Below are 57,671 nucleotides of genomic sequence, written 5' to 3' on the forward strand. Positions count from 1 at the left end.
GCATTGCGGCATTGCGACCGTTATCCAGACAATATTTATCTTTTAATTCTTCAATTATGAATGAAAAGTCGACTAGTTCTTTAATTTGGCGAAGCATATTATCTTTTGGAACAATGAGATCATAAATTCCTATATATGGGCTAAGATTGAATGAATCTTGAAAGGAAATCATTTCGGTACCACCTTTAAAGTCTTGTTACCTTAATTATAAAATAAAAAGCAGTTGAAGGGTTGATAAAATCAACCTTCAACTGCCTCAAAACAAAGGACTTTTTCAGTGCCCTCTCGGAACGACCGAGGAGGCTCACGGGCGAGCCCGCGGAAAGCATAGCGCCTGTAGCGTAAATCAACAGCCTAGTTTAACACAGCCAAAAGTTTAATAAACACACATTAATCAAAAGCATTCACTGCCAGTAAAGTGAGTGCTTTTTTTATGGACTCTTTGAATGTTATAGTTGTTATATTAGAAAACGGTCTGCTTAAAACCTTATGGAATAAAAGGAAGAAAATGATGACGACTACAATAGAATATATTAAAGAGTGGCAGCAAGCGTTGCAAAATGAAATCATGCATTTAAAAAAATACGGCAGTAATAAATTTTTTGTGAAAAATGGAAGACTTTTATCTAATGATGGCAGTTTCAACTACTATTTTGATACACCGGTTCCTCTTAAGATTCCTGTTGGTTCTTCGATCAGAATTGAATGGGGAGCTATGAAACAAGCTGGGCGTGTGTTATCGGCTGAAGGAAAAGGGGCAATCTTACAATTAGAGAAATCTTTTGGAGATCTAATCGAGAGTGCATATTTATATCATGACCCTTGGGAATTGCTCGAACAGTTGATTGAACGCTTGGATGAAATTAAAAAGAGCAAACAAAAACGCATCAGAGTTAAGCGGTTAATGGAGCCTTCAATGGTCCCAAAGCACCCCGAAGAAAAAGCCAAAAGTTCCGTCCATGAATTAGTCTTACGCTCAAAGTACAATCCAGTTACATTTGTTTGGGGACCACCTGGTACAGGTAAAACCTATACATTAGCTCGAGTGGCAGCAAATAAGTATTTTCAGAAGAAAAGAGTGTTAATTTTATCTCATAGTAACCAGGCCGTGGACGTATTAATAGCTGAAATTTCTTCTTTTATAAAGAAAAAGGGACGTTTCCGTGAAGGTGAGATTCTTCGTTATGGCACCCAAATTAGTGAGCAGTTAGCAAGTCATGAAACACTCACAACTAGTCAGCTTCTAGAAAAATGGGAGCCACAATTGGCATCTGATAAAGAAACTCTTTTTGACGAAAGGCAAAAGCTAAAGCAGGACTTGGCAAACTCTTTTAGCAAAAGAGATTCTCAGCAATTACTGGAACTTGAAATGAAAATTGCAAGAGTGCTTGAAAAAATCCGCCATAAGGAAGTTCAATTTGTTAAGGATGCATTGATTGTAGGCAGTACGCTAGCAAAAGCAGCAAGCGACACAGCCATTTATGATACAGAGTTTGATATTGTCATATTGGATGAGGCGAGTATGGCCTATGTTCCGCAGGCGGCGTATGCTGCAACATTAGGAAAAAGAGTGGTCATATGCGGTGACTTTAAACAATTACCGCCCATTGCCTCCTCTAGAGATTCTCTCGTAACGAAATGGCTGAAGGAGGATATCTTTCACCGTTCAGGAATTGTTGAATGGGTTGAAAAAGGGCGTATTCATCCACATTTATTCTTACTAAAGGAACAACGCAGGATGCATCCAGAAATTTCAGCTTTCACAAACCGATATATTTATCAATCATTAGTTGGCGATCATGAAAGCGTGCTGAACAGTAGAAATCAAATTGTTGAACAAGCTCCCTTTCCAGGGAGAGCTTCGATGCTTATTGATACTAGTTATATGGGAGCAATTTGCAGCCGTGAAAGAACGACCAATTCCCGTTTTAATCTATTGCAGGTGTTAATCTCTTTTCAAAGTATTCATGAAGCCTATCTGAGTGGTGCTCGTTCAATTGGATATGTTACCCCTTACCGGGCGCAAGCAAGTCTAATGGAGCTATTGCTCGAGGACCTTTATCACGAAGAACGTTTAAGTTCAGATATTGTTTCTGCTACTGTTCACCGATTTCAAGGGAGTGAACGGGATGTAATGATATTTGATACTGTTGATGGCTCCCCGCTGGAACGAGCCGGAATGCTTTTGATTGGCAAGGAAAGTGAACGGTTACTAAATGTTGCGATTACTAGGACAAAGGGTAAATTCATACATGTTAGCAATCAAAAGTTTATCCGGGAACACGTCTATCGTGGGAAAACCTTGCGACAGCTCGTCGACCATCAAGAAAGCCACCAACAATCGGTAAAAGTAAAGGAAATAGGAAAGTGGATAAAACATCAACATGCTCGATTAAGGTGGATTCACGCACGAAAACTAGAGCAAGTTTTTCAGGATCTTCAGACTGCCCAATTTTCAATTGTTCTATCTGTTCCAGTTGGGGCGAACATGTCAGAAGAATGGCAGAATCGATTAATAAATCGTCAGTCTAAAGTGAAATTAACAGTTATTTCGGCTGACACCTGGGATGAATTAAAGGCAGATGAATGGCGGGAAGAGGATGTTTATTCCCCATCTATTATCATTGATAAAAAGATCATTTGGCATGGATTACCAGTAGAGGCAACGAGGGGAACACTGCCACCGTATATATCTGTAAGGCTGGAATCAAAAAGAGCAGCTGAGTTTATACTTGAACAATTTCTAGAGGATTCGAATAATTAAGCACTTAGTCTGGTCACTAACCAAGGCTAGAAGTGACCAGACCAACCAAGCTTATGATTGAGTTAAGCTCTTATTCATTTCTGTTTGAAGTGGTTGGGCCTGCTGCGAAGGGTTTTTAACTTTTACAGCTAAGAATAAGCCAATCGCTAAAATGATGGAGGAGAATAAAAAGGCGCTTTTAAAGCCGCCTAAATCTTCAATCAACCAACCTGCTAAGGCAGGTCCGATCAATTGCCCGACCGCAAAATAAAAAGTGACATAACTAAAGGCTAATGGCATATCAGCAGGCTTCACATGGTCCATACTTGAGGCTTGAATTAGGGTGAAAAGACCAGTAAATGTACTGCTAAGTAAAATAATATGCAGGCTAAATCCTAAAGCGGTTGGATTTAAGACAGGAATAAACATTGAAATCACTGTCAGACTTAGGGTAATGATCAAAGAAGTGCGTCTGCCGACTCGGTCAGAGATAGTCCCCCATATAGGACCACTAAAAATGGAGAGGATTCCATTTATAGCGATTAATTGACCGGCTAACTTTGTAGAAATTCCAGAATCCAACATAAAACTCATAATAAAGATCATTTGAACTAAATAGGTAACACCAATGATTCCATAGATGAAACCAGCAATTACAACGTTCCTGTTTTTATAAATCTCAACCGGTGAAGTTGACTTTGCTGTTTGTTTAGAGGAAAGATCTAGAGGTGGATTTTTAATAATTAAGAAGGTTAGAATGAGCACAAAGATACCAGATGCAGCAAAGATTCCCCAGGATAACCTCCAGCCAATTACTTCGTAGACCGTTCCTAGGTAGGGTACTACCATTCCTGAAATTAATATCCCAATTCCAGCTCCGCTTGTGGCAAGACCTATAACTAATCCTTTCTTGGCCGGAAACCACGAGACAAGTAATGAAATTAATGGGGTAAACGTAAAGGAAGTTCCAACGCCTAGAATAAACATAAAGAGAATGGTAAACCAGTAGGAGGGAGTAAAAGTTAATCCGGTTAATCCTGCTGTGACAATGGTTATCCCCAGTAAGATCGTTCTTCTTCCGCCCCATTTAGATGCTAATATACCTGCAAAGATAAGGGTTCCTAAGTATCCAAGTGAGGTGGTAGTTCCAAGGAATCCTGCTTGCTTGTATGTAATCTGCAGACCTTCTTTCATAAACGGAAGAATTACCCCATAAGAAAGTCTGGCAAAAGCTAAGATTACAATAGTTGTTAACATACCGGTCAGGGCATAAGTCCATAATCTTTTTTGCTCACTGATCTCCATACAAGACGCTCCTCTATATCCCAAATTTGTTATTCCATATCATATATTAGATTGCAAATAGCGGTAAAAACCAGTTTTTAACAGATTTGAGAAGCCATTTAATCTATATGTTAATTAAGTTATAATAAGTTAATCAATAAAATGGATTTGGCCATAAAACTTTCTTACTAGGGGTTAAAAATGGAAAACTATTTTCAAGATAGACAACAGGGTACGAAAGACTCCTTTCAGGAATTTGTTTCAAAATTAATCATAAATGAAAACTCTAAAGAGTTTGCTTTTTACAGAACTACATTAGAAAAGTTAGTTGAAAACGCACCTGTAGGGTTCTATGTTTTAGAGGACGGGAACTACCTATATGTAAATGCTTACTATGCAGACTTAGTGGGGTATAGTAAGGACGATTTAATTAATAAGCATGTTACTATACATCAAATTATTCATCCGGAAGACTGTTCCTTTATCGAGCACGATTTAGATAAATTAAATATAAACGAACAAATTGAGACTAATTATAATATACGAAAAATTCACAATAAAGGTCAAATTATATACACTCAAACTCATGTTATTATTGCTAACCATAATGGAAAAATAACTTCATTTGGTACAGTGATGGATATTACGAAGCAAAAACTAGTAAAGCAGCAGTTAGAAGATGGAAGTGAACGATACAAATCACTTTTTCTTTATAGCCCTGATGCCATTTTTACTTTTAACCGGGAAGGAAAATTTGTCAGTGCTAACCCCGCCAGTGAAGAGATTATCGGGTACACAACCTCTGAGCTGCTGGAAATGTCCTTTATCCCGCTGATCCACCCAGAACATGTAGAGAACGCTCTTAAACATTTTGAAATGGCACTAAATGGGCAGACATCGAGTTATCACTTAATTGTAACCAGAAAAGACGGGGTGCTGATTCACCTGAGAATCACTGCTTTTCCAATGAGAGAAAATGGTGAAATTGTTGGATGCTATGGTACGGCGAGAGATATAACTCAAAAAATACTATATGACCAGCAAATGGAGCAGTTGGCTTTCTATGACCCGCTTACACAATTGCCAAATCGAAAACTATTTGAAGATAACGTTGATCAATTAATCCACACCAGGTCTTCTAATACACAGCCGTTTGCTGTACTTTTCCTTGATTTGGACCGCTTTAAAGCGATTAATGATTCATTGGGACACCATATTGGTGATGTTTTTTTAAAACTAGTATCTGAGCGCCTCAAAAACAATTTGCGAAAAAAAGACATCATCAGCAGGCTCGCTGGTGACGAGTTTACCATTTTACTCCCTAAAACGGATCAAGAAAAGGTCATTCAAATTGCGAAAAGAATTAACAAAATAATGATGGACCCTTTTAATGTGTCAGGACACTCGGTAACAGTATCAGTTAGTATTGGAATCGCTTTCGGAGGAAATAAAGAAGAAACTGTTCATCAGTTAATTCAACAAGCCGACACAGCGATGTACTATACTAAGAAATACAAAAAGAATAGCTATACCATCTATTCAAAAGAGTTAGATATTAAATCTGCATACAAATTAAAAATCGAACGAGACTTAAAGCAAGCTTTAGAGAAAAAAGAATTCTCTTTGGAATACCAGCCGATTTTCGATATGCAAACGGGAGAGGTAAGTGTTTTTGAAACCTTAATCCGTTGGAACCATAAAGAGCTTGGTTTAATACCGCCAAGTGATTTCATACCAATTGCAGAAGAGAGTGGTCAAATTATCCAAATAGGTGCATGGGTTTTGGAATCGGCCTGTAAACAATTGAAGACTTGGCAAAATGCAGGCTTACCACCTTTTAAGGTTGCAGTAAATATTTCTACTAAGCAACTTTTGCATTATGACTTTGTAGAATCAGTGAGACAAATATTAAAAAGAACCAATCTGGATCCTAATTGGCTGGAGCTCGAAATTACTGAAAGTTTTTTAGTTGATGATGTAGAGTTAGTTAAGGAAAGTCTGTTAAACTTAAAGCAAGCGGAGCTTTCGATTTCAATTGACGATTTTGGCACAGGTTATACTTCCTTAACTTATCTTCGTCAATTTCCATTAGATAAGGTGAAAATTGACCGCAGCTTTATTAAAGATATTAATCGAGATTATAACGGAGAACGGATCACTGCAGCGATTATATCCTTAGCGCATAGTCTTAATATGACCGTGGTAGCCGAAGGGATTGAAGAGGAAGACCAATTACAATTCCTTAAGTGTGAGGGCTGTGATGAGGGACAAGGTTACTATCTCAGTCATCCGTTACCGGTAAACTTGGTTAAGGAAATTTTTCTTAATCAATCTAACTTGAAATAAAAACATTAACTTCTACTTGACATTAAAGCCAATTCTATGGATAATCAAATAAAATTATATGAGAAAATAGTATGGGATTAGTAAACTTAGGGAACGTGCAAGAGAGTGGAACCCACGGCTGGAAGGTTTCTCACGGAAACAAATTGAACCTGCCCAATTGAGCTGCTTATGCAAACATAAGCCGTATTTCCTCGTTACGGAATCAAGTGAATGCAGGCACTTTGCCGCATTAATAAAGGTGGTACCGCGGAAACGACTTTTCCGTCCTTTTTTTAAGGACAGAGGAGTCGTTTTTTATTATATAAAAGGAAGGTCGAACGGTATGAAAAAACAACTTGTCGTTGTGAAAATAGGCAGCAGCTCGCTAACCTCGATAAATGGAACGATTTCAGAAGAAAAGATTCGCGATCATATCGAGGCACTCTCCTATTTAAAGCAACAAGGTCATGATGTAATCCTAATTTCGTCAGGAGCTGTAGCAGCCGGGTTCAGTGCGCTCGGGTATCCGTCTCGACCTAAAACACTTGCCGGTAAGCAGGCAGCAGCCGCGGTTGGACAGGGCTTGTTGATGCAGCATTATCATCAGCAATTTAATGATTATCAGATTGTACCCGCTCAAATCTTATTAACAAGGCAGGATTTTTACAGTCTCGAAAGATTTCATAATTTATTCAACACTATTAGTGAACTGCTTCAACGTGGTGTTCTACCAATCATTAATGAAAATGATTCAGTTTCAGTTGAAGAGTTAACCTTTGGTGATAATGATATGCTTTCTGCGCTTGTTAGTGGTTTTTTACATGCCAATGCGTTATTGATCTTAACTGATGTAAATGGAATCTATGATGGAAATCCAAATCATTCAAAAACGGCGAAAAAATATCATTTCATTCCCAATGTATCTGATGACCTTCTTGGGGTTGCAGGGGACAGTAGTTCTAATGTTGGAACTGGCGGTATGAAATCAAAGCTGCTGGCTGCAAAGAAAGCACTATCACTCGGAGTAAGCATTTTCGTTGGAACAGGAAACGGCAAGGAGAAACTAGTAGATATTCTGGAGGGAAAGGGCGACGGTACATATATTGGAGGTCCTTTCCAAACACAAATGCAAATGAAAAAGCAGTGGATTGCCTTTCACTCCCAGGTTGGAGGGGTTGTGGAGATAGATGAAGGTGCAGAAAAAGCTATAGTTCTAAACGGAAAAAGCTTGCTGCCAGTTGGGGTTACAAAAGTTACAGGCGAATTTAATGCAATGGATGTAGTCGAAGTTCATAACCAAAAGGGGCAGTTAATAGGGAAAGGCCAAATCTACTATTCTTCAAAGAACTTAGAAAAAGTGAAAGGGTTACCGAGTGAACGCTCCAAAGCTCTTTCTATAAATCAACGTGGAGAAGTGATTCATCGAGATAATTGGGTAATGATACCAAAGGGGGAATAATGACAATGAGTGAGTTATTAGATAAAGCGAAAAAACTGCGTACTGCTACAAAATCCTTAGCCATGTTATCAACTAATGAAAAAAACCAAGCACTATCTCTAATCGCAGACAACTTGATGAAAGAGAAAGATTTAATTATAAGCGAAAATGAAAAGGATCTGCAAGTGGGAAAGAAAAATGGATTATCTGCTTCCCTGCTGGACCGATTACTTCTTAATGAAGAACGAATCGCAGCTATTGTAGATGCTATCAAACAGCTAATTTTGCTCGAAGATCCAATCGGAGAAACGATAGAAGCATGGGAAAGACCGAATGGGTTAAAGATTCAAAATGTTCGGGTTCCTCTTGGTGTAATTGGAATGGTATATGAAGCTCGTCCGAATGTCACGGTCGATGCAGGAAGTCTTTGTTTAAAAGCAGGGAATGCCGTTTTATTACGAGGCAGTACTTCTGCTCTCCACTCTAATAAGGCGTTAGTGAAAGTGATGCGTCAAGCCCTGGCTGAGAGTAAAATACCTGTAGATGCTGTTCAATTGCTTGAGGACACGAGCCGAGAGACGGCTTCGCAAATGTTCAAATTGAATCAGTACCTTGATGTTCTTATTCCTCGAGGCGGTGCTGGTTTGATACAAACTGTTATCCAAAATGCAACCGTCCCTGTACTTGAGACAGGTGTAGGCAATTGTCATGTTTTTATAGATGAATCGGCCAAAGCGCAAATGGCTATTGACATCGTTTTTAATGCGAAAATGCACCGTCCGTCTGTTTGTAATTCCGCAGAGAGCTTGCTCATTCATAAAGATTGGTCATATCAATCAGATTTGTTGAATTTCCTCCACGATCAAGGAGTGGAGCTCCGTGGGGATGAGGCGCTGGCGTCTGACTATTCATTCATAAACAGGGCTACAGAAGATGACTGGCATGCAGAATTTTTGGGGCCGGTATTAGCGGTAAAATTGGTGGAGGGTGTAAAAGAAGCAATTGATCATATTGATTGTTACGGCACGAAACACTCTGAGGCTATTATTAGTGAGAATGAAGAAAGCATTGAATTATTCTTCAAGTCGGTTGATGCAGCTGCCTTATACCATAATGCTTCTACTCGATTCACGGATGGAGAGCAATTTGGCTACGGTGCAGAAATTGGTATTAGTACCCAAAAGCTTCATGCTAGGGGACCAATGGGTCTTAAAGCGTTAACAACAACAAAAGCAATTATCCGTGGTACTGGACAAATACGGAAATAATCATAATAGAGGACATGATAGAAGAAACTATCTTGTTCTCTTTTTTATGAATTGGCTTTTTCTGTTATAATAAAAGGCAAACATACATTCTTTTAAAGGGGGGGGTGAAATGGTGGCGGATGCTGTACATATATCGGTAAGAAGACTCGTTGAATATGTGTTTAGTAGTGGAAGTATTGACTCGAGATTCCGCTCACAAACCACTCTTTTAGATGGTACGAGAGTTCATCAAAGAATCCAAAAAACGTATGAAGAGTGTGATCAGAAAGAGGTCTATTTAAGTATAGATATACCTTACGATAACCTGGTCTATAGGATTGATGGAAGATGTGATGGTCTACTCTTCCGAAATGGGGAGGTGACGATTGATGAAATCAAATCAACACCGAAGGCTCTAGATCAGCTAGATTCTGGAGGAAAACCTGTTCATTGGGCACAAGCAAAAATGTATGCTTATATTTATGCTAGTGAAAACAATCTTATTGAAATCTCTGTTCAGCTAACATATGTTCATGTGGAGACAGAAGAAAGAAGAGTGTTTAATGAGAAGTTTACGAAAGAAGAATTAGAAGCTTTTGTTTTTGAAATGATAAAAAATTATGCTCCATATGCAAATTTACTGCATCATCACATTAGAGATCGTGACGATAGTAGTCTTGCTCTTTCATTCCCTTTTGGTACATATCGAAAGGGGCAGCGGAAACTAGCCGGTGCGGTATATAAAACCGTTTCAGATAAAAAAAGTTTATTTGTTAAAGCACCAACGGGGATCGGTAAAACAATGAGCACATTATTCCCAGCAGTAAAGGCGATAGGGGAAGGAAAAATTGCGAAAATCTTTTATCTGACTGCTAAAACGATTACCCGTACCACAGCAGAAGAAGCATTCGAGAAACTACGATCCTCGGGAATTCAGATGAAAAGCATTACGATTACTGCAAAGGACAAAGTATGCTTTAAGGATGAAACAAAGTGTCAAAAGGAATATTGTGAGTTTGCCGATGGATATTATGACCGAATTAATGGAGCGATTTTAGATATTATTGCTAATGAGACAGCTATGAACCGTGAAATAATTGAAAAATATGCCCAAAAACATCGTGTATGCCCCTTTGAGTTTTCTATTGATCTGGCTTATGTAGCAGATGCCGTTATTTGTGATTACAATTATATTTTTGACCCTAGAGTTTCATTAAAAAGATTGTTTGAAGAACAAAAGAAAAGGACTGTTTTACTCGTAGATGAGGCACATAACTTAGTTGACCGCGGTAGAGAGATGTTCTCTGCACAACTAACTAAAGAAACCTTTTTAGACTTAAAAAGAGAGTATAAAGGTAAAAATAAGGATATCTATGAATATGCGACAAAGGTAAATGCATGGTTTATTCATTTAAAAAAAGTTCAGCAAGGCAATGAATTTACCTTACCCGAGCTTGATGGTGAATTGCTTGAGCTGTTGCATCAGTTTAGTAAGGCCGCTGAGCAAATCCTCGTGTCGGAAACTTCGCCCCATTTGTTAGAAGCTTACTTTACTGTACAAAACTTCTTAAAGATAGCAGACTTTGTTAATGAACAGTTTATTATTTACGGAGAGAAGAATCGGAATGATATATTTCTAAAGCTATTTTGTATTGATCCGTCTCAATTGTTAAAGCAAATGAGCAAGGGGTATCGTTCGAAAATATACTTTTCTGCCACACTTTCGCCGATGTCATATTATCAGGATCTACTCGGGGGAGGTGAGGAGGACTACAGTCTGTTAATTGATTCACCCTTTTCTGCCGAGCAAGTTGACGTATATATAAAACCATTATCTACCAGATATCGAGATCGGGAAGAGTCATATGATAAGATTACAGCGACGCTTCAAGCTTTAATTAGTAACAGACCTGGCAGTTATCTCGTTTTCTTTCCTTCCTACCAATATCTGCTTGCTGTTTATGAGCAATTTAAACTGGCGGATTCATCCACAGAGACCCTAGTGCAAGAGGCGAGGATGTCGGAAGTTGAGCGTGAAGCCTTTTTAGAGAGCTTTCGGCCGGATTTGAAAGAGAATTTACTCGGCTTTGCTGTCTTAGGGGGAATTTTTTCAGAAGGGATTGATTTGGTTGGGGAGCGGCTGAATGGTGTTATAGTAGTAGGTGTTGGACTTCCTCAGCTTTGTTTTGAACGCAATTTAATTAAGGACCATTTTCACGAAAAGGGGAAGAATGGCTACGATTATGCCTATGTATACCCAGGGATGAATAAGGTGCTCCAGGCAGGGGGCAGGCTGATTCGCTCAGAAGAAGACCGCGGAACGATTGTTCTTATAGATGATCGCTTTTTGACCAGACAATATCAAACACTCCTTCCCAAGGAGTGGAGAGAATATAAAGTGCTATAAAAATTACCTAGTTTGTTACATGTTTTGGTTCTTTTTTAGAAATACTGTTTTGAGGAAGGTAAAATTGATCAAAAGTGAGGAGAATAGATTATGGCAAAAATTGAAGTAGGCGAAGTTTTCACCATTAGTGATGAAAATGATCAGGAGCAAGAGGTAGAAGTGCTAGCAACGTTAACGCTTGAAGGAACGGATTATGCAGCGGTGGGCTTTGCAGATGACATCCATTCAGAAACCGAGGACGACATCGATATCTTCTTTTTAAAAGTAGACGAAGAAGGCGACCTAGCAGCAATCGAAAGCGACGAAGAATTTGACAAAGTCTCAACTGCGTTTGATGAGTTGATGGATGAGGAAGAGGTAGAATAGTAAAAAGCTGGCCATTGCCAGCTTTTTTTGGAATTTTATCGTGGACCTACACCCATGAATTCACCATTAATAAATGTAGCCATCAAAGCCGTGCCATCCTCGAATGTTACAGGAATCCCAACAATAGTAACTGGATAAACATTATGTTTCAAAACTTGAACGTCATTTACTCCGTTCCACTTAATTCCTTCAGCTTTCTGTTCTTTTCGAACATCCTTCAATGCGTCGGTTTTTAGAAGGTTGGCAACAATCTTGTTTTTTTCTGCACCTGTAATAAAAGTTACATCATGACAAATGCAATTTTCCTCTCCTTCTGGAATTTCAGAAGCTTTTACCGGATTACCAACTGAACCAAATATCAATAATACAACCAAACTGCTAAATAAAAGTGTAAAAATTTTCTTCATGTCTTTCCTCCTAGTGTAAGTCTACTTACCTATTCACTATTATATCGACATTTTCCTGCAGGATTTTTGTCGATTTATCGACAAAAAGCATGACTTTTCCAAATTTGTTGTGATTTATACCACTAACTGTTTTTTAGGTTTAATTTTTTCATTCGGTATTGTAAGCTTTGCCTGCTTAATCCTAGGATTTCGGCAGTTTTGGTTATGTTGTAATCGGTAGTTTTCCATACCTGTTCGATATAGGTTCTTTCAAATAGTTCTAGCTGCGTTTTCAATGGAGCAGAAAGATCCGAATGCTCCTTTATAAATGTAGAAGCAGGGGGAGGCATTAGCCGTTCCTTTAACTGCATTTTGCTTCGATATTGATAGGGTAAGTGAGGATAAACGATTACAATTTCTTCCTCAGGCATAATGTTCATCGCTGCCTCAATAATATGCTCAAGCTCCCGAACATTACCATGCCAGTCATATTCCATAAAGGAGTGGATCACTTCCTCCGATAAGCGGTTTACATTCATTCGAAAACGGTCATTATATTTTTCGATAAAATGCTGTACAAGCAGAATGATATCTTCTTTACGCTCCCTTAAAGGGGGGATAAAAAGGGTTACCACGCCAAGACGATAATATAAATCTTTTCGCAAACGATTGTTGGTAATGGCATCAATTGGATCTTCGTTAATATTCGCGATGACTCGGACATCCACAGGTGTGTCCTTCGTATCACCTATTCGGCGAATCGTTTTTTCCTGAAGAACACGTAAAAGCTTTGCCTGGAGATTGTGATTTAGTGAATTCACTTCGTCCAATAATAAAGTCCCGCCATTCGCTTGTTCAAATAACCCAGGATGATCAATCGCACCTGTAAAAGCACCTTTTTTAGTTCCAAAAAGAAGACTTTCTATTAAACTATCAGGTAGTGCTGCGCAATTCTGTGAGATAAATGGGGCGGAGAACCGGTCGCTCGCATTATGGATACTTTGGGCAAAAAGTTCTTTTCCTGTGCCTGTTTCACCGACAACTAAAACATAAGAAGAAGTACGCGTAGCCCTTTTAGCACTCTCAATCACATCTCTGAAAACGGGACTATTCCCAATAATGCTATCGAATGTATATCTCGTTGCACCGTTCCGATTCATATTTCCTTTCATCAAACGTTCTAGTTTTGTCACATCATGCGCAATTTCTACGGCCCCAATGATATCTTCTTGTTCAATAATCGGCATCGTATTATTGATTGTGGTAATTTCTCTGCCTTTATTATTAAAATAGGTTTGTTTTACGTTTATTGTCTCTAACCCTTCTTGAAATGCCTTTACTAGAGTACTAGCTTGGTCCTCTTTAAACATAAAAACATCAAGAAGGTTTTTATTCATCACATCTTGAATTTCCATCGATTCCATTTGCATCATTTTTTTATTGTAAATTATCGTTTTTCCTGTTTCATCTACAGCGTGAACTCCTACATCCACTTCATCTAAAATCTTACGGTACATTCGATTAAGATATTGCAAATAATCAACATTCATATTTTTCATTTGATTCATTCCTTATTATTAGCGTATACAACTATTAAAACAAAACATCTCTGTAGACGCAAAAAAAATTTGCATATTAATGGAATTAAAAATATTTTGCGCCAAAATATTTTGCGTTTAACCACATAAATCCTATATTAATAAAGAATATGAAACTGGCACGAAACTTGCATAGTATTAATGGTAAAGCAAACAACGAGGGGGAAATAAGATGAAAACATATGTACATGAACCTTTTACTGATTTTACAAATGAAAAAAAACAAAAAGCTTTCGAAGACGCTCTGTCATACGTTCAAACTCAATTAAACAATGAATATCCAGTAGTGATTGGTGGAGAGGCTATACATACAGAACAAAAAATAGTTTCGATCAATCCAGCAAATAAACAAGAAATCATTGGCCAAGTTTCTATGGCAGATCAAGATTTGGCAGAGAAGGCTATGGCCGCCGCATTAACAGCATTCGAAACTTGGAAAAGGTGGAGACCAGAGCATCGTGCCAATATTCTTTTTCGTGCAGCTGCCATTATGCGCCGCCGTAAACATGAATTTTCTGCCTTCCTTGTGAAAGAAGCGGGAAAGCCGTGGAAGGAAGCGGATGCAGATACAGCAGAAGCTATTGATTTCTTAGAATATTATGGGCGACAAATGCTGAGAGTAAAAGAAGGATTCCCTGTAAATAGCCGTGATGGTGAGTATAATCAGTATCACTATATTCCATTAGGAGTAGGGATCATTATTTCACCTTTTAACTTCCCATTAGCGATTATGGCAGGTACAACTGTTGCTGCGATTGTTACTGGTAATACGGTTCTACTAAAACCAGCCAACTCCACACCAGTAGTTGCTGCGAAATTTGTTGAATTGATGCAAGAGGCTGGACTGCCGGAGGGCGTGCTAAACTTTGTTCCAGGCAGCGGTGCCCAAATTGGTGATTACCTTGTTGATCATCCTAAAACACGGTTTGTTTCCTTTACTGGATCACGTGAAGTTGGCTGCCGAATTAATGAACGTGCAGCAAAGGTTCATCCTGGTCAAATCTGGATTAAACGGGTCATTGCTGAAATGGGCGGGAAGGACACTGTCGTTGTTGACAACGATGCGGACTTAAATTTGGCAGCCGCAAGTATCGTTTACTCTGCATTTGGCTTCTCTGGCCAGAAATGTTCCGCAGGCTCGCGCGCGGTAGTTCATCAAGACGTGTATGACGATGTACTTGAAAAAGCAGTAGCTCTTACAAAATCACTCTCACTAGGTAATCCAGAATTGGCAGAAACTTATATGGGGCCAGTAATTGATGAAAAATCCTTTAAAAAAATCATGAACTATATTGAAATTGGCAAGCAGGAAGGAAAGCTCATGACTGGTGGAGAAGGTGAAGATTCAAAAGGATACTTTATTCAGCCTACCATTTTTGCCGATTTAGACCAAAATGCCCGCCTTATGCAGGAAGAGATTTTTGGACCAGTACTTGCTTTCTCCAAAGCACGTGATTTTGACCATATGATGGAAATAGCCAATAATACGGACTATGGTTTAACGGGTGCGCTTATTTCTAATAATCGTGAACACATTGAACGGGCTCGCGAGGAATTCCACGTTGGAAATCTTTATTTTAACCGAACTTGTACGGGAGCCATCGTAGGCTACCAGCCATTTGGCGGATTTAATATGTCAGGAACAGACTCTAAAGCTGGCGGCCCAGATTACATCCTGCTTCATATGCAAGCAAAAACTACTTCGGAAACTCTATAGGGGAGGCAATATTATGTCGGTAGCAACGAAAACAAATGAAATCATTGAACAAACACAAAAATTTGGTGCGAATAATTATCATCCGCTGCCAATCGTAGTATCAAAGGCAGAGGGAGTTTGGGTCGAAAGTCCAGAAGGTAATCGTTACATGGATATGCTTAGTGCCTATTCAGCAGTTAACCAAGGACATCGTCATCCAAAAATCATTCAAGCTTTGAAGGACCAGGCAGATAAGGTTACCTTAACTTCGCGTGCCTTTCATAATGACCAGCTTGGTCCTTGGTATGAAAAAATCTGTAAATTGACAAATAAGAATATGGCCCTTCCAATGAATACGGGAGCAGAGGCTGTTGAAACTGCTATTAAAGCAGCACGCCGCTGGGGTTATGATGTGAAAGGGATTGCTGAAAATCAAGCCGAAATCATCGCCTGTACAGGGAATTTTCATGGACGGACAATGGGCGCTGTTTCCCTATCTTCTGATCCTGAATATAAGCGCGGATTCGGTCCAATGCTTCCAGGAATCAACTTAATCCCTTACGGTGACCTAGATGCGTTAAAAGCGGCGATTACACCGAATACAGCTGCCTTTTTAATCGAGCCTATACAGGGAGAAGCAGGTATCATTTTACCGCCTAAAGGATTTTTAAAGGCAGCAGCAGACCTTTGTAAAGAGAACAATGTTTTGTTCATTGCTGATGAAATTCAAGTTGGATTAGCCAGGACTGGAAAAATGTTTGCGTGTGAATGGGAAAATGTAAATCCAGATATGCTGATTTTAGGTAAAGCACTTGGTGGTGGGGTATTCCCAATTTCGTGTGTGGTGGCTAATGCTGATGTTTTAGGAGTTTTTAATCCTGGTTCGCACGGTTCTACTTTCGGTGGAAATCCTCTAGCTTGTGCGGTTTCAATTGCCGCTTTAGAAGTGATTGAGGAAGAGAAATTAGTAGAACGTTCTCTTGAATTAGGCAGGTACTTCCTTGAACAGTTAAAAACGATAGAAAACCCTGTCATTAAAGAAATCAGAGGCAGAGGATTATTTATCGGCGTTGAACTAAATGAGGCAGCTAGACCATATTGTGAGCAGTTAAAAGAAGAAGGTCTATTATGTAAAGAGACGCATGATACAGTCATCCGCTTTGCTCCGCCGCTGATCATTAGTAAGGAAGATATTGATTGGGCAATGGAAAAAATCGGAAAAGTTTTAGCTTAATTAATAAAAATAAATGCCTTGCAGAAAAATGGTCTGCAAGGCTTTTTGTATCTGAAATCACTTAATAAACATTTTAATTTGTTTCAAAGCATTTTTTCGATTGGGATACCTAAATGGAAGGTCAAAACGAGTTGTTTGCTTTAAGATGCTTTTTTCGTGTGTGAAGACATCAAAGCTGCCTTTTCCATGATATGCGCCTATTCCACTTTCGCCAACGCCTCCAAATGGGAGATAAGGAGAGCTCAAGTGATATACGGTATCATTGATACAGCCGCCGCCGAAAGAAATGTTACTTAGGATTTTATCTTGGAAGTCTTTACTTTCGGAAAAAATATACAGTGCTAAGGGTTTTGGGCGTTCGTTGATTTTTGTCATCATAAAGTTGTCGTTCTCATATTCCAGTATGGGGAGGATTGGACCGAAAATTTCATCCTGCATTACAGAATCTTCCCAAGAAATATCCACAAGTACGGTTGGTTCAATGGTTAATAAATCAATAGCATATTTGCCGCCATAAACAGGTTTCCCATCTATCAAGAAGGTTTTAAGACGATTAAAATGTCTTTCACTAACAATCCGAGTAAACTCCCCGGTCTTAAATACATCCTCGCTATACAGTTCTTTAATCGCTTCAATTAAAAGTTGAGTAAACTGCTTTTTTATTTCGCGGTGAACATATAAATAATCAGGTGCTACACAAGTTTGCCCAGCGTTTATGAACTTACCCCAAGCAATCCGTTTTGCTGCTAATTTTAAATTTGCATCTTTATGGACGATGCAAGGACTTTTTCCACCAAGCTCAAGCGTAACGGGAGTCAAGTTTTTTGCCGCTGCTTCCATGATTACTTTTCCGACCGGAACACTTCCGGTAAAAAAGATATAATCAAGCTTTTCTTTTAAGAGAAATTGGGATGTTTGGGCATCACCTTGGACGACCGTTATATACTCTTCTGGAAAATTCTCGTGTAGTAATTTAGCAAGTAATTTAGATGTTTCGGGTGTTAATTCTGATGGTTTTAATAACGTACAATTACCAGCAGCTATCGCTCCGATTAAAGGGGCGATTGCTAGCTGAAAAGGGTAATTCCAAGGTGAAATGATTAGTGTAACTCCATAAGGTTCAGGGTAAATATAGCTTTTCGATCCAGCTTGTGCAAGTGCTGATTTAACCCTTCGCGGCTGAGACCAATCTTTTACATGCTTTAGTGTAAAGCGGATTTCCTCTAGCACAATTCCAATCTCCGTTATATAAGAATCAAAGCGGCTTTTATTCAAATCTTTTTTCAGGGCATCCATAAGTTCTGTCTCATGAGACCTTATTACTTGGGCTAATAACTTCAGTGCTTCAATACGATAAGAAACATCCTTTGTCTTTCCTGATAGAAAGAAGTTACGTTGTTTAGAAACTAATTCATAATAGGTTTCCATAGTTCCCCTCCATACAGTACGGTTAATGTTATTTTATCTTAAGGTAAATCAGATATAAGCATCTATGGTATTCTCCAATGACTAACAGATTCAAAAAGATGTATGTATAGTAAATTTTAGTAAATAATAATAAAAAACATATAAAAGGAGCCTGAAAATGTCTATTGAGGCTGGTACTAAATTTCAAATTTCACAGACCATTAAAAGTAACTTTAATTCTTCAGAAGCCTTAACTGTTGTAAATAATAATGGTATTACCGTACAATTCATACTTGATGACGGAAAAGGAAGGGGTTCGATGCCTCTCGATCACTTAAAGTATCTCCTTAAACGAGCAAATCTGACTCAAGTGAAAAATAATAAAAGAATATTAATTAATGATGAAAATAATGAAGAGAAAATTGGATGAGAAACCATTAGAAAGAAGTCTCAAACAGCGAGTCAACAAATTCTCTTAAAAGAACAAACCCTCCTAGTCATAGGAGGGCTTGAGGTATTTAATGCTCTTTCACAACCATTTTTAACAAATAATCTGCAAATGCATCAGAAATTTCTTCTGCCGATTGCGGACCCTCTTGATTGTACCATTGTTGAATCCAGTTTAGGGCACCTAAAATAATCATGCGTACCATTCTTACATCCACTGGATTAAATACCTTATTATCTATTCCCTCATTTATTATTTTATCAAAGTAATGAGAATAGTTCTTTCTTACCTCCAGGACTTCCTTTAACTGTTCATCCGTAAAGTTTTGATTTGGCTTATCCATTACCATGAACATCGATTTCTCGCTTGTGGCAAGTAAAATATGTCCTTTAATTGCATTCCTAAGCTTATCGACGGGACTTAAATGACTATTGAGTACTTCTTCCATTCGCTCAAGGCTGATTTCCATAATCATTTGATGACATTGATAAAGAAGATCGTCCTTATTTTTAAAATAGTAATACATAGATCCCTTCGTCATTAAAAGCTTAGCAGCGATTTCCTCCATTGTTGTACCTTGATATCCTTTTTCAGCAAGTACAGCCGCTGCAGAACGTAATATTTCTTGTTTCTTTTTAGCGATTTTCTGTGCTCTAAAAGACGCCATTTAACTCCCTCCTGAAAATAACCTGTCTCTATATCATCATTTACAAAAGTTTTGAATCCATAGTTATTTTTTTACCTATGGGTTAAATATATGTTAATTATTCTGAAAAATCAAGAAACATTTAATGAAATGATGAAATTGAACAAGTCGTTAACCAGGAAGAGCAATACTAATAGCTTWACATCAATAAACAACATGGTGTTATTATTGTGCAATTATATTATCTTTTTTCATCCATTTATAGATTATTTCTTTTTTAAAAAATATTATCTTAATCATTGATTTTTCTAAATATTTAAAATAAAATAAAAAAATAAACAGTGAGTCAAAAAATAACTAACCATTCAGTGCAAGTTAATTAGGAGTGAGAGCGGAATGCTAGATTACTTAAGAGCGAAGGAATTACTTGTAGATGAGATGCTTAATCGTTCAGCACGAAGATTTCCTAACAAAATTGCCATTATCGATCATGAAAACCGTATGAGCTACAGCTTACTCCAAGATAGAGTGAAGACTTTAGCCGGCTGGTTTCAATCCAAAGGAATTAAAAAGGGTGAGAAAGTAGCCCTACTACTATATAATTCTGTCGAGTTTACTGAATGTTTCTTTGCTTTAGCGAAAATTGGTGCTGTATGTGTTCCAGTAAATTTTCGCTTACAAAAATTAGAATTTGAATATATTCTTAATAATTCAGATGCAAAAATGTTAGTGGCACATCATGATTTTGTTCATGTTATTGATCAAATGATGGAACATTTGCCGTTAATTGAAGATGTAATTATTACTGATCAACCCGCTGATTCAAATAGCTCTTATTACTTTTATCAAAGTATATTTGAGAACGCTTACAATGTGTGTTTGGAAGAATTAAAGGATAGTGATGATTTTATCATTGTTTACACATCTGGAACGACAGGGAAGCCAAAAGGTGCAGTACTGACACATAAAAATGTTTTTATGAACGCCGTTAACATGGACCTGGAGTGTGGACTGACGAAAGATGAGGTACAAATTATAACGACACCACTATTCCATATTGGAGGAATATCCGCTTTGACCATGATTATGGTGGTAGGAGGCACATCCATTCTTCATAGGAAATTTGACCCAATTCATATTTTAGAGACATTTGAAAAGGAGGAAGTTACGTATTCCTTTATGGTCCCTTCCATGTGGAATATCTTACTTGAAGTTCCTAATTTCAAGGACTTTAACGTGGATAGTATTCGAATTATTTGTACAGCAGCAGCATCCACCCCGTTGGAATTAAAGAAAAAGCTAATGCGAAATTTTCCAAACGCTGGTGTTTATGATACCTTTGGCCACACCGAAACCTCAGCTAGTACCGCTACATTGAAGGCAGGTGATTCTTTGTTGAAGACCGGCTCTGTTGGCCTGCCTTATTCCAATGTAGAGGTAAGGGTAGTAGATGAGAATATGCAGGATGTTATGCCGGGAGAAGTTGGAGAAATCATTTACCGCGGTCCAACAACAATGAAAGAGTATTATAAGAACCCTGAAGGAACGAAAGAAGCGTTAAGAGGCGGCTGGCTCCATAGCGGTGACTTGGTCAAGTTTGACGAAGACGGATATATCACGGTTGTCGACCGTAAGAAAGATATGATTATTAGCGGCGGGGAGAATATTTATCCTAAAGAAATTGAAGAGGTGTTATATACCCATCCAGATATCCTAGAAGCAGCTGTTGTTGGTGTCCCGGATGAAAAATGGGGGGAAACGGTTAAAGCATATGTTGTACCTAGGAAAGGAAAGACCTTAACAGAGAAGGAAGTTGTGGAGTATTGTACGGAACGGATTGCGCGTTATAAAAAACCACAATATATAGAATTTATTGATGAACTACCGAAAAATGCTTCAGGCAAAATCCTCAAAACTTCACTTAGAGATCATAACCTAAAGGTTTAAGGAAGGGAGGACATTCCTTGTCCCAGTCTCTAGAATCTATTAAAAAGTCTCTACAGCACTATCTACAAGAGCAAATGTTCAACGGGAATAACTTAGAAATAGAAGATTTCGAGCAAGCCTCTGGAGGATGGACAGACGAAACTTACGTTTTTACAGTCAGAACGGAACAAACGTCAGAAGGGCTTGTCATACGAAAGTTAAAAAAAAGCAGTTTGCTTTCTGAGGAACGTAATTTGACTCAGCAGTTTAAACTGCTTCAGATTTTAAGTAATTCAACACCACTGCCAGTTCCAAAGGTGTTTCGGCTCGAATTAGATGAAACGATTATTGGTGAAGAATTCATGATTATGGAACGGCTTGAAGGAAAGAGTTATGTACCATGGTCAAAAGAGGGAAGTGCCTTTCTTTCAAAAGCATCTAGTCATACCCACATCCCAAAACAATTTGCTGACTATTTAATCACTTTACATATGCTAGATTACAAAAAGGTCGGAATACACGAAGTTTTTGCAGACCCTGGTGAAGGGATGGGTTTTATTGATAAGAAATTAATAGAACTTGAGAATTTATATCTAAAATACAAAAATATTTATGACCCTATCATGACGGATGCGCTTCAGTGGCTGAGGCACCATCGCCCAGAGGCACAGCGTCTTTCCATTCTTCATGGAGACTACAGGACGGGGAATATGCTGTATGGTGTAAAAGCTATCAGCGGCATACTTGATTGGGAAGCAGCTGAAATTGGAGATCCCTTGATGGATGTCGCCTATATATGTGCGAAAGCAAATCGAATGGACTCACCACTCCAATGCTATCTTTTAGACAGGAAGTGGTTCCTAGATTACTATGCCAGTCAAACTGGATTAAGAATTAATGAACAAGACTTGCATTATTACGAGGTCTTGCACCAAGTCAGGTTTCTACTATTATCATTATCTGCAGCACATGCCTTTGAAAAAGAAAACGCGACTGATTTAAGAATGGCAAGACAAGGGTATAGGTGGACTTTAATGCGTAATCTGCTAGCTGAAACTCTAGGATATTGAGGTGAAGAAATGCTTGATAAGTCAATCGCTTTTCAAACGATTAGTCTTGTTCTAAAGCAGGATATCCTGCCGAATCTTTCGAGTGAAATGGCAAGAGAACAAGTCATTGCCATGCTGTCGTTATTGAAAAATTTAGATGCCAATACAGTTCCAAATGATGAAGTATATAGAAGGGTAAACTTACTGCTTTTTGAGGAACTAGAAGTGATCCTTGGAAAAGTCAATAATAGAACAGTAACCGACATCCGAAGTCCATTTGATACCTTGCTAGAAAAGCTAATCAGTTTGGCTCGTAAAAGTAAAAATGAAAGTGAAAGAATGACTTGGGAATCACTAAATGAATTATTTAGTGAAGTAATCCAGATTGTCTACCAAAATGATTCACTGCAACCTTTTATTCCTGACATTAGAAAGACGATGCGGAAACAGCTCAATATCGAAATAAAATTAGTCTATTAGACTTTATTATTTTTTGTTTATTACTGAACGTTAAGAATATTTTTAAACAATGGGTTAGTGAGTGAAATCTGATTAAACGATTTTATTTCCGGGAGGTACAGAATGAAAGCGATTGTAGTAAGTGAAATCGGCGGACCCGAACAATTTAAGTTTAAAGAGATAGAAACACCAATACCAGGGAGTGATGAGATTCTCATTCGTCTTCGGGCAGCTGCCTTTAATCGAAGGGATATTTTTGCACGCAGAGGGGAGTATCCGGGAATTCGCTTTCCTGCTATCCCTGGAGCGGATGGAGCGGGTGAAGTGGTTGCTGCTGGTGAACATGCCAATCTATATCCAATTGGCAGCAAGGTCATCATCAATCCAGCCCTTAACTGGGGTGAGGAGGAAAGAATTTATTCTAAGGATTTTTCGATTGTTGGTAATCCTACTGATGGAACCTTTGCAGAATACATTAAGGTCCCAAAAGACAATGTGTTTCTGAAACCAGACTACCTAACATGGGAAGAAGCAGCAGCATTACCATTGGCCGGATTGACAGCTTATCGTGCATTAGTCACTAGAGGTAAGGTGAATAAGGGAGAAAATGTACTTATACCTGGCATTGGAGGTGGTGTTGCAACGTTCCTGCTGCAAATTGCTACAGCACATGGAGCAAACGTCTATGTAACTTCAAGCAGTGAGGAAAAAATAAAGAAAGCTATATCACTTGGAGCAGCTGGGGGGGTCAATTACCGAGAGGAAAGTTGGGATAAGAAGTTGAGAAAAATGATGCAGGATGGCGCAGATATAAGTGTTGACAGCATCGGGGGAAAATCCTTTCAACAGCTTGTGAATATCGCCAAGCATGGAAGTAGAATTGTCACCTTTGGGGCTACCGCTGGTCCTGTTCCCCAACTTTTAATGCCAAAGATATTCCTAAAGCAATTGGATGTATTGGGGACAACAATGGGCTCACCAAGAGAGTTCAAAGAAATGCTATCATTTTTTTCTGAAAATGAAATCCACCCAGTGATTGATTCAAGCTACAATTTTGATGACATTATGGATGCTCAAATTAGGATGGAGGAAGGCGATCTCTTTGGAAAAATAGTCGTGAAGATTCAATAAGTCTACAAAAGGGAGGGATAACAATTGAGCAGACGTTTCCTAAAGGAAGAACATGAAATTTTCAGACGTTCACTTCGGAAATTTTTGGAGAAAAACGCTTCTCCAAATTATGAAAAATGGGAGCAAGATAAGTTAGTTTCTCGAGATTTCTGGGAGAAAATGGGAGATAATGGTTTTCTATGCCCTTGGGTAGATGAAAAGTATGGAGGAGTAAATGCAGATTTCGGCTATTCGGTTGTGATCAATGAAGAGTTGGAAAGAATCGGAAGCGGATTAGTCGGAATTAATAATCACAATGATATCGTTGTCCCCTATCTTAATAGCTTTGGCAGTGAGGAACAAAAGGAGCGCTGGTTGCCAAGGTGCTTGAATGGGGACGCAATTACAGCGATTGCCATGACCGAACCAGGGTCTGGCTCGGATTTAGCTGGTATTAGAACTACAGCAAAAAGAGACGGTGACTACTATATTGTAAACGGTGCCAAAACGTTTATTACAAGTGGTGTTCATGCCGACCTTGTTGTACTCGTATGTAGGACTGACCCGGCGGCACAGCCTGCACACAAAGGAATCAGCCTGCTGGTAGTGGAAGATGGGACAGCTGGATTTACTAAATCTAAGCAACTAAGTAAGTTAGGTCAGCATTGTTCGGACACGGCAGAGCTAGTGTTTGAGGATGCAATAGTTCCTGTTTCTAATTTACTAGGTGAAGAAGGCAAGGGTTTCTATTACTTAATGGAAAAGTTACAGCAAGAGCGATTACTAGTTGCTGTTGGCGCGGTTGCGGTATCTGAGAGAATGTTTGAGATTACCAAGGATTATGTGAAGCAAAGAACAGCATTCGGAAAGTCAATCAGCCAATTTCAAAACACGCAGTTTAAATTAGCTGAAATGGCAACTGAACTTCAAATTGCACGAGTATTTGTGGATGACTTAATAGAAAACCACATGCAAAAAAAGGATGTTGTTACTCAAGTTTCAATGGCTAAATGGTGGGTGACAGATCTCACTAAGAAAATAGCTTCGCAATGTTTGCAGCTTCATGGCGGCTATGGATATATGGAAGAATATGAGATTGCTAGGAGGTTTAGAGATGTTCAAGCAACTTCTATCTATGCCGGGACCAACGAAATCATGAAGTCTATTATTGCAAAGAAGCTAGAGTTATAACTATTTGTTGGAATGTTGCTACTAGACGTACTCACAAAGAATTTTCTATCTACACAAATGAAACCCTTAAGGAGGGCATGGAGAATGAAAAAAGTGAAATTTGGGATAGTCGTTCTAGTGTTATTCATGTTTGCTGCGCTTGTTGGTTGTAGTTCAGGGTCTAATAAAACATCAGGAGATTCGATGGAAACTGTAGAAATCGGTGTGGTATTAGCCACTTCTGGTCCCATCGCACAAACTGGAACTTGGGTGTTAGAAGGACATAAAACAGCTGAAAAGGAAATCAACGAAAAAGGCGGTTTTAAGGTTGGCGACAAAACCTATAAAGTCAAAATTGTTCACTATGATTCTGAAGGAAGAGCAGAGTCTGCAACAGCTGCAACAGAGAAGTTAATTAACCAGGATAAAGTATCAACGATTCTTGGAACTTCTATTAGTTCTGAAACGGCAGCAATGATCCCCATTGCAGAACGTTCAAAAACTCCATTAGTCACTTTTGTTGCAGCTAGTGACATCTTAACTAGTCAAGGGGCAAACTTCTTTTCTCAGGCAGCTCCAGCAAATAAGAATTATGTAAATGCCGGAACAAAAACGATGAAAGATATGGGCATGAAAAATGTAGCGATGATTTATGTAGATGATGCTTGGGGTCAGTCTTATGCAAAACTTTATCCACCTGTGATGGAAAAAGAAGGATTTAACATTGTCACCACTGAAAAATTTGCTGCAGAACAAAATGAATTTATGACCATGCTCAACAAAGTTAAAGCAAAAAATCCTGATGGAATCTTACTTGCAGCTGAGACTGAATTAGCCATTCCTTTATTAAAGCAGATTGAGGAAGTTATGCCAGATGTAAAGATTATGGAGACAGGCGGAACAATTCCTGAAGAATTAATTAAATTGGCGCCTGATGCCGCAGAAGGAATTGTAACTTTGAGCCGTGCTGGAGAAGAATCTACTGAAATCAAAGCGTTTAAGGAACTGTTCTCACAATCTTATGATTACGAAGCAAATTCATTCGTTTTCTCTGGATATGACGGCATAAACTTTATTGTAGATGCCATGCAAAAAGCAGGTACAGTTTCTGATAAGGAAAAAATCAACCAAGCCATTCGCGGCGCCCAATATAAAGGCTTAATTGGAACCTACAGCTTTAATGAAAAAGGGGAAAATAGTCTGGTAGGTAACCGTGCAGTCATTAAGGGTGGGAAGGCGATTTACCAAAAGGTTGACCAGCCTTTACCATAGGTTCTAATAGGGGCAGAGATATTTATTTCTCTGCCTTCTTTACTACAATTATTGTTTACAAAGAGGAGGTTCGAACATGGGAGATCAAATTATGCAATCCATTGTTAATGGATGGGTAAGCGGCAGTATTTACGGATTAATGGCAATAGGATTCACTCTTGTTTTTGGAATCATGCACGTCATTAATCTCGCTCATGGTGAGCTTTATATGCTTGGGGCATTCTCTACCTTTATAATGGTTGGGATCTATCAAGTTAATTTTTTTGTTGCTATACTTGCTGCGATGTTGATCGTAGGTTGCTTAGGTTTTTTAATCGAAAGATATATATTTCGACCACTTAGAAATACAGCTATGTTAAATACGTTATTGGCCTCAATTGGGTTGTCAATCTTTATCAGTAATTTGGTATTGAAAATTGCTGGAACTGGTATGAGAAGTATCCCTGTACCTTTTGCAAAGGGAAATTTAGAATTCTTTGGTGCGGTTATATCAGTACACCGGTTAATGGTGTTATTACTTACTGCACTATTAGTAGCAGGACTCTTTTGGGTGATTAAATATACTAAATTCGGAAGATCACTAAGAGCCACTTCTCAAGACACAGATGCGGCTGCTCTTATGGGAGTAAATATTAACCTTACATACGGGATCGTATTTGCCATCAGTGCAGGTATGGCCGCGATGGCAGGGGGGTTAATTGGATCACTATACGTGGTTGATGCCACAATGGGACTTGGACCTGGCTTAAAGGCATTTATTATTGTCATCCTTGGCGGAATGGGAAGCGTAGTTGGAGCGATTGCCGGCGCGTTTATTATGGGATATGCTGAAACGTTTACTTCCCTTTTCTGGGCAGCTTCCTATCAAGATTTAGTCGGTTATATCCTATTAATTTTGGTTTTATTATTAAAACCTAATGGGTTATTTGGAGGGGTGAAGCGATGAGTACCAAACATATTAAAATAGGCTCGATCATTCTTGCGCTTGTTATTCTCTCGATTTTACCTTTTCTATTAGATTCCTATTTAATTCACATCCTTAGCCAAATTGGGATTTGGGTGATTTTAACTGCCAGTTTGAATTTAATGGTCGGATACACAGGTCAGCTCTCTTTTGCACATATTGGGTTATTTGCAGTAGGTGCATATACAAGTGCGATTTTAACCACTACAGCTGGGCTATCATTTTGGATTGCTTTTCCAATCGCAGCGATTGTAGCAGGAATCTTTGGGTTTCTAATTGGGCTGCCGGTATTGCGGTTTAAGACACATTTCTTTGCCATTGTTACCTTGGGTTTTGGTGAAATTATCCGGTTAACCATATACAACCTGCGTGATTTAACAGGGGGACCAAATGGAATTTATAATATTCCCTTTCCGTCCAGTATATTTGGACTTGATTTTTCATTGAGAGAGCATTTTTACTACCTAATTCTAGTTAGTGCCATTGCAGTAGTATTATTTGTTCGATTCTTGATTAATACAAGAACAGGAAAAGCAATGATTGCCATTCGTGAGAACGAAAACTTCGCTTTATTTGTAGGAATCAATACGTGGAAGGTTAAGATTTTCGCCTTTACCATCAGCGCATGTATTGCTGGTTTTGCTGGGAGTCTGTTCGCTCATTACAACTCTTATATATCTCCATATTCTTTTACCGTCGCTGAATCAGTTAGTATTTTATTAATGGTCATTATTGGTGGCATGGGAACCATTATGGGACCAATTCTTGGTACAACCTTTCTAATCTTCTTACCTGAATTATTAAGAGGTGTTTCGGAATGGAGAATGGTCATATATGGTGGATTACTCGTATTAACGATTATGTTTATGCGTGATGGAATCCTTGGGTTAATTAAGAAGATTAGCTTCAAAAAGAAAGTCAAGGAAGGTGCTAGGGAACATTTGCTTACAAACGGAAGGGAGGAGACGAACATTGCTGGAAGTGAAAGGAATTAGCCGTTTTTTTAAAGGATTAGTGGCATTGGACAATGTATCATTTACAGTAGAAAAAGGTGATATCCTTGGTATTATCGGTCCGAACGGTGCTGGGAAAAGTACGCTTTTTAATTGTATTACCAGCTTCTTCCCGCCCTCAGAAGGATCTGTTTATTTTGAAGGGAAGAAAATTACAGGGCTAAGTCCCCATCAAGTTACTGAACTTGGTTTGACAAGAACCTTTCAACATACACAAGTGTTTCCAAAACTATCTGTTTATGAAAATATAACGACCGGACAGTACGTTATAAAGAAAAAGGATCCTTCAAGATCAAAAGCTCAATTAGATGCAAAAGCACAGGAAATTATGGAGTTTGTTGGAGTAAGTCAATATAAGGATACCATAGCTGAAAATCTAAGCTTAGGCTTTCAAACACGTTTGGCAATTGGAATTGCCTTGTCAACAGAGCCAAAGCTTTTCCTTTTAGATGAACCAGCAGCTGGCATGAATCCCGAGGAAACCAATCAATTGGTCAATCTGCTTAGGGATATTAGAACGACATTGGGTGTTACCGTTATCCTTATCGAACATGACATGAAAGCTGTCATGGGCTTATGTGATCGAATTGTTGTTTTAGAATACGGTAAGAAAATTGCCGAGGGCACACCAAAGGAAATTCAAGAAAATAAGAGAGTGATAGAAGCCTATTTAGGGAGTGAGTCTCTTGCTTAAAATTGAAAACCTGCAAGTTCATTATGATAAAGTTCAAGTAATACATGATGTATCCCTAGAGGTAAATGAAGGCGAGATTGTTACCCTAATTGGATCAAATGGAGCAGGGAAAACAACGCTTTTACGAACAATCTCAGGAATAAAAAAGGCTACATCAGGTTCAATCTCGTTTATGGGAGAGCCTGTTCATCGTTTCCCTTCACACAAGATTGTTGATTTGGGCATTGGTCATGTTCCAGAGGGAAGACATGTATTTTCAGATATGAGCGTATATGAAAACCTGCAAATGGGAGCATTTCGCCGTAAAGGTTCCCAAGCCGAGATAAAAAATGATTTAGAGCATATTTTCGATCTATTCCCACGCTTAAAAGAACGCAGTCAGCAACTGGCTGGCACCTTAAGCGGAGGGGAGCAGCAAATGGTGGCAATTGGCCGGGCCATTATGGCAAAGCCTAAATTGTATTTGTTTGACGAACCATCATTAGGGATCGCTCCATTAATTGTTGCTGAGATTTTTCGGATGATTAAAAGAATGAACGAGGAAGGCTCTACGATTCTTTTAGTTGAACAGAATGCGAATGCAGCCTTAAAAATTTCAGACCGTGCTTACATTCTTGAAACTGGTAAGGTAAGTCTGGAAGGAAAATCTTCTGATCTGCTTAATGATGACCGTGTAAGGAAAATATACCTTGGTTTCTAAATAGAGGGGGCTTAGCCTTATGGCATACGAAACGATTTTATATAAAGAATCGATAGAAGAAGCTATTGCATGGGTGACAATGAATAGACCCAACAAAAGAAATGCTATTAATAAGCAAATGATTTTGGAATTGGGCGATGCCTTTAGAAAAGCGGAGAACAATGATGATATAAAAGTAATTATCTTTAACGGCGAAGGACCGTGTTTTTCAGCAGGACATGATTTGTCAGTAGAAGAACACTACCCTAATACTTCCGAGGAGCGAATCCGCTGGGAACGTAAATATTACTTTGACGAGATTATGTATTTACGGAACATCCGCAAACCATTGATTGCTCAAGTGCATGGCTATTGTATAGCTGCTGGGCTGGTGCTTGCCTTAATGGCAGATATCGTTATTGTATCTGATGATGCAATTTTCAATGACCCTGTTGTAAGAATGGGAGCCAACAGTCAAGAAGTGATGATCTTGCCTTGGGTTGTGGGCGAGAAAAAAGCAAAAGAACTATTGTTTACGGGGGACAGTTTGACAGGGAAAGAAGCAGAAAGACTAGGGATGGTGAATAAGACAGTAGCTCGCGGGGAGTTGGAGTCAACGGTTAAGAAAATAGCAAAGAGAATCACGCTTATGCCTCCAGTGGCTGTTTCCTTAGTAAAAGAATCTATTAATAATACACTGGATAATATGGGGTACACCAACTCAATGAAAATGCACTTCGCTTCCCATTTATTAAGCCACTCTACTGAAGAAGCTAGACAAGGGATGGGAACGGATAACCGAAAGAACCTAAAGGACTATTTTGAACAACGAGATCAGTCTTTTAATTCTCAAACTTAAAGAGGAGTGACTAGCATGTCAGGTTTACCTTATACAAGGGAACACGAGATATTTAGGAAATCTGTTCAAAAATTTTTAGAGAAAGAAGCAGTTCCATACTTTGATGAGTGGGAGCAAAATAAATGCATCCCTAAATCTTTTTGGAAGAGGTTAGGGGAACAAGGTTACTTATGTCCATGGGTGGAAGAAGAATATGGGGGTTTAGGAACCGATTTCTATTACTCTGTCATTATTTATGAAGAGTTTGAGAAGATTGCCTCTGGTCTTTCTGGCATTGGGCTACATAGTGATATCGTTATGCCTTATATCCATTCTTTTGGAAATGAACATCAAAAACAAAGGTGGCTGCCTCCTTGTATTAATGGTGATATTATTTCTGCGATTGCTATGACTGAACCAGGGGCTGGATCAGATCTTGCAGGCATCAAAACGACAGCCAAGAAAGATGCTGATGACTACATTATCAATGGTGAAAAAACCTTTATTACCAATGGTTATACCGCTGATTTAGTCATTGTAGTATGTAAAACGAATCCAAATGCAAATCCGCCGCACCGGGGTATTAGTTTATTTGTTGTCGAAGAAGGAACACCTGGATTCTCAAAAGGGAAGAAACTTAAAAAGATGGGTCAGCATGTAAATGATACTTGTGAATTAATATTTGAGGATGTTCGGGTTTCAAAAGAACATTTGCTTGGCGAAGAGGGTAAAGGCTTCTATTATCTAATGCAAAAGCTTCAACAGGAACGGTTGCTATGTGCTTTAGGTGGAATTGTTTCAGCGGAAGAAATGCTAAGAATGACAATCGGCTACACAAAACAGAGGGAAGCTTTCGGTAAAAATATTAGTCAGTTCCAAAACACACAGTTTGAGTTAGCCGAGATGGCAACTGAAATCAAAATTGGCAGGACGTTTGTAGATGACCTCATTAATAATCACGTTGCTGGAAAAAATGTTGTGAATGAAGTTTCCATGGCTAAATGGTGGGTGACTGACCTTGCGAAGAAAACAGCTGGCAGGTGCATGCAGCTACACGGTGGGTATGGTTACATGGAGGAATATGAAATTGCAAGAAGGTACCGTGATATTGCAGTCACCTCGATCTATGCAGGGACTAATGAAATCATGAAAAACATCATTGCTAAAAATATGGGGCTTTAGTGCTATCTTAATTTTGAATATAAATTCAAAAAATAAATCAATTGTAAAATTGGTAGAAAATTGCTATTATTAAAATAAATGAAAACGGTAACAAAAATGGAAGGAGATGATCTTTTYGACATTACCACTAGAGGGGATAAGGGTTTTAGATTTGACGAGACTTCTGCCAGGTCCGTATTGCACATTATTACTTGCTGACTTTGGAGCTGATGTAATTAAGGTAGAGGACCCAAACAGTGGAGATTATGCGCGAGACTATGAACCTAAAATAGCAAATCAAAGTGCGATTTATCATTCTCTAAATCGAAATAAACGAAGCATTAGTTTAAATCTAAAAGAAGAGAAGGATAAAGAGATATTTATAGAATTGGTAAAAACAGCTGACGTATTGGTGGAATCCTTCCGTCCGGGTGTAATGGATCGCCTAGGACTAGGCTATGAGATATTGAAAAACCATCAGCCAAAGTTGATTTATTGTGCGATTACAGGATATGGACAAACGGGGCCATATGCAAACGAACCAGGACATGATTTAAACTTTTTAAGTTATTCAGGGCTTCTGCACCTTCAAGGTCTGCCTGCGGGCAATCCGGTATTATCATCCGTCCAAATTGGTGATATAGGGGGTGGCGCATTGATGGCGGCAATCGGAGTACTGGTTTCAATCATTGATGCCAAGAAAACCGGGAACGGACAATTTGTCGATATTTCGATGCTAGATGGTACCGTTTCCTGGATGCAAACGATTCTGCCCGACTATTGGGTGACGGAGCAATTACCAGCTAGAGGGGAATTGACGCTAAATGGCGGAAAAGCTTGTTATGAAGTTTACCGTACAAAGGACGACCGATTTTTATCAGTAGGTGCTCTAGAATTCAAGTTTTGGAAAAACTTTTGTCAGGTTATTAGAAAAGAAGAATTGATTGGCGAATTATTTGCACCTATTGAACAGCAGAGAATGATGAAGAAGGAAATTCAAATGGTAATCAGTCAAAAGTCTCTAGATGAATGGCTGCAGCTATTCGAAGGTATTGATGCCTGTGTATCCCCTGTTTTGACTCCAGAAGAAATGACGCAAAATCCACAAATTAAGCATCGTCAAACGATTGAAGAAATCCAGCATCCAGAGGCAGGTACGATTAAACAAATTGCCAACCCCATTAGGTTATCGCGAAATAAAGTAACTCTACGTCATTACGCACCTAAACTTGGTGAACATACAGAAGAGATTCTAAGTGAATTGAGCAGTCGATACTCTGAAGGAGTTGCCCGCAATGAGTGAGAGGATACACATAGAAACCCCAAATCTGCCATTAAAAGCGCTAAAATTTAAGGTTAGAACATTTATAGATGAAAAAGTAATTCCTGCTGAAGCCGCCTATGATAAAGGCGGCCGAGACGCAGAAGAGATCCTCCTTGATCTTCAAAATCTGGCAAAGGAGGAAGGTCTTTGGGCTCTCGGACTTCCAAGGGAGATCGGCGGCGGCGGTCTTTCTTTCATGGACTATGTACATATAAATGAAATCATCGGTCGTTCTGAGCTCGCGATGTTTGCTCTAGGGACCCATACCGCTCAAGACGCAACCATGCTTAATTTGTATGGAACACCTGAGCAAAAAGATAAATGGTTATATCCAATGGTAAGAGGCGAAATTAACCCATCTGTTGGGTTAACAGAACCGGAAGTAGCAGGATCGGATCCAACTTTAATTCAAACAACAGCCGTTCTAGACGGGAATGAATGGGTGATTAATGGGCATAAATGGTTCACCACCGGTGCCAACCGTGCCGCTTTTACTTCAGTTTTTTGTGTCACGGAACCTGAGGCCTCTCGTCACAGAAGAGCATCCATGATCATCGTACCGACTGATACACCTGGCTATGAAATTGTCAGGGTGGTTCCGACAATGGGGCATCAGCATGGAGGGCATTGTGAAATAAAATTGACGAATGTAAGAGTTCCGAAAGGTCATTTACTTGGAAATCGTGGTGAAGGCTTTGTCATTGCTCAAAAACGTCTCGGCCCAGGAAGAATTTATCACTGCATGAGATGGCTTGGTCAGGCACAGCGGGCCTTTGATCTGATGTGTGAACGTTCGTTGAAACGGTATGCACACGGGTCACTCTTATCAGAAAAACAGATGATTCAAAAATTTATTGCTGATTCAGCAACAGAAATACAGGCTGCAAGGTTAATGACCTTAGAAGCTGCGAAGAAAATCGATCAAGGTGAAGAGGCACGTGTAGAAATTGCCATGATTAAAGTTTTCGGTGCCAAGGTGCTCCATGACGTGATTGACCGAGCCATTCAGGTACATGGTGCATTAGGTGTTACAGGAGATACTCCACTTGAGAAAATGTACCGTGAAGCACGATACGCACGTATTTATGACGGTCCAGATGAGGTTCACACGGCGTCTATTGCTAGGAGAATCTTGAAAAGCTACAAAGAAGGAACCGGCTGGAATTTAGAGGGAATAAATGAATGAGGAGGTACAAAAATGAGTGACCAGGCAGTTTTGACCGAGATAAAAAATGGGGTAGCAGCCGTTACATTAAACCAACCTGATTCTTTGAATGCACTTTCAATAGAGATGGTTAAAGGGTTAACCAGAACGATGCACGAACTTAAGCACGATGCCTCCGTTCGCGCTGTTATCTTAACAGGAAGCGGAAGAGCGTTTTGTGCAGGCGGGAATATTAAGGGCTTTTCAAATGTAACAACTGCTGCAGGAGGCAGAAAGTATATGCAAGATCACACTGATTTCTTGAAGGATTTAGCTCAAATGGAAAAACCGGTTATTGCCGCCGTAAATGGTCATGCTGTTGGAGCAGGTTTCAGTATCGCTCTTGCTTGCGATTTCATTATCGCGTCACATCATTCGAAATTTGCCTTAGGCTTTCATAAACTTGGCCTTGTTCCTGATCTAGGCGGCCTTTACCATTTACCCAGATTCGTAGGGATGGCAAGAGCAAAAGAATTGGCCTTTTCAGATAGAACCTTATCATCAACAGAGGCAAAAGAGTACGGAATCTGCCTGGAGGTTGTAGAAGCCGAACGGCTTTTAGAGCGTGCCCATGAACTTGCTGCTACCTTCGCCGCGAGCCCGACCATCGCAATTGGTCTGGCAAAGAGCATTTTAAACCAAAGTTTTGAATCTTCTTTAGAAGACACCCTCCGCCAAGAGGCAATGGTTCAAGGAATCGCTTTTACAACAGAGGATCACAAAGAAGGAGTTCGAGCCTTTCTTGAAAAAGACAAACCCACCTTCACGGGTACATATTCTTAATTTAGAAGTATAAAGGAGGTTTCTTATTATGAAAGGCTGGTTAGTAAAAGAATTAGGTGAACCAAAAGAGGTTCTTCAGATCGAAGAAATGAAAAACCCTGAGCTAAAAGGAGGAGAAGTCCTAATCAATGTTAAGGCTGCTGCACTCAACTTTTTCGATATCTTGTTATGCCAAGGAAAATATCAGGAAAAACCACCACTTCCTTTTACAATTGGCTCAGAAATCGCTGGTGTAGTAGTTAAAACCCAAGAAGGCAGCCAACTTAAAGAAGGACAGCGTGTATTGGCCTTACCAAAACTGCCAAACGGTGGCTTAGCAGAATACGTAGCTGTATCGGAAAGCACCGTCTATCCGATAGCTGAGACGATGAGCTGGAACGAAGCAGCAGCCTTGTTTATTACCTATCATACCTCCTATTATTCGTTATACGACCGGGCAAACTTAAAGTCTGGCGAAGTATTGTTAGTGCACGCTGGTGCCGGTGGTGTTGGTTCAGCTGCCATTCAATTAGGAAAAGCAAGAGGAGCATTTGTGATTGCAACAGCTGGTGGAGCGGATAAAACACAAATATGTAAAGAACTAGGCGCAGACATTGTGATTGATTATTTAACTGAAGATTTTGTTGAAGCGGTCAAGAAAGCAACGAACGGCAAGGGAGCCGATGTCATTTTTGATCCAGTTGGCGGTAATGTTTTCGATCGTTCTCGTAAATGTATTGCTTTTGATGGGAGAATCCTCGTAATTGGTTTTGCTGGCGGCGAGATACCCTCAATCCCTGCTAACCATGTATTAATTAAAAATTACTCAATCGTTGGCGTCCATTGGGGTCTTATGAACAGGCTTACTCCAGAAAAGGTGTTCAAAGAACACGATGAAATAATGAGCCTTTATGAGCAAGGGAAAATTAAACCGCTTATTTACAAAGATTACGAATTTGAAGATCTGCCGTTGGCGTTAGAGTTGTTAGCCACTAGGAAGACATGGGGAAAAGTAGTAGTTAAATTGTAAAATTAATAGATTGAAAAATAAGATTTTAATATTTCGGAGGGAGAGGAATATATGAGAATTCAAGATTCCATTGCATTGGTAACGGGTGGTGCTTCTGGGCTGGGGGAAGCGACTGTTAGGAACATTGTAAAACACGGCGGGAAAGCAGCTATCCTAGATTTAAATGAAGAAAGAGGGAAAGCTCTTGTAGAAGAATTGGGTGAGAATGCAATTTTCTTCAAAGTAAATGTAACTAGCGAGGAAGATGTTCAGACAGCCATTGACCATACGATTGCACAATTTGGTGGATTTAATACTGTAGTCAATTGCGCAGGGATTGGTCACCCTGAAAAAACAGTCAGCCGAAACAAAGCACATGACTTTAACAACTTTAAGAGAGTAGTAGAAATCAATCTTTTTGGGACCTTCAACGTGATTCGACTTGCTGCTGAAAAAATGGTAACGAACCACCCTAATAGCGAGGGCGAGCGAGGGGTAATCATTAACACGGCTTCTGTTGCTGCTTTTGATGGCCAAATCGGGCAGGCCTCCTATAGTGCTTCTAAGGGTGGTGTAGTTGGAATGACGTTGCCAATTGCCCGTGATCTTGCGAAATCTGGTGTCAGGGTTGTTACGATTGCTCCTGGTTTAATCGAAACACCACTGTTTGGAACACTTTCAGATCAGGCTAGAGAAGCATTAGAAGCACAAGTACCATTTCCATCAAGGCTTGGACGTCCTTCAGAATATGCACACTTAGCACAAACCATTATCGAAAATGTCTTGTTAAACGGTGAAACAATCCGATTAGATGGTGCAATTCGTATGGCGCCAAGATAACCTTTTCAACTATAAATAACATGATAGGGCTGGTGACCATGAAAGTATTTAATCTTGAAAATAAGGTAGCAATCGTAACAGGTGGAAATAGAGGACTTGGAAGAGCAATGGCTTTAGCGTTAGCCGATGCTGGCGCAGACCTTGTCATTGTTGGCAGAGACGAACAAAAAAATCAACAAGTGGTTTCTGAAGTCCAAGCAAAGGGCAGAAAGGCGATTAGCCTTACTACTGATCTGCGCGATATATCGGCCATTGGAAATATGGTTGCGGAAGTAGTTTCTCAGTTTGGTAAAGTTGATATTTTAGTAAACAATGCGGGTGTATCTCATACAGAGCGGGCGTTAGATATCACTGAAAGTGACTGGGATAAAGTAATGGATTTAAATGTTAAATCACTGTTTTTTTGCTGCCAGGCAGCTGGCCGGGTAATGAAGGAACAAGGTTATGGCAAGATCATTAATCTTGCTTCCGTTGCCGGAGTAGTCGGAGATTTAGGGATCGCTCCATATACTGCCAGTAAAGCGGCAGTGATTAACTTAACAAGATCTCTAGCGCTTGAGTGGGTAAGATACGGAATTCAAGTGAATGCAATTGGACCTGCGTATATTGAAACGGATATGAATACGGAAGAATTAAGTAATCCGAAGGTCCGGGACAGAATCGTAGGGAAAACGCCTATGAGACGATTGGGTGAACCTGATGAAATAGCAGGGGCCACCATTTTATTAGCATCTGATGCCAGCAATTATATGACGGGTCAGACCATTTATGTCGATGGCGGATGGCTTGCCCAATAAATCATGATAGGGGGTGTTATCAGATGGCTAGCACAATGAAAGCGGCAGTTTATTACGGAGCACGTGATTTAAAAGTGGAAAGCGTTTCAATTCCAGAAGTTGGTCCTAATGACATTCTTCTTAAAGTAAAATATTGCGGGATTTGCGGATCAGATGTCCACAGTTATGGTACAGGTCTCTATATTCATAAAGGGCAAATCATGGGTCATGAGTTTTCTGGTGAGGTTGTAAAAACGGGCAGCAATGTAAAGGGAATTAGAGTTGGTGAAAGAGGTACCGGCTTTCATGCGGGAGTTTGCGGGACTTGTTATTGGTGCCAAAATAAACAATTTACGCTTTGCCCCGACCTTTTCAACAACTCAACTGGGTACGGCTTGCCAGGTGCCTTTGCCGAATATGTGAAAATACCAAATGCCTTGCCAGGAATTAATTTTCACGGTATCCCTGACGAGATTGATGATATGACCGCGGCAACGATTGAACCTGTTTCGGTTTCGGCGTATACCGTAGAACTGTGCCAGCCTAAAGCAGGAGATCAGGTCGTAGTAATGGGAGCTGGATTAATAGGAAACGTCGTCATGCAGGTTTTCAAAGCTTCAAATGCAGGTAAAGTAATTGTAACAGAAGTATCTGAAAAACGTCTTCAGGCTGCGATCAATTCTGGAGCAGATACAGTCATTAATGCAGCAAAAGAAAACGTAGTTGAACGATTAAAGGATCTTGTCGGGGTTGGCAAATATCACTTCAACGAAGGGGCAATGGCAGACATTGTTGTGGATGCAGCAGGAGCACCATCAGCAGTAGAACAATCCTTTGAAATTGTCCGCAGCGGCGGTACGATTGCATTTGTTGGTTTGCCTGAGAAAAAGGCATCTATTGATACAACGAAAATTGTCCATAAAATGCCGAAAATCATTGGTGCTCTAGGCGGTAACTTTCAAGCGGCAATTTCCCTTCTTCGTGAAGGTAAGGTAAAAACAAAACGTCTAGTCTCACACACATTCCCTCTAGAATATGCGAGAGAAGCATTTGAAACACAAATGAATCCACATGAGTCAGTCAAAGTAATGATCGAGTATTAAATTGATCTTTCAAAGGAGTATTTTATGAGATTAAAAAATAAAGTTGCAATCATTACTGGTTCTGGCAGCGGCCAAGGAAAGGCTGCCGCGAAAGTTTTTGCCAAAGAGGGTGCGATTGTCGTAATTGCGGAGTGGAATGAAGAAAATGGAAAACGAGTGGAAGCTGAAATTAAGGCGTCGGGTCACGAAGCACTCTTTTTCCAGACAGATGTCTCAAATGAAAATCATATTATTTCTTTAGTCGACGAAGTGATCAATCGCTATGGAAGAATTGATGTTGTTTTTAATAATGCAGGAGTTGGGTTTTCTTCCTCATCTAAATATAAGATGGACCGACTAACAGAAACTCCTTTACACGATTGGAATCAAATTTTAGCCATCAATTTGAACGGAGTCTATCTCCTATCAAAGTACGTGATTCCAATTATGAAAAAACAAAATGCCGGCAGTATTATTAATAATTCATCCCTCAACGGCATAATCGGCGTACCTGGTGCTGATGCATATACCGCGGCGAAAGGAGGAGTTGTTGCTCTTACTAGGGTAATGGCTGTTGATTACGGTAAATTTAATATCCGCGTTAATTGTATTTGTCCAGGTGCAATCGACACACCGATGATTGCCGATGTATTAAAAAATGAAGCCTTTGCTGCGGCTTTTACTAGTAATCCGTTAAGAAGAGTAGGAACTCCTGAAGAGATAGCGAATGCAGCACTTTTTTTGGCGTCAGATGAATCTAGTTATGTTACAGGATTAATTATGCCAGTCGATGGCGGAATCAGTGCTCAATAGTGCTGGCTAAAATGACCAAAGGAGTGAGTTAATTGGCAGAAATATACAAAAAGGATATTAATTTAAGTGATTACAAGAAAGAAGACCTAGTAAAGTTTTATAAAGAAATGGTTAAAATCAGGAAATTCGATGAAAATCTTATTCGCTTAATGCATGAAGGAAAGGTTTCGGGATTCTACCATTCTGGCATTGGTTCAGAAAGTGTTTCAGTTGGCTCGATTACCAACATCCTTCGTGATGAAGACTACATATTTTATAACCATAGAGGATGTAATCAAAAAATTGCTAAAGGAGTTCCACTCTCAAAAATCTATGGGGATTTTCTTGGAACTTTAGAAGGTACAACGAAAGGCTTAGGAGCAGGAATTGTCCACAGTGCAGATCCTTCGAGGGGAGTGTTAGGGCAATGCGGCACAATCGGATCACAGTTTAATATAGTCGTTGGAACCGCTTATTCTGCGAAAATACAAAATACCGATAAAGTTTCTGTTTGCTATTTTGGTGATGGAGCAGCTTCAAGAGAACCGTTACATGGATCATTAAACTGGGCAGGATTATATAAATTACCAGTTGTTTATATTTGCGAGAATAATGGTTATGCCATTTCATCAACTTTTAAAGAAACACATTCTGTTCGAGAGCATTTAGCCGATTGGGCGGACGGTTATGGAATTCCAAACTGTGTGGTCGATGGAAATGATGTGTTATTAATGCAAGAAGTAGTGAAGGAAGCGGTAGAGCGTGCGAAAAGAGGAGAAGGTCCTACCTTTATTGAAGCCCAAACTTTCCGTCACCGTGGTCACTTTGAGGGAGATACCTATGATTATGTAGAACAAGAGGTATTAAAGGACTGGAAAGAAAACCGTGATCCAATAAAGAACTTTAAGAAGCTATTAATTGAAAATGAAATCAGTACGGAAAGTGAACTATCTAGCATGGATGCCGAAGTGGATCAAGAAATTCTAGAGGCGATTAGAATTGCTGAAGCATCTCCACTCCCAGATCCAAGCAGAATTTATGAAGGATTATTTGCGAAGGAGGGGTCAAGATGAGTACATCAGTAAAGGTAAAAACAATCAGTATGCGCGAAGCCATTATAGAGGCATTACACGAGGAAATGGAGCGCGACGATAAAACCGTCCTATTTGGAGAAGATGTTGCAAAATTCGGCGGTATTAATGCCATTACAAAAGGATTATATGAAAAATTCGGCGGTCAAAGAGTGTTTGATACTCCCATCGCAGAAACAACGATCGTAGGTGCAGCCTTAGGAATGGCGATTACTGGATTAAGACCGATACCAGAACTTCAATTTGGTGATTTTGTAGGCATTGCCTTTGATGAAGTGTTTAACAAATTAGGGAAATGGCGTTATATGCATGGCGGCCAAATGGAGGTTCCTGTAACACTTCGTCTGCCAATTGGTATTGCAGGCGGTGCAGGTCCCGAACATTCTCAAAGTCCACAAGCTTTATTCATGCACGCCCCAGGTGTCCAAATTGCAATTCCTTCCACGCCATATGACGCAAAGGGACTACTAAAGACTGCCATTCGCGACAATAACGCGGTACTGTTCTTTGAACATAAGATGCTTTACGGAATGAAGGGCGAGGTGCCGGAGGAGGAGTATTTAATTCCTTTAGGAAAAGCGGATATTAAGCGTGAAGGAAGTGATGTCACCATTATCGCTACAGCCCTTCAAGTACATACCGCCCTCAACGCAGCAAAAACGCTGGCAACTGAAGGAATTGAAGTAGAGGTAGTCGATCCACGAACACTTGCACCATTAGATAAGGAAACCATTCTCGGTTCTGTTAGAAAAACGGGAAGAGTATTAATTGTACATGAAGAACCAAAAACGGGAGGCTGTGGTGCGGAAATCGCTGCTCAAATCTCTGAGGAAGCGTTATTCGACCTCCATGCACCAATTAAAAGAATCGGCAGTCCTGATGTTCCAATCGCTCAAAGTATTTATTTAGAGCAATTCTACCGTCCGAGTGAGGAGAATATTATTCAAGCAGTAAAAGAATTACTGGAATATTAAACATAAATAAACACAATTACCCGGATACAAGGCTAGATATGCTTGTACTCGGGTTCCATACATATTAAAGGAGGAGAAAACAATGTATGAAGTAAAAATGCCTCGTCTTGGTGTAACGAWGCAAGCTGGAATCGTATCTACCTGGTTAAGTGAAGAAGGAGATTATATCGAAAAGGGAGATTACCTCTTTGAATTAGAAACGGAGAAATCAACGGTTGAAATCGAGGCAATGAACTCAGGTGTTTTAAGGAAAATTATCATCCCTGAAGGACAAGAAGTTCCTGTAAATACTGTCATTGCGATCCTTGCTCAGGAAGATGAGGAGATTGATTATACCCCTTATTTAGATAAACAGCCGGAAGAAGCAGAGCTCCAAATTGCTGCCACAGTGGAAGCAGTAGAAGAAAAGGAGTCTATTAAAGCAGCAAGTGGTGGAGGAAAAGTTGCTCCAAGAGCCCGACAACTGGCAAAGCAGCTTGGAGTAGATGTAAATACTATAGTTGGAACTGGAAAAGATGGATTAATTACTGAGAAAGATGTTCGCAATGCAGAGTCACAGACTGGTGCACCAATCAAAATTAAAGAAACGATTGGCTTAAATAATGTAAAAAAGTCCATGTCTGAAAATATGTTAAACAGCTGGAGAAACATTCCACAGTTTACGCAAATCGTTAGTGTGAATATGGACCAAGTTTTAAAGGCAAAAAAGGAAGTAGTAGGTGTTTCAATTAATGATTTGATTGTCAAAACCGTTGCGAATGTAGTAAGTGAATATTCCATTGTTAACAGTAGATTAGAAGATAATAAAATCGTTGTTTATGAAGATATCAATATATCTGTAGCTGTAAATAGCGACCAAGGCTTAGTGGTACCGGTTGTAAAAAATGCAGCTGAAAAATCTGTTTCTGAGATCTCTAAAGAAATAAGAGCACTTTCTGCTAAGGCACAGAATAATCAATTAACTTTAGATGACTATGCCCATGGGACAATAACGGTATCAAACTTAGGTAGCTTAGGAATAGAAACAGGAACTCCAATTATCAATATTCCGCAATCTACGATTATTTTTGCGGGAAGCATTCAAAAGATTCCTGTTGTGAATGAATCTGATGAAATTTCCATAGCACCTATTATGAAATTGTCGATTGCTTTTGATCATCGCTTTATTGATGGTGTAACTGCTGCAGGGTTTACCAATGCAGTAAAAAGTGCACTCGAAAATCTTTCAGTGAATCACCTTTCATAAAAAGAGAGCCATTTTGGTTCTCTTATTTGCCATAGTAGAAATTTTTAGAGGGAGTGAAGAGGGTGTTCAATTTTACCGAGAGTGCAGAGCAAAAAAGGATGCTAGAAAAAGCAACAGAAATTATGCATCAATATGTTTTTCCAAATGAAAAGTACATGGTTCCACATCGCGGCTTACCAGATGAAATTTTAAAACCATTGCAGCAAATCGTTAAGGACAATGGATTATGGGCAGGACATTTGCCAAAAGAATACGGCGGAATGGGAATGGGCTTTGTTTCTCTAGGATTACTTTCAGAAGTAATTGGTCAAAGCCCTATTGGTCCATATATATTTGGTTCCATGGCACCTGATGCAGGGAATGGTGAGATTTTGGTACATGCTGCAACCGAAGAACAGAAAGAAAAATACCTTAAACCATTGGCCAATTATGAGATGCGGTCTTGTTTTGCTATGACAGAGCCTGAGGTTTCTGGGTCAGACCCAAGAACATTACAAGGAACAGCCGTAAAGGATGGCGATGAATGGGTGATTAATGCTCACAAATGGTATACCACTGGTGCCGATGGTGCAGCTTTCACCATTGCGATGGTTGTAACTGATCCGGAGGCTGACCCTCATCATCGAACCAGCCTTTTCATTGTTGAAACCGATAATCCCGGATTTGAAATTGTCCGAGAAGTCGCTGTAATGGGTGACCATTATGTAGGAGGTCATTGTGAAGTCAGATTTAATGATTGCCGAATCCCTGAAAAAAACCTGCTTGGTAAACGAGGAGAAGGATTCAAGCTAGCACAGCTTCGGTTGGGACCAGGGAGAATTACTCATGCCATGCGCTGGTTAGGTGTAGCAAGACGATCTCTTAATGAAATGATTGCTTATGCCACTGCTAAAAAAGATGGTAATAGAACACTTGCTGATTCTCAAATTATCCAGAACTATATTGCCGATTCGGAGGCGGAAATCCAAGCTTCTAGATTATTAACGTTACAAGCAGCATGGAAAATGGATCAAGGTGACGAGGCTAGAAAAGATGTATCGCTGATAAAATTCTATGGTGCTCAAATGTTAAATAACGTCATCGATCGTGCCATTCAAACTCTGGGAATGTATGGATTAACACCTAACACTCCTCTAGAAGGACTTTATCGTGAAGCAAGAGCTGCCAGAATTTATGACGGGGCGGATGAGGTCCACCGAATGGTCGTAGCGCGCCAAGTATTAAAGGAGTTTAAGGCAAAGGAGAGATTGGATGAACCAGCAGCAATCCCAAAGTAAAGTAAATGAAATTAACTGGGAGAAAGTAGAGGAGTATCTTCGTCAAGAAATTCCAGGACTTAGCGATGATTCTCTTGTGGGTAAACCTTTTTCAGCTGGATATTCCAACTTGACGTATTTTGTGAAAATAGGAAACTGGGAAGCTGTCTTAAGAAGACCCCCATTCGGTCCGATTCCTCCTAAAGCACATGATATGAAGAGAGAGTGTGATATTTTAGGTAAACTTAATCGGGTTTTCCCGTTAGCTCCAAAACCTTATCTGTATTGTGAGGACCACGAAATCATGGACCGTCACTTCTATGTCATGGAAAAGAAAGAAGGGGTGGTTCTTGATGATACACTACCGGAATCCTTTGAAAACCGTTCGGATACAGGCAAGCTTGTTTCACACGCAGTTGTTGATACACTGGTAAAACTGCATGCGGTAGATTATGAAAATGCTGGTTTAAGTGGTATTGGCTATCCGGAAGGCTATCTTAGCAGGCAGGTGAATGGATGGATCAAACGCTTTCATAACTCAAAGACAAATGATATCCCTGCAGTTGAATCGTTAGAAAAGTGGCTTGTGGACAATCTACCAGTCTCGCCTGCTCCAACCATTGTACACAATGATTTCAAACTCAATAATATGATGTTTTCTGCCACAGACCCAGGTAAAGTGATTGGGGTCTTTGATTGGGAATTGAGTACGATTGGGGATCCGTTAACGGACTTAGCGGCGGCCCTAGCTTATTGGACTGAAGCCGGTGAAGTTGATACAGGTTTAGCCTCTGTAACGACGAAGCCAGGATTTTTATCAAGGAAAGAAATGCTGGAGCTTTATGCGGAGAGAAGTGGAAGAGATGTCACGCAAATTGATTATTATTTAACTTTCGCTTTTTATAAAATTGCTGTAATCCTACAGCAAATTTATTACCGCTGGAAAATTGGCGAAGCTTCAGATGAACGTTTTGGCAAATTAAACATTGGAATTCAGAACCTTCTTGTTCAAGCCGAGAAAGCAAGAAAAAATGAAATCTTACGTTAAAATCGAATGCTTATCAATACATGAGAGGGTGTGAGATGATTGACTGAATTATTGGTAGATAAAGAGATTGAAATGTTAAAAAGGACGGTACATGGGCTCATCAGGGACCATGTAACTTCTGCAGAGCATTCTCCAGGAAAATACGTGAAAGGTTTACCAGATGAAGTAATTGACCAGCTTCAAACAATAGCTAGAAAATCAGGTTTACAGGCATTAGGAGCTAAAAGGGAATGGGGAGGAGCGGAATTATCCCTCGTTGTAAGAGCTATTTTACTAGAGGAAGCTTCCCAGCATCGATTGGGCCTTTTCCACCCGGCTGCTGATGCGTATGGCGGCGAATTTCCAAGTTTCCTTGAGAAATGCACAAACGAACAAATAGAAATGTATGTAAAACCTGCGATTAAGCGAGGTAAAGGATGCTATATGGCTGTATGGGAAGAGCAAGAGGATAATTTACTTGAAAACCTATCCACCTCTGCAGTCAAAGAAGCTGATGAATGGATTATTAACGGTCAAAAAGCCTTTATTCAACACATGGACCAATCGGCTTTTGGGGTGATCCTTGTTAATTGCCTGTCTGAGGATGGAATGGGGCAGCCTACCTTGTTTTTACTAGATCATGATGAAAGCATGGTAAAAACAGAAACGGTGTTAATTGACGTTCAAACCACCCATAACCTTCATTTCAATCATTATTGTATCCATGACAATCGAAGAATCGGGGCCGTGGGAGAAGGAGATCGTCTTGTGAAGCAATGGTTGGCAGAAGCACAAATTGAGCTTGCTGCCAAATCTATTGGAATAGCAGTAAAAGCACTAGAGTATGGAAAACAATATGCAAAACTAAGAATTACAAGAGGGAAACCACTCGCTGAATTTCCATCGATTCGGACCATGTTGGCTAAAGCAGTTATTAATCTTCAGGCTGCAAGATTAATTGTTAGAGATGCTGCAAAAAAGATTGATAACAGAGAAACTGATGCAGATTTATCTGCCCAGATGGCAAAACTTCTTGCAATAGATACTGCCGCAAAAATTATTGATGATGTCTTGCAAATACACGGTGGTGCAGGATTTGCTGGCGATCTGCCGATTGAACGGTGGTATAAAGAAATACGCATTGCCAGGATGAATCTACAAAAATCTGAAACAATCATTGACCGTGTTGCCGAAACAATCCTTTAGGATTTAATTTCAAATTAAAAGGGTGATAGTATGCTTGATTTTTCCAGGTCAAGACAACTCATAGTGGACCAAATGCTCATTCGTTCGTCTAGAAGGTTTCCAAATAAAGTCGCACTTGTAGATAACAAGAAGAGAGTAACATATAAAGAACTGCAAAACCGAGTTGAAAATCTAGCTGGATGGCTTCAATCTAAAGGTATTGAAAAGGGAGATAAGGTTGCGTTGTTACTGTTCAACAAGATTGAATATGCCGAGTGTTTATTTGCGATTGCAAAAATTGGAGCCGTGGCAGTAACCATCAATTTTCGTTTGCAACCGAACGAAATTGAATACATCTTGAATAATTCTGATTCAAAAATACTGGTAGTCGACAGTGAACTCGTTCCGACGATTACGCCTATCAGAAAAAGACTCTCTTTCCTAAAGGATATTGTTGTTGTGAATGAAAATAACATACAAGATACTTCATACTATTCTTACAGACATATTTTCTCATCCGCGCCTCTTCCAACTCTCGTACATCAAGAAGATGATGATGACTTCTTAATTGTTTATACATCAGGAACAACAGGTAAGCCTAAGGGCGCCGTATTAACCCATAAGAATGTTTATTTAAACGCGATGAACTATTCACTTGAATTTGGGCTCACAAAGGATGAAGTTCAATTAATTACCACACCGATGTTTCATATCGGAGGTATTTCTGCGTTGAGCATGGTCATCCTCATGGGAGGACGTTCTGTCTTTCACGATAAATTTGAACCTGATAGAGTGTTACAAGCCTATGAAACTGAAAAAATCAGCTACTCTTTTATGGTTCCATCTATGTGGAATATGCTTTTAGAGCATCCGAAGTTTTCACAATTTGATGTATCCAGCTTAAGAGTCCTATGTACGGCCGCTGCCTCAACACCACTCGAGTTGAAAAAACGATTAATGAAGTCATTTCCGAATGCAGGGGTGTTTGATACATATGGCCAAACGGAAACTTCACCTGGAACAACAACCCTAAAGCCAACAGATTCTTTATATAAATCCGGGTCTGTTGGATTATCCTTCACAAATGTGGAAATCAGGGTTGTCGATGACGAGATGAAAGATGTTCCTCCTGGACAGGTTGGCGAAATCATATTTAGAGGTCCAACGGTAATGAAAGGCTATTATAAAAATACTAATGCGACCGAAGAGGCATTTAGAGGTGGCTGGCTGCATAGCGGAGATTTGGTTGTTGTAGATGACGACGGTTACATTTCTGTGGTGGACCGCAAAAAGGATATGCTCATCAGCGGTGGCGAAAATATCTACCCGAAGGAAATTGAGGAAATTCTATATACCCACCCCGCCATCCTTGAAGCAGCAGTCGTTGGAGTACCAGATGAAAAATGGGGTGAAACCGTTAAAGCCTATATTGTGCTTCGTAATGGAAGAACCTTAACTGAATCAGAGGTAATCGACTATTGCACAGGTAAAATAGCAAGCTATAAAAAACCACGCCATGTCGAATTTGTAGATGAATTACCTCGTAATGCCGCCGGAAAAATATTGAAAACTGAACTGAGAAAAGATCGTACTAGGAATATTTTAAATGAAGCTTAAAAATAAGGTAGCCATCGTAACTGGAGGGGCAAGCGGAATTGGAGAGTCAACTGTAAGAGAAATGGTGAAAGAGGGAGCTAAGGTAATTATTGCTGATATTAATAAAGAGCTGGGGAAACGTTTGGCATGCTCCTTTGAACCTCAGCAGGTTATTTTCTCCTGTACGGATATAACTGTTGAATCTCAGGTGAAACAGCTAGTAGATTTAGCTATGTCCCATTTCGGCCGGCTCGATATTTTGGCCAATAATGCTGGTTTGGGTACCGCCTCACCTACAATTGATTTATCTCTATTGGACTGGCGGAAGGTCATCTCTGTTAACTTAGATAGTGTTTTTCTTGTTTCTAAATATGCCATTATCGCAATGAAAAAAAGCGGCGGGGGCAGTATTGTAAACAACGCATCTATGCTAGGTGTTGTGGGTCAGGCAAAAGCAGCAGCTTACTCCGCCTCAAAAGGTGCCGTGATCAACTTAACGAAAGCTTTAGCGATTGAATATGCTTCTGAAAATATTAGAGTAAATGCCGTTTGTCCAGGTTACATTGATACCCCCTTTATCTCTCACTTTGATGAAGATAAAAGAAACGAATTAATATCTCTTCATCCAATTGGAAGATTGGGAAGACCAGAGGAAATAGCTAAGGCTGTGATTTTCCTAGCTTCTGAGGATGCTAGTTTCATTACAGGCACTAGTCTCCTGGTGGATGGAGGATATACGGCAAGATAGAATTCTTTTTGTCAGAGCCAATTTGGTTCCATTTATAAAATACAAGAAATTATGAGGAGGAATTAATGATGCGTGAAGTAGTAATTGTAGAAGCTGTCCGTACACCGGTAGGAAAAAGAAAAGGTTTGTTGAGCAATGAACGACCTGATGATTTGGCAGCAAAGGTATTAAAGGAAGTAGTCAAACGAGCTGGTATTGAACCTGGTCTAGTAGAGGACGTGATTATGGGCTGTGTTTCACAGGTCGAAGAACAAGGTTTGAATATTGCTCGTTCAGCGGTATTAATGGCTGATTTTCCGATTCAAGTACCCGGTACAACATTAGATCGTCAATGTGGCTCTGGTCAACAAGCCATTCATTTTGCTGCACAGGCAATCTTGAGCGGTGATATGGAAATTGTAATAGCGGGTGGAGTTGAAAGCATGACACGTGTTCCAATGGGAGCTACCCGTCGTAATTCAGATTGGAGTGAAGAATTAACTTCACGCTATGAAATGATCCACCAAGGCTTATCTGCCGAACGAATTGCTGAAAAATGGGGCTTAACGCGTGGGCAGTTAGATGAATTCTCGTTAGAAAGTCATACACGGGCACTTAAAGCACAAGAGGAAGGCAGATTTGACCGTGAAATTATGCCTTTAGAGATAACGTTAGAAGATGGAACAAAGACAATCGTGAAACAAGATGAAGGGCCTAGAAGAGGAACATCGATTGAAAAACTTGGCTCTTTAAAGCCAGCTTTTATTGAAGACGGAAAAATTCATGCAGGGAATGCCAGTCAAATGAGTGACGGGGCGGCTGCTGTGCTATTAATGTCAAGAGAGAAAGCGGAGGAATTAGGTTTAAAACCGAGATTCCGCATCGTTGCCCGTTCAGTCGTTGGCTCTGATCCAACCTTAATGTTGACAGGTCCGATTGAAGCAACAAAAAGAGTTCTGGCAAAGGCAGGCCTCTCTATCGAGGATATGGACACGTATGAAGTGAATGAGGCTTTTGCTCCAGTACCGATGGTTTGGGCTCAAGAAGTAGGGGCAGATCTTCAGAAATTAAATCCAAATGGAGGTGCCATAGCACTTGGGCATCCATTAGGGGCAACAGGTGCTCGTCTAATGATTTCAATGATGCATGAACTAGAAAGGACAGGCGGCCGCTATGGTCTTCAAGCGATCTGTGAAGGCGGCGGCATGGCGAATGGCACAATCATTGAGAGAATCTCGAACTAAATATTAAAATTTTCTGCGGAACTAAATCCACACTTTTAGTTCCGCAAAATTTCATATGAAGAATCCCGTAGATAATCTGAAAGAGGTGTGTGAGTACATGGAAAGACCATTTTTAACAGAAAGCCATGAAATTTTTCGAAAATCACTTCGAAAATACTTAGAAAAAGAAGTAATTCCCCATTTCGAACAATGGGAAGCGGACCACCAGGTGCCCGGGTCTTATTGGAAGCAGTTAGGAGAACTTGGGTTTTTATGTCCATGGCTTGATGAGGAATATGGCGGCATGAATGCAGATTTTGGATACTCCGTTGTCCTAGGTGAAGAACTTGAAAAAGTAGGAACCGGAATTAGTGGACCGGGAATACATAACGATATCGTTATGCCATATATCAACTCTTATGGTTCGGAGGAACAAAAGAAAAAGTGGCTGCCGCGTAGTACGACCGGGGACATCATTTCTTCTGTCGCCATGACGGAACCTGGAACTGGTTCAGACTTAGCGGCAATAAAGACCACTGCAGTCCGTGAAGGTGACCATTATGTCATCAATGGAGAGAAAACGTTCATTTCTAATGGCTACACAACTAACTTTGTTGTTCTTGTGTGTAAAACCGACCCAACAGCTAAGCCAGCACACAATGGAATCAGTCTTATTGTAGTGGATGCTATTGATCAAGATGTTCCGGGGTTTCGTAAAGGGAAAAAACTAAATAAAATGGGCCAGCACTCTGCTGACACGGCAGAATTAATCTTTGAGGATTGTCGTGTACCTGCTTCTAATCTATTAGGCGAAGAAGGAAAAGGGTTTTATTACTTAATGGAAAAACTTCAACAGGAACGTTTGACTGTTGCGATTGGTGCCATGACCGCTGCAGAAAGAATGTTAGAAATAACATTGGAATATGTGAAACAGCGTCAGGCATTTGGAAAACCAATCAGCAAATTCCAAAATACACAGTTTAAGATTGCAGAGATGGCTACACAAATTAGAATTGGCCGCACCTTCGTAGATGATCTAATTGTTAAGCATATGTCTGGGGAAGACATTGTGACAGAAGTGTCGATGGCAAAGTGGTGGACAACAGATATGGCAAAGAAAGTTGCAGCAGAATGCATGCAGCTGCATGGCGGCTACGGATATATGGAAGAATACGAGATTGCGAGAAGATACCGTGACATCCCCATATCCTCCATCTACGCTGGAACAAACGAAATCATGAAAGTAATCATAGCAAAAAACATGGGACTTTAATTTAATAATTGGATGTTTTCGTTAGTGGAGTGAAATGGAACGAACTTGTTGCGTTTAAACCATAAAAAACAACAAAGTATGTGAAAATAGCGCAAAAATAAAAAAGGGTGATGATGAAAATGACTAAGTTAGTTCATGTTGAAACGTCAGAAGGTATTGCCATCGTAACAATTGACAATCCGCCAATGAATGTGCTCAGCACACAAGTAACTGCCGAATTAGGTGAAGTATTTACAGGGATTGCAAAAGATCCGAATGTAGTGGTTGCTATCTTAACGGGTGCTGGCAGCAGGGCATTTATGGCGGGAGCTGATATAAAAGAGTTTCCTTCCTGGCTTAATATGACTCAAGAAGAATTAAAGAATATGAACATGGAATCACATAAGGTATTAAATTTGATCGCCGACCTGCCAAAGCCTACCATCGCTATGTTAAACGGAATCACTTTTGGCGGAGGCTGTGAATTAGCACTTACCTGTGATATTCGAATTGCAGAAGAACAGGTGAAAATTGGCTTACCAGAAGTAAAATTAGGTCTTTTTCCTGGAGGAGGGGGCACACAGCGTTTACCGAGATTAATCGGTCCTTCTAAAGCGAAAGAACTAATGTTCTTAGGTGACCCTATCACCGCCGAAGATGCCCTTAAAATAGGGTTAGTCAATCAAGTAGCACTAACAGGTGAAGGGATGCAGACTGCCTTGGCTATGGCCAAAAAGATGGCAGGACACTCACTGCAAGCATTAAGCAGAATTAAGATATCTGTTAATGAGGGAATGGATACATCTTATGAAAATGGAATTGACATTGAATCTAGTTTATTTGCAGAAGTGTTTGCTACTGAGGATGTGAAAGAAGGGGTCGCGGCATTTATTGAGAAGCGTTCACCTTCCTTCAAGCATCGTTAATGAGCAAATTATTTTAATTAGGAAGGAGTCACAGCACGTGCTATCAGATATAGCTGTAAAACAAGTTACCATTCCTTTACCTTTTCGACTTAACCATGTGAATTGTTTCTTAGCAGAAGGGGAAAAGGGTTGGACGATCATTGATGCAGGTTTAAATACAGAGATAACAAAGGAAATTTGGAAACCAATTATTGCGGAACATGAGGTAACAGATATTATCTTAACTCATTATCACCCTGATCATTTTGGTTATGCAGGAACTTTACAACAATTAACAAAAGCTGAAGTTTGGATGACCGAGGTGGATGCTGATGCAGGATTGTCCTATTGGGAACCAGAATCGATGCTGGTAGTAAACAAGAATTATGACACCTGCGGACTTCCGGCCAATCTTTCACAAGAGTTAACGACTGATGAAAAAAGCTTTAATGCCCAGGTAAAACCTTATCCAAAGGTAAATCATCACCTAACAGAAGGTATGAAAATCTTATTTGGAAAATATGAATATGAAGTCATTTTTACCCCAGGGCATTCTGATGGATTAATCACATTATATAACAAGGAGAATAGCCTTCTCTTTTCAACCGATCATGTTTTACCAAGGATCTCTCCCAATATTTCTTATTGGTTTAGGGGAGTTAGGAATCCGTTAGAATCTTTCTTTCACTCACTTGAAAAAATAAAAAAATTAGATGTGGATATCGTCATTCCATCACATGGTCAACCGTTTCAAAATGCGAATAAACGAATTGATGAATTGGTTGCCCATCATCAAGAAAGAATTGAAGCTGTCTATACGGCTATTAAACAGCCGGCAACCATTTATCAAGTGAATGAGCAATTGTTTAAAAACTTAAATATCCATGAAACAAGGTTTGCTGTGGGTGAAACACTAGCCCATCTTGAGTACCTATATCTAAACAATCAATGTAAAAAAAGCCTTGAAGGTGGTACTTGGTATTACGAAGCAATTTAGAAAAAAGAGAGGAATCGTTGCTTATGTCCGAAAATTTCATTTGTACGACTGAGAACAATATTCTAACGATTGCAATCAATCGCCCTGAGCGATTAAATGCCCTTACAGAAGTGGCAATCAATGAATTCATTGGTATTCTTGATCGAGCTGATCAAAAGGATGAAGTGAAAGCCATTATCGTCACAGGTACTGGGAGAGGTTTTTGTGCAGGAGCCGACCTAGAAAATGGAGGCGACACCTTTGCTGACAGCCAGACCCCAGAAAGTGAGTATCGTGACTGGGGAGGGCGTTTAACACTAAGAATCTATGAGATGAAAAAACCACTGATTGCAGCGATTAACGGACCAGCAGTTGGTGTTGGAATTACGATGACACTGCCGATGGATATTCGGATTGCCTCAACAAAAGCAAAAATGGGTTTTGTGTTTACACGAAGAGGGATTGCTCCTGAGGCTTGCAGCGGTTGGTTTTTACCTCGAGTGGTTGGAATTAGTAAAGCGGCTGAATGGACGCTGACAGGGAGAATTCTTTCCGTACAGGAAGCATTATCAGGCGGCCTAATTAGTCAGGTTGTTGAGGAGGATGAACTTCTTCCAACCGCTATTTCAATTGCGAGAGAAATCGTTGAAAACACCTCTAGTATATCAGTAGCACTAACCAGACAATTGCTATGGCGTATGCTTGGTGCAGACCACCCAATGGAATCACATAAGATTGAATCGAAGATGATCCAGTGGCTGGGAAGCCAGGAGGACGCAAAAGAAGGGGTATCTTCTTTCTTAGAAAAAAGACCGCCTCAATTTATAATGAAAGTAAGTGAAGATATGCCGCCGTTTTATCCATGGTGGGAGTAATAAGATTAAATTACAAACCGTTTGGGAATCCCGACGGTTTTTTCTTTTTGATTGTATGAAAAACAGACAATTCCCCTGCCAAAATGTATAAGATTCCATTCACAATCTATCACTGGGGCAAAAACTACTGGCTAAATCACCTATCTATTAGTTGGCATGGTTCTTGCATACTAAATGATTAAGATTAATGTATATTTTCGAGAGGAGCAAGAACAGTGAAGACAAAAATAACAGAACTTTTAGGAATCAAGTACCCGATTATATGCGGCGGAATGTTTCAGGTCGGCCGAGCAGAATTGGCAGCTGCCGTCTCAGAAGCAGGCGGTTTAGGAGTGATCACCTCGAAAACCTTTATTACTCCTGAAGGATTACGCAGTGAAATTCAAAAGGTAAAGGCATTAACCAATAAGCCCTTTGCCGTAAACCTTAATCTTTTTCCAAGTCAAACCGCTACACCCAATGAGGATTTCATTGATGTCTTAGTTGAGGAAGACGTTAAAATTGTTGAAACAAGCGGCAGAAGTCCCAAAGATTTAATGCCAAAGTTAAAAGAAAATGGTTTTATTGTGCTTCACAAAGTAGCAGGCGTAAAATATGCGATTTCTGCTGAAAAGCTAGGTGTTGATGCCGTGATTATTGTTGGTAACGAGACCGGGGGACATCCTGGTATGGGGGATGTCGGTCAATTAGTTTTGCTTCCAAGGGTAGTAGATTCAGTGAGTATCCCGGTGATTGCCGCGGGAGGTTATTCTGATGGCCGTGGGTTAGTCGCCGCTCTTGCAATGGGTGCTGAAGGAATTGTAATGGGTACTCGCTTTATGGCTACGAAGGAAGCGCCAATTCATGACCACGTAAAAGAATGGATGGTTTCTGCCAAAGAAACTGACACGATTGTCATCCAAAGAAACATAGGAAGTCCCTCTCGAGTTGCGTTGAATGAAGTGAGTAAAGAAGTTGACAGACTTGAAGCGGAAGGTGCAACCATTGAACAATTACTGCCATTCATCACAGGGCAAAGAAGTAAAAATGTGTACTTTGAAGGGGATTTAAATGGGGGTATTTGGTCTTTAGGTCAATCTGTTGGTCTCGTAGAGGAAGTGCTAACTGTAAAGGAATTGTTTGCGAAAATTGTTGGTGAAGCCAACCAATCATTTGAATTTATCCAAAAGCGGATTTCCAACTTATCAAAAGTATAACGGAAAAATCGTATTAAAATTAATAGAAACAGAAAGGGAGGAATCGTAATGCGTGAAGTAGTAATTGTGGAAGCAGTTCGGACACCAGTAGGAAAGAGAAAAGGAGCTTTAAGCAATGTTAGACCGGATGACTTAGCGGCAAAAGTTCTTCAAGAGGTGGTAAAGCGTGCAGGAATTTCATCAGAAATGGTAGAAGACGTTATTTTAGGCTGTGTTCATCAAGTGGAGGAGCACGGTTTAAATATTGCTCGATCTGCAGCGTTAATGGCAGGCTTTCCTATACACGTACCAGGAACAACTCTTGACAGGCAATGCGGTTCTGGACAACAGGCCATCCATTTTGCTGCCCAGGCTATATTAAGTGGTGATATGGATATAGTCATAGCCGGCGGAGTGGAAAGTATGACACGTGTCCCATTTGGGTCGACACGGCAAAATTCAACCTGGAGTGAAATGCTAACATCAAAGTATGAAATGATACACCAAGGTATTTCTGCTGAGCGGATTGCAGAGCAATGGGGAATCACCCGCCGTCAATTAGATGAATTCTCGTTAGAAAGTCATACTAGAGCGATTAAAGCTCAAGAAGAAGGACGATTTAATCGAGAAATTATGCCGTTAGAAGTAAAGCTAGAGGATGGCTCAACGACAGTTGTGACCCAGGATGAGGGGCCGCGAAAAGGATCAACCATTGAGAAGTTAAGTTCACTACAGCCTGCCTTTATGAAGGATGGTAAAATTCATGCAGGAAACTCCAGCCAAATGAGTGATGGTGCTGCGGTTGTACTTTTAATGTCTAGAGAAAAAGCAGAAGAACTAGGTCTTAAGTCAAGGTTCCGCATTGTTGCTCGTACGGTTGTTGGCTCAGACCCAACCTTAATGTTAACAGGGCCAATCGAGGCTTCCAAACAAGTCTTGAAAAGGGCTGGGCTAACCATTGAGGATATGGATACGTATGAAGTAAATGAAGCGTTTGCACCTGTACCGATGGTTTGGATGCAAGAAATGAAGGCAGATATGAAGAAGCTCAATCCAAATGGCGGGGCAGTTGCATTAGGACATCCACTAGGAGCTACTGGGGCACGACTGATGATCACGATGATGCATGAGCTAGAAAGGTCTGGCGGACGTTATGGATTGCAAGCCATCTGTGAAGGCGGCGGTATGGCAAACGGAACGATTATCGAGAGAATTTAAATATAAAAAACAGAAGCTTAGGTGTTGTATCCTGAGCTTTTTTGTGATTTAAATATATGTTCAATTTACAGAAAATTAGTAATACATGCTATAATTTAAATAGATCGAAGCACTATTTCTTAATGAGGAGGGGTAACTTGAAACGAGTTAAGGACATTATGACCCCTGTAGAAAAATGTTTATCTCCTGATAACACACTTTTTGAGGCACTGCAATTTATGAAAGATTCTAAATGGAACACGGTCCCTGTCAGGAATCCAGCAAATAAGGAACTGCTTGGAGTTTTTACAAGAAGTTCCTTATATCATATGCTCCTTGCGGATTTACAAAAGAATACACCTATTAAGAATTATTTAATTAGAGATGTTGGCACCATGTTAGAGGATACTCCCATTGAGGCATTAGACAATCTATTAATTGACAGTAAGGTGGGTACTGGGATTGTCATTAACCACAATCGAGAACCTGTAGGGTTATTTACTCAAACAGATGCTGTCATGAACTATTTAAATGAAAGTAAACTTTTAAAAAAGTGGAAAACGATTCTACAGTCAGTTCTACATAATGCATATGATGGGTTAGTCATGATAAACGAAAAGGAAGAAATTAGTTTCATCAGTCCTTCACTTATAGAACTTTTTGAACTTCATGATGTAAACTTCGATCACACCCGGGTGGACGAGGTTCTCCCCCATCTGCAAATAAGTACCGTACTAAAAACCGGTGTCGCCGATATTAGCGACTTTATGGAAGTAAAGGGAATCAACTATATGGTCCATCGGATTCCGGTATACCAGGATGACAAAATGATTGGGGCAATTGGAAAAATTGTCTATCGACAACTCCATGAGGTCAGAGAAAAGTTTAAGAGTTTTGAAAACAATGAAAAAAGGATGCAAGTTTCGGATCGAAAAACTGAAAAAGCCCGTTTTAGCTTCGAGCAAATTGTTACGAAAGATCCTCAAATGGAGAAATTAATGAGAAGCGGAATGAAAGCTGCAAAAGGCCGAACAACAATCTTAATCCGTGGCAAGAGTGGAACTGGTAAAGAGCTTTTTGCACATGCGATGCATAATGCCAGCCCATTTGCGAAAGGGCCCTTTATTACCGTCAATTGCGCGGCAATTCCTGAGCATCTATTAGAATCAGAGTTTTTTGGCTATGAGGAAGGTGCATTCACAGGTGCAAAAAATAAAGGGAAAATGGGTAAATTTGATTTAGCGCATAGTGGTACCCTTTTTTTAGACGAAGTGGGTGATATGTCGTTACAACTGCAGGCCAAATTGTTAAGTGTTTTGCAGGAGCGCGGGTTTTATCGAGTCGGAGGGACAGAAAGAGTAGAGGTTGATGTTAGAATTATTGCCGCTACTAACCGCCCCATTGAAAAAATGGTGGAAGCAGGAACCTTTAGAGAGGACCTATTTTATCGGCTTAATGTAATTTCCTTTGAACTGCCGCCACTGAGAAAAAGAAAAAAAGATATMATGCTGCTTAGCGAATCTTTTATTCGTGTTCTGAATAAACAAAATGGGACAAGTATTACTGGCTGGGATCCCCTAGTAGAACAAGCAATGATAGAATATGATTGGCCTGGTA

At 39.8% G+C, this 57,671-nt stretch carries 51 protein-coding genes (1 of these 51 running past the window's edge); 45 read left to right on the plus strand and 6 right to left on the minus strand.

Features of this window, described 5'->3' with window-relative positions; all coding sequences use genetic code 11:
• Positions 1 to 172 (minus strand): transposase (locus BTR25_RS27200; RefSeq protein WP_483295269.1); only part of this gene is annotated, 172 nt, incomplete at its 3' end.
• 339 nt (positions 173 to 511) lie between these two features.
• On the opposite strand from BTR25_RS27200, the gene BTR25_RS18070 reads away from it, so the two are divergent.
• A complete protein-coding gene (locus BTR25_RS18070) occupies positions 512 to 2,764 on the plus strand; it encodes an AAA domain-containing protein (RefSeq protein WP_075689445.1) in 2,253 nt (750 codons plus the stop codon).
• A 51-nt stretch (positions 2,765 to 2,815) separates the two neighbouring features.
• On the opposite strand, the gene BTR25_RS18075 is transcribed toward BTR25_RS18070, so the two are convergent.
• Entirely contained in the window at positions 2,816 to 4,048 is a 1,233-nt protein-coding gene (locus BTR25_RS18075; protein WP_075689446.1) for an MFS transporter, read from the minus strand.
• 180 nt (positions 4,049 to 4,228) lie between these two features.
• Here BTR25_RS18075 and BTR25_RS18080 point away from each other — a divergent pair, with 180 nt between their 5' ends.
• From BTR25_RS18080 to BTR25_RS18100, 5 genes are all read left to right on the plus strand, one after another.
• Complete coding sequence (locus tag BTR25_RS18080) at positions 4,229 to 6,373, plus strand: sensor domain-containing protein (protein ID WP_083652452.1); 2,145 nt, start codon at positions 4,229 to 4,231, stop codon at positions 6,371 to 6,373.
• A 322-nt stretch (positions 6,374 to 6,695) separates the two neighbouring features.
• Complete coding sequence (gene proB / locus BTR25_RS18085) at positions 6,696 to 7,811, plus strand: glutamate 5-kinase (RefSeq protein ID WP_075689447.1); 1,116 nt, start codon at positions 6,696 to 6,698, stop codon at positions 7,809 to 7,811.
• Positions 7,812 to 7,816: 5 nt separating this feature from the next.
• On the plus strand, positions 7,817 to 9,058 hold the full coding sequence (locus BTR25_RS18090) for a glutamate-5-semialdehyde dehydrogenase (RefSeq protein ID WP_075689510.1): 1,242 nt from the start codon (positions 7,817 to 7,819) through the stop codon (positions 9,056 to 9,058).
• A 112-nt stretch (positions 9,059 to 9,170) separates the two neighbouring features.
• The gene (locus BTR25_RS18095) at positions 9,171 to 11,444 is read left to right on the plus strand and encodes an ATP-dependent DNA helicase (protein ID WP_139311285.1); all 2,274 of its coding nucleotides are present in this window, start codon (positions 9,171 to 9,173) and stop codon (positions 11,442 to 11,444) included.
• 90 nt (positions 11,445 to 11,534) lie between these two features.
• Positions 11,535 to 11,810 (plus strand): DUF1292 domain-containing protein, encoded by a 276-nt coding sequence (locus BTR25_RS18100; RefSeq protein ID WP_075689449.1) that lies wholly within the window; start codon positions 11,535 to 11,537, stop codon positions 11,808 to 11,810.
• 35 nt (positions 11,811 to 11,845) lie between these two features.
• On the opposite strand, the gene BTR25_RS18105 is transcribed toward BTR25_RS18100, so the two are convergent.
• The gene (locus tag BTR25_RS18105; protein ID WP_075689450.1) at positions 11,846 to 12,217 is read right to left on the minus strand and encodes a hypothetical protein; all 372 of its coding nucleotides are present in this window, start codon (positions 12,215 to 12,217) and stop codon (positions 11,846 to 11,848) included.
• A gap of 122 nt (positions 12,218 to 12,339) precedes the next feature.
• The gene (locus BTR25_RS18110; RefSeq protein ID WP_139311279.1) at positions 12,340 to 13,755 is read right to left on the minus strand and encodes a sigma-54 interaction domain-containing protein; all 1,416 of its coding nucleotides are present in this window, start codon (positions 13,753 to 13,755) and stop codon (positions 12,340 to 12,342) included.
• A 211-nt stretch (positions 13,756 to 13,966) separates the two neighbouring features.
• Here BTR25_RS18110 and pruA point away from each other — a divergent pair, with 211 nt between their 5' ends.
• Together pruA and BTR25_RS18120 are read left to right on the plus strand one after the other, a co-directional pair.
• Positions 13,967 to 15,511 (plus strand): L-glutamate gamma-semialdehyde dehydrogenase, encoded by a 1,545-nt coding sequence (gene pruA, locus BTR25_RS18115; protein ID WP_075689451.1) that lies wholly within the window; start codon positions 13,967 to 13,969, stop codon positions 15,509 to 15,511.
• Between the two features lie 13 nt (positions 15,512 to 15,524).
• Positions 15,525 to 16,724: an ornithine--oxo-acid transaminase gene (locus BTR25_RS18120; RefSeq protein WP_075689452.1), complete on the plus strand. Its 1,200-nt coding sequence runs from the start codon at positions 15,525 to 15,527 to the stop codon at positions 16,722 to 16,724.
• Between the two features lie 57 nt (positions 16,725 to 16,781).
• Here the strand turns inward: BTR25_RS18120 and BTR25_RS18125 are convergent, their stop codons facing one another.
• A complete protein-coding gene (locus BTR25_RS18125) occupies positions 16,782 to 18,152 on the minus strand; it encodes an aldehyde dehydrogenase (protein WP_075689453.1) in 1,371 nt (456 codons plus the stop codon).
• Positions 18,153 to 18,309: 157 nt separating this feature from the next.
• On the opposite strand from BTR25_RS18125, the gene BTR25_RS18130 reads away from it, so the two are divergent.
• Entirely contained in the window at positions 18,310 to 18,561 is a 252-nt protein-coding gene (locus BTR25_RS18130) for a hypothetical protein (RefSeq protein WP_075689454.1), read from the plus strand.
• Positions 18,562 to 18,649: 88 nt separating this feature from the next.
• Here BTR25_RS18130 and BTR25_RS18135 read toward each other — a convergent pair whose 3' ends face one another.
• Complete coding sequence (locus BTR25_RS18135) at positions 18,650 to 19,246, minus strand: TetR/AcrR family transcriptional regulator (protein ID WP_075689455.1); 597 nt, start codon at positions 19,244 to 19,246, stop codon at positions 18,650 to 18,652.
• A 375-nt stretch (positions 19,247 to 19,621) separates the two neighbouring features.
• On the opposite strand from BTR25_RS18135, the gene BTR25_RS18140 reads away from it, so the two are divergent.
• The 36 genes from BTR25_RS18140 to BTR25_RS18315 all read left to right on the plus strand — a co-directional run.
• Positions 19,622 to 21,172: a class I adenylate-forming enzyme family protein gene (locus BTR25_RS18140; protein ID WP_075689456.1), complete on the plus strand. Its 1,551-nt coding sequence runs from the start codon at positions 19,622 to 19,624 to the stop codon at positions 21,170 to 21,172.
• Between the two features lie 17 nt (positions 21,173 to 21,189).
• Positions 21,190 to 22,221 (plus strand): phosphotransferase family protein, encoded by a 1,032-nt coding sequence (locus BTR25_RS18145; RefSeq protein WP_075689457.1) that lies wholly within the window; start codon positions 21,190 to 21,192, stop codon positions 22,219 to 22,221.
• 9 nt (positions 22,222 to 22,230) lie between these two features.
• Entirely contained in the window at positions 22,231 to 22,680 is a 450-nt protein-coding gene (locus BTR25_RS18150) for a hypothetical protein (RefSeq protein WP_075689458.1), read from the plus strand.
• Between the two features lie 102 nt (positions 22,681 to 22,782).
• On the plus strand, positions 22,783 to 23,790 hold the full coding sequence (locus tag BTR25_RS18155; protein ID WP_075689459.1) for a zinc-binding dehydrogenase: 1,008 nt from the start codon (positions 22,783 to 22,785) through the stop codon (positions 23,788 to 23,790).
• Positions 23,791 to 23,814: 24 nt separating this feature from the next.
• Positions 23,815 to 24,960, plus strand: coding sequence for an acyl-CoA dehydrogenase family protein (locus BTR25_RS18160; protein WP_075689460.1), 1,146 nt, complete (start codon positions 23,815 to 23,817; stop codon positions 24,958 to 24,960).
• Between the two features lie 84 nt (positions 24,961 to 25,044).
• Entirely contained in the window at positions 25,045 to 26,211 is a 1,167-nt protein-coding gene (locus BTR25_RS18165; RefSeq protein WP_075689461.1) for an ABC transporter substrate-binding protein, read from the plus strand.
• Positions 26,212 to 26,287: 76 nt separating this feature from the next.
• A complete protein-coding gene (locus tag BTR25_RS18170) occupies positions 26,288 to 27,157 on the plus strand; it encodes a branched-chain amino acid ABC transporter permease (protein ID WP_075689462.1) in 870 nt (289 codons plus the stop codon).
• Complete coding sequence (locus tag BTR25_RS18175) at positions 27,154 to 28,170, plus strand: branched-chain amino acid ABC transporter permease (RefSeq protein WP_075689463.1); 1,017 nt, start codon at positions 27,154 to 27,156, stop codon at positions 28,168 to 28,170. Before BTR25_RS18170 ends, BTR25_RS18175 begins: the two co-directional genes overlap by 4 nt.
• A complete protein-coding gene (locus BTR25_RS18180) occupies positions 28,157 to 28,882 on the plus strand; it encodes an ABC transporter ATP-binding protein (protein WP_368483003.1) in 726 nt (241 codons plus the stop codon). Before BTR25_RS18175 ends, BTR25_RS18180 begins: the two co-directional genes overlap by 14 nt.
• A complete protein-coding gene (locus BTR25_RS18185; protein ID WP_075689465.1) occupies positions 28,875 to 29,582 on the plus strand; it encodes an ABC transporter ATP-binding protein in 708 nt (235 codons plus the stop codon). Before BTR25_RS18180 ends, BTR25_RS18185 begins: the two co-directional genes overlap by 8 nt.
• 19 nt (positions 29,583 to 29,601) lie before the next feature.
• Positions 29,602 to 30,420 (plus strand): enoyl-CoA hydratase, encoded by an 819-nt coding sequence (locus BTR25_RS18190; protein ID WP_075689466.1) that lies wholly within the window; start codon positions 29,602 to 29,604, stop codon positions 30,418 to 30,420.
• A 15-nt stretch (positions 30,421 to 30,435) separates the two neighbouring features.
• Positions 30,436 to 31,581, plus strand: coding sequence for an acyl-CoA dehydrogenase family protein (locus BTR25_RS18195; protein WP_075689467.1), 1,146 nt, complete (start codon positions 30,436 to 30,438; stop codon positions 31,579 to 31,581).
• A gap of 106 nt (positions 31,582 to 31,687) precedes the next feature.
• Positions 31,688 to 32,863 carry a CaiB/BaiF CoA transferase family protein gene (locus tag BTR25_RS18200; RefSeq protein WP_075689468.1) on the plus strand — a complete coding sequence of 392 codons (1,176 nt, stop codon included), beginning with the start codon at positions 31,688 to 31,690 and terminating at the stop codon, positions 32,861 to 32,863.
• Positions 32,856 to 34,070 carry an acyl-CoA dehydrogenase family protein gene (locus BTR25_RS18205; protein ID WP_075689469.1) on the plus strand — a complete coding sequence of 405 codons (1,215 nt, stop codon included), beginning with the start codon at positions 32,856 to 32,858 and terminating at the stop codon, positions 34,068 to 34,070. The genes BTR25_RS18200 and BTR25_RS18205 overlap by 8 nt, the downstream gene beginning before the upstream one ends.
• Before the next feature lie 12 nt (positions 34,071 to 34,082).
• On the plus strand, positions 34,083 to 34,871 hold the full coding sequence (locus BTR25_RS18210; RefSeq protein WP_075689470.1) for an enoyl-CoA hydratase/isomerase family protein: 789 nt from the start codon (positions 34,083 to 34,085) through the stop codon (positions 34,869 to 34,871).
• A gap of 28 nt (positions 34,872 to 34,899) precedes the next feature.
• The gene (locus BTR25_RS18215; RefSeq protein WP_075689471.1) at positions 34,900 to 35,880 is read left to right on the plus strand and encodes an NADPH:quinone oxidoreductase family protein; all 981 of its coding nucleotides are present in this window, start codon (positions 34,900 to 34,902) and stop codon (positions 35,878 to 35,880) included.
• A 51-nt stretch (positions 35,881 to 35,931) separates the two neighbouring features.
• Positions 35,932 to 36,699: a 3-hydroxyacyl-CoA dehydrogenase gene (locus BTR25_RS18220; protein WP_075689472.1), complete on the plus strand. Its 768-nt coding sequence runs from the start codon at positions 35,932 to 35,934 to the stop codon at positions 36,697 to 36,699.
• Positions 36,700 to 36,737: 38 nt separating this feature from the next.
• Positions 36,738 to 37,496 (plus strand): SDR family NAD(P)-dependent oxidoreductase, encoded by a 759-nt coding sequence (locus BTR25_RS18225; protein ID WP_075689473.1) that lies wholly within the window; start codon positions 36,738 to 36,740, stop codon positions 37,494 to 37,496.
• A 23-nt stretch (positions 37,497 to 37,519) separates the two neighbouring features.
• Positions 37,520 to 38,578: a zinc-dependent alcohol dehydrogenase gene (locus BTR25_RS18230; protein ID WP_083652454.1), complete on the plus strand. Its 1,059-nt coding sequence runs from the start codon at positions 37,520 to 37,522 to the stop codon at positions 38,576 to 38,578.
• Between the two features lie 24 nt (positions 38,579 to 38,602).
• Entirely contained in the window at positions 38,603 to 39,370 is a 768-nt protein-coding gene (locus tag BTR25_RS18235) for an SDR family NAD(P)-dependent oxidoreductase (protein WP_075689474.1), read from the plus strand.
• Positions 39,371 to 39,402: 32 nt separating this feature from the next.
• Positions 39,403 to 40,422 carry a thiamine pyrophosphate-dependent dehydrogenase E1 component subunit alpha gene (locus BTR25_RS18240; protein ID WP_083652455.1) on the plus strand — a complete coding sequence of 340 codons (1,020 nt, stop codon included), beginning with the start codon at positions 39,403 to 39,405 and terminating at the stop codon, positions 40,420 to 40,422.
• Entirely contained in the window at positions 40,419 to 41,414 is a 996-nt protein-coding gene (locus tag BTR25_RS18245) for an alpha-ketoacid dehydrogenase subunit beta (RefSeq protein WP_075689475.1), read from the plus strand. Before BTR25_RS18240 ends, BTR25_RS18245 begins: the two co-directional genes overlap by 4 nt.
• A gap of 82 nt (positions 41,415 to 41,496) precedes the next feature.
• Positions 41,497 to 42,660, plus strand: a complete 1,164-nt coding sequence (locus BTR25_RS18250) for a dihydrolipoamide acetyltransferase family protein (RefSeq protein WP_075689476.1) — start codon at positions 41,497 to 41,499, stop codon at positions 42,658 to 42,660.
• Positions 42,661 to 42,722: 62 nt separating this feature from the next.
• Positions 42,723 to 43,937 (plus strand): acyl-CoA dehydrogenase family protein, encoded by a 1,215-nt coding sequence (locus tag BTR25_RS18255; protein ID WP_075689477.1) that lies wholly within the window; start codon positions 42,723 to 42,725, stop codon positions 43,935 to 43,937.
• Positions 43,912 to 44,964, plus strand: coding sequence for a phosphotransferase family protein (locus BTR25_RS18260; protein WP_075689478.1), 1,053 nt, complete (start codon positions 43,912 to 43,914; stop codon positions 44,962 to 44,964). The genes BTR25_RS18255 and BTR25_RS18260 overlap by 26 nt, the downstream gene beginning before the upstream one ends.
• Before the next feature lie 39 nt (positions 44,965 to 45,003).
• Positions 45,004 to 46,149: an acyl-CoA dehydrogenase family protein gene (locus BTR25_RS18265; protein WP_075689479.1), complete on the plus strand. Its 1,146-nt coding sequence runs from the start codon at positions 45,004 to 45,006 to the stop codon at positions 46,147 to 46,149.
• A gap of 30 nt (positions 46,150 to 46,179) precedes the next feature.
• Positions 46,180 to 47,745 carry a long-chain-fatty-acid--CoA ligase gene (locus BTR25_RS18270; protein WP_075689480.1) on the plus strand — a complete coding sequence of 522 codons (1,566 nt, stop codon included), beginning with the start codon at positions 46,180 to 46,182 and terminating at the stop codon, positions 47,743 to 47,745.
• Complete coding sequence (locus BTR25_RS18275; protein ID WP_075689481.1) at positions 47,735 to 48,472, plus strand: SDR family NAD(P)-dependent oxidoreductase; 738 nt, start codon at positions 47,735 to 47,737, stop codon at positions 48,470 to 48,472. Before BTR25_RS18270 ends, BTR25_RS18275 begins: the two co-directional genes overlap by 11 nt.
• 68 nt (positions 48,473 to 48,540) lie before the next feature.
• Positions 48,541 to 49,695 (plus strand): thiolase family protein, encoded by a 1,155-nt coding sequence (locus BTR25_RS18280; protein ID WP_075689482.1) that lies wholly within the window; start codon positions 48,541 to 48,543, stop codon positions 49,693 to 49,695.
• 97 nt (positions 49,696 to 49,792) lie between these two features.
• Positions 49,793 to 50,947, plus strand: coding sequence for an acyl-CoA dehydrogenase family protein (locus BTR25_RS18285; protein WP_075689483.1), 1,155 nt, complete (start codon positions 49,793 to 49,795; stop codon positions 50,945 to 50,947).
• Between the two features lie 113 nt (positions 50,948 to 51,060).
• Positions 51,061 to 51,852, plus strand: coding sequence for an enoyl-CoA hydratase (locus BTR25_RS18290; RefSeq protein WP_075689484.1), 792 nt, complete (start codon positions 51,061 to 51,063; stop codon positions 51,850 to 51,852).
• 37 nt (positions 51,853 to 51,889) lie between these two features.
• A complete protein-coding gene (locus tag BTR25_RS18295; protein ID WP_075689485.1) occupies positions 51,890 to 52,828 on the plus strand; it encodes an MBL fold metallo-hydrolase in 939 nt (312 codons plus the stop codon).
• A gap of 23 nt (positions 52,829 to 52,851) precedes the next feature.
• The gene (locus BTR25_RS18300) at positions 52,852 to 53,682 is read left to right on the plus strand and encodes a crotonase/enoyl-CoA hydratase family protein (protein WP_075689514.1); all 831 of its coding nucleotides are present in this window, start codon (positions 52,852 to 52,854) and stop codon (positions 53,680 to 53,682) included.
• Between the two features lie 215 nt (positions 53,683 to 53,897).
• Positions 53,898 to 54,878 (plus strand): NAD(P)H-dependent flavin oxidoreductase, encoded by a 981-nt coding sequence (locus tag BTR25_RS18305; RefSeq protein ID WP_075689486.1) that lies wholly within the window; start codon positions 53,898 to 53,900, stop codon positions 54,876 to 54,878.
• A 48-nt stretch (positions 54,879 to 54,926) separates the two neighbouring features.
• Positions 54,927 to 56,075, plus strand: a complete 1,149-nt coding sequence (locus BTR25_RS18310) for a thiolase family protein (RefSeq protein ID WP_075689487.1) — start codon at positions 54,927 to 54,929, stop codon at positions 56,073 to 56,075.
• Positions 56,076 to 56,212: 137 nt separating this feature from the next.
• On the plus strand, positions 56,213 to 57,671 hold the 5' portion of the coding sequence (locus tag BTR25_RS18315) for a sigma-54-dependent Fis family transcriptional regulator (RefSeq protein WP_139311280.1). The gene runs 287 nt beyond the window's last position; only the first 1,459 of its 1,746 coding nucleotides appear in the window; the start codon lies at positions 56,213 to 56,215; its stop codon lies beyond the right edge, outside the window.

It is taken from the genome of Bacillus sp. MRMR6 (assembly GCF_001940785.1).
GTDB lineage: Bacteria > Bacillota > Bacilli > Bacillales > Cytobacillaceae > Neobacillus.

Bases quoted from the DNA above. Each gene is read 5' to 3' on its own strand.
- BTR25_RS18070 (WP_075689445.1), top strand. From the start codon at position 512: ATGACGACTACAATAGAATATATTAAAGAGTGGCAGCAAGCGTTGCAA.
- BTR25_RS18075 (WP_075689446.1), bottom strand. From the start codon at position 4,048: ATGGAGATCAGTGAGCAAAAAAGATTATGGACTTATGCCCTGACCGGT.
- BTR25_RS18080 (WP_083652452.1), top strand. From the start codon at position 4,229: ATGGAAAACTATTTTCAAGATAGACAACAGGGTACGAAAGACTCCTTT.
- proB (WP_075689447.1), top strand. From the start codon at position 6,696: ATGAAAAAACAACTTGTCGTTGTGAAAATAGGCAGCAGCTCGCTAACC.
- BTR25_RS18090 (WP_075689510.1), top strand. From the start codon at position 7,817: ATGAGTGAGTTATTAGATAAAGCGAAAAAACTGCGTACTGCTACAAAA.
- BTR25_RS18100 (WP_075689449.1), top strand. From the start codon at position 11,535: ATGGCAAAAATTGAAGTAGGCGAAGTTTTCACCATTAGTGATGAAAAT.
- BTR25_RS18105 (WP_075689450.1), bottom strand. From the start codon at position 12,217: ATGAAGAAAATTTTTACACTTTTATTTAGCAGTTTGGTTGTATTATTG.
- BTR25_RS18110 (WP_139311279.1), bottom strand. From the start codon at position 13,755: ATGAAAAATATGAATGTTGATTATTTGCAATATCTTAATCGAATGTAC.
- pruA (WP_075689451.1), top strand. From the start codon at position 13,967: ATGAAAACATATGTACATGAACCTTTTACTGATTTTACAAATGAAAAA.
- BTR25_RS18120 (WP_075689452.1), top strand. From the start codon at position 15,525: ATGTCGGTAGCAACGAAAACAAATGAAATCATTGAACAAACACAAAAA.
- BTR25_RS18125 (WP_075689453.1), bottom strand. From the start codon at position 18,152: ATGGAAACCTATTATGAATTAGTTTCTAAACAACGTAACTTCTTTCTA.
- BTR25_RS18130 (WP_075689454.1), top strand. From the start codon at position 18,310: ATGTCTATTGAGGCTGGTACTAAATTTCAAATTTCACAGACCATTAAA.
- BTR25_RS18135 (WP_075689455.1), bottom strand. From the start codon at position 19,246: ATGGCGTCTTTTAGAGCACAGAAAATCGCTAAAAAGAAACAAGAAATA.
- BTR25_RS18140 (WP_075689456.1), top strand. From the start codon at position 19,622: ATGCTAGATTACTTAAGAGCGAAGGAATTACTTGTAGATGAGATGCTT.
- BTR25_RS18150 (WP_075689458.1), top strand. From the start codon at position 22,231: ATGCTTGATAAGTCAATCGCTTTTCAAACGATTAGTCTTGTTCTAAAG.
- BTR25_RS18155 (WP_075689459.1), top strand. From the start codon at position 22,783: ATGAAAGCGATTGTAGTAAGTGAAATCGGCGGACCCGAACAATTTAAG.
- BTR25_RS18165 (WP_075689461.1), top strand. From the start codon at position 25,045: ATGAAAAAAGTGAAATTTGGGATAGTCGTTCTAGTGTTATTCATGTTT.
- BTR25_RS18170 (WP_075689462.1), top strand. From the start codon at position 26,288: ATGGGAGATCAAATTATGCAATCCATTGTTAATGGATGGGTAAGCGGC.
- BTR25_RS18175 (WP_075689463.1), top strand. From the start codon at position 27,154: ATGAGTACCAAACATATTAAAATAGGCTCGATCATTCTTGCGCTTGTT.
- BTR25_RS18190 (WP_075689466.1), top strand. From the start codon at position 29,602: ATGGCATACGAAACGATTTTATATAAAGAATCGATAGAAGAAGCTATT.
- BTR25_RS18195 (WP_075689467.1), top strand. From the start codon at position 30,436: ATGTCAGGTTTACCTTATACAAGGGAACACGAGATATTTAGGAAATCT.
- BTR25_RS18205 (WP_075689469.1), top strand. From the start codon at position 32,856: ATGAGTGAGAGGATACACATAGAAACCCCAAATCTGCCATTAAAAGCG.
- BTR25_RS18210 (WP_075689470.1), top strand. From the start codon at position 34,083: ATGAGTGACCAGGCAGTTTTGACCGAGATAAAAAATGGGGTAGCAGCC.
- BTR25_RS18215 (WP_075689471.1), top strand. From the start codon at position 34,900: ATGAAAGGCTGGTTAGTAAAAGAATTAGGTGAACCAAAAGAGGTTCTT.
- BTR25_RS18220 (WP_075689472.1), top strand. From the start codon at position 35,932: ATGAGAATTCAAGATTCCATTGCATTGGTAACGGGTGGTGCTTCTGGG.
- BTR25_RS18225 (WP_075689473.1), top strand. From the start codon at position 36,738: ATGAAAGTATTTAATCTTGAAAATAAGGTAGCAATCGTAACAGGTGGA.
- BTR25_RS18230 (WP_083652454.1), top strand. From the start codon at position 37,520: ATGGCTAGCACAATGAAAGCGGCAGTTTATTACGGAGCACGTGATTTA.
- BTR25_RS18235 (WP_075689474.1), top strand. From the start codon at position 38,603: ATGAGATTAAAAAATAAAGTTGCAATCATTACTGGTTCTGGCAGCGGC.
- BTR25_RS18245 (WP_075689475.1), top strand. From the start codon at position 40,419: ATGAGTACATCAGTAAAGGTAAAAACAATCAGTATGCGCGAAGCCATT.
- BTR25_RS18260 (WP_075689478.1), top strand. From the start codon at position 43,912: ATGAACCAGCAGCAATCCCAAAGTAAAGTAAATGAAATTAACTGGGAG.
- BTR25_RS18270 (WP_075689480.1), top strand. From the start codon at position 46,180: ATGCTTGATTTTTCCAGGTCAAGACAACTCATAGTGGACCAAATGCTC.
- BTR25_RS18275 (WP_075689481.1), top strand. From the start codon at position 47,735: ATGAAGCTTAAAAATAAGGTAGCCATCGTAACTGGAGGGGCAAGCGGA.
- BTR25_RS18280 (WP_075689482.1), top strand. From the start codon at position 48,541: ATGCGTGAAGTAGTAATTGTAGAAGCTGTCCGTACACCGGTAGGAAAA.
- BTR25_RS18285 (WP_075689483.1), top strand. From the start codon at position 49,793: ATGGAAAGACCATTTTTAACAGAAAGCCATGAAATTTTTCGAAAATCA.
- BTR25_RS18290 (WP_075689484.1), top strand. From the start codon at position 51,061: ATGAAAATGACTAAGTTAGTTCATGTTGAAACGTCAGAAGGTATTGCC.
- BTR25_RS18300 (WP_075689514.1), top strand. From the start codon at position 52,852: ATGTCCGAAAATTTCATTTGTACGACTGAGAACAATATTCTAACGATT.
- BTR25_RS18310 (WP_075689487.1), top strand. From the start codon at position 54,927: ATGCGTGAAGTAGTAATTGTGGAAGCAGTTCGGACACCAGTAGGAAAG.